We start from the raw sequence: 57108 nt of genomic DNA on the forward strand, positions 1-57108 counted from the left end.
TACTGTAGAAGGAATTAATAATAAACTCAAATTAATCAAAAGACTTGGATATGGATTTCGTAACTTTAGTAATTTTAGATTACGTAGTTTATTAAACTGGCACTTTAGTATTAATTCTCCATAAAAGGGACGCAAGAGCCAGTAAACTTTGATATGCTAAAGGTATACCAGGATCAAGATCCCGATTTGCCCATAATACTACCGTCTGCCATGTTCTTTGAGGTTTATATTGGTTTAAATAAAGAAATGCTTCTGTAATTAATCGCCAGTATAAATTATCATCACTTTGAAATTGTACTTCTACAAAATAAATCGGGTCTTGCGGGTACTCTGGTTTAGGTAAAAATAAGCCATCTATCCGTCGGGCTAATTCTTTGATTTCCACAGAGGAAAATTCGTAGTGTAAAGCTAGTGTTGCTGACTGTTCTAGCAGTTCAAATAACACACTGGGGAGATTTTGGAGTAATGTGTAAAATATCGTGTCTGTCTTCATTTTATAACTAGAAGTTGAAGTTAAGCAATATTTTTTCAAACATGGTAGCGATAGCGAAGCGCGACCTAGTAATCGCTCTCCATTTCCGACTTATTTAGATTGTATCAATCCCCAGAGTGATTTTTATCTAAATTAAACTAATGACAAATTCAAGCAAATTATCTCTGAAGATTGATTCAAAAAATATTTAATTAAATTATTATTCAGTATTGATTGAACGACAAAATAGATTAAAAAAATATCAAATGAAAATTCTTGATTTTGCTATATCTAGATTGCAGTTAGCATCCAGACTTTTATTTGTGGCTTTTGCTTGCGCTTTTCTATTTTTAACTACTGCTTTTCCGGCTTTAGCTATTAGTAGTTATCAAAGTAACCCCAGAGAAGGAACAACACAACTATTGGAAACCCAACGTCAAACCGATGAAGCAGCTAAAGCTCCCCCATTGGGACTAAAAGAAACTCAAGAAAAAACCAAGAGAGGACTTAACGAAGTTCAGGGAGATGCTGATATTGATAAAATGAAGCGTCCCGGAAATTCAAAAAGTGCAACTTCAGTACCAGAGGAAGTAGAAGGCTTTTTAGAAAAAATTACAGGTAACAAGAAGTAAATATCATTTATAAAGCACAAATACCATATTCCCATTTTCTTCAAGAATTTGGGGATATGAAGAATTTTCCACTTAGCTTGATGATCTGAGAAAATAACAGCATATTCCTAAATAGATAAAAAGAAATCAACATTAATCTTACCTTTGATTGATGTGGATTATGTCTATCTTTTGAGACCTTATATTTAAGGTATTTATGTGCTAATTAGGATGAATAATCATGACCATACATAAAATAAACATTGGTTTGACAGAGCAACAGCGTCACGGGGTGATGAATTTGTTAAATCAAGATTTAGCAGATGCCTATGTATTGCTAGTAAAAACGAAAAAGTACCATTGGGATGTTGTCGGTCCACAGTTTCGCACCTTGCATAAACTTTGGGAAGAACACTATCAAGAACTGACAATCAATATTGATAAAATAGCTGAAAGGATTCGGACTTTGGGCTGTTATCCAATCGGCACAATGGCAGGATTTCTAAGTTTGGCTACCCTCAAAGAACATAGCGGTAAAATTCCGACAGCAACCAGAATGGTAACTCAATTGGTAGAAGATCATGAGCAGATTATTCGCAATTTAAGAAATCATATAGATCAGTGCGGTGAAGAATTTCATGATCAAGGTTCTGCTGATTTTTTAACTGGGTTGATGGAAAAACATGAAGAAATGGCGTGGATGTTGCGCTCATTTATGGAAGGAGAAGCCCTAGAATCGGATGGTCAAAAACAAGCAGGAGGAACTAAAGTTCCGGTGGGTGTGTAATTGATAATTGTCAATCTAAAATATTAGGAGTAAAGAAGTGCCAGAAACATATCAAGCAGAGCGTACCATCTCCGCTGTATTTAAAGAAGAGAAACAAATTGATACTGTAATTCGGCGGTTAATAGATAGAAATGTTCCCAAGGATAATATTTCGGTCATGGGGAGAAATTTTCAGTCAGAAACGCGAATTTCTGGCTTTATTACGAAGCGAGATGTGATTCTCGGAGGTTTGAGAACAGGAGCAATTTTTGGTTCTTTGTTTGGTTCGTTCCTGAGTTTGTTAACAGGTGTAGGTGTATTATTTGTTCCCTTTGTGGGGCCAATTGTGGCAGCAGGTCCGATTGGGGCAATCTTATTGGGGGCTGCAAGTGGAGCGATCGCTGGTAGTGCTGGTGCTGGTTTAGTCTCAGTTCTGACTGCTTTGGGAATGCCAGAGGACAAAGCTACACTCTATCAAACTCGCTTAGAAGCTGGTGAATTTTTAGTCATGGTAGAAGTGCCGAGCGATCGCACTGGTGAATTTCAATTAATTCTCGAAAGCGCCGGCGCTGAAGAAATTAACACAATTGAAAAAACACTACCTCATCCTTGTCCAGGAATCTGTAACAGTGCAGATGATTTATCCCCTGAAGTTCGCACCCATCTTTCCCCAGAAGCCCAGAGGATATTCATGCAACGTTATAATATTGCACTGAATGAAAATATGGATGAACTTACATCTGAACAAATGGCTTGGGATGAGGTTCACAAACAATTTGATGAAGACGAAAATGGAGTTTTTTCAAAAGTTAAAGTTTTGCGCTAGGGATATGCAAACAACAAATTGCCCAATCTAGTAAAAAAATATTTACCCAGTTATTAATCTGGAGAAATACTCTTGTGATGCGGGCATACTATCGCTAGAGCCACGCTGCGCTATCGACAAACTCAGTACAAGTCTTGCCCGCTATCTAGAAATCAATACAATATGTGCCTCAATATCGGAGAAAGCTTTACCACGAGCGCGGTCACGGCGATTCTTTTCGTGACATTATGTGAAAACAAAAATCCTGTAAATCCTTAAATCCTGGATATCATCTCGACTTCGCTCGATAACCACCTGATTCTGACAATTATTTAACTGTTGGGTTTCCTTGCGTCAACCCAATTTACATAAATGGTCTAAATTAAGTCGGTAATAGAAAATTGTCGCTGTTTCTCAAGGTCGTGTAAATGAATTTTTTCTATATATATGGCTTCAGCATAATATTTGTCTTTTTCGGGTTCAGCTTCAGGATCTATTTTTTCCCATTGTTCCATAAAATAACGATAGCGTTTTTCTCTGAATACTCTTTCCATACAAGCTAATGCTGCTTGGATAACGTGAGGGGTTCGCAATATTTCTGTTTTATTTTTTTCGTTGAGATGAAATATATGGGAAACTATGTCTAATTCTTCCCCTAATTCTAAATATCTATTTTGCACGCTGGAAATTAAATCAACTTCATCAATTGTAAATTCTGCCATTTGTTGCCACAAAAAGCGATGATGAGAAAGACTAAATTCTAAATTGCGGGTTTCTAAATCTTCAATAATTATTTGCCGCTGCTGGGAAGAATGAAGATATATTATTAATAATAATGCTTCCGCTCGTTCTAGTAAACTGCGTTCTGTGTGGACTAAAGATAGCTTTGGGGTTTTAGCAGGTGGTTTACTTGTGCGCGGAATTGAGGATTTTATACTACCGGGTTTAATTTGAGTGAGGAGATTTTCAACTCTTAAGGGAATAAGTCGAGTATCTCCTAAACTCAATATTTCTGCACAGTAAGAAACATAATAATTAAGTGTATCACTATTAACTATATTTTGCAATAGTTTAACAATTTGTTGGGTGACTTGTTGAAAATCAGTAGCTTGGTTTAAATCTCGATTTTTAATAATATTTTGAATTTGCCAATCTAGCCAAAGTGGCGCATTTGTTAATAATTGTTGATAGTCTGCTGAGCTGTGACTATGTAAATATTCATCAGCATCTTTCCCATTAGGTAAGTTGAGAATTTTTAATTGGACTTCCCCAGCATAAGCTAAATTAGCAATTTCACCAATTGCTCTTTCTGTGGCGTTTGTTCCGGCTTTGTCTGCATCGAAATTTAGGATTAATTGTTTGGATTCGGTGTAACGTAATAAGAGCCGAACCTGTTCGATACTTAAGGCTGTACCCAATGAAGCAACGGCGTTATTAATTCCGGCTGCATGGAGAGCGATCGCATCAAAATATCCCTCTACAACTACCGCTTGATCTACTTTAGAAATACCGTCTTTCGCTTCATCTAAAGCAAATAAAGTTTTGCCTTTACTAAAAAGTTCTGTTTCTGGAGAATTGAGATATTTCGGTTGTTCATCGGTTAAAGTTCTGCCACCAAAAGCAATGACTCTGCCTTGAATATCACGAATGGGAATCATTAGGCGATCGCGGAATACATCATAATATCCGCCCCCTTCTTTCCGGGGTTTAATTAATCCTGCTTGTTCTACCAATTGCACCGGATGATGTTTACTTTCCACCAAATAACGGTAAAGAGTTTCCCAACCCGCAGGAGCATAACCTAAACCAAATTGTTGAATTGTTCCTTGTTGAAATTGACGACTTTTTTCTAAATACTCTAATGCTTTTTGTCCTTGAGATTGCCTTAAAGTGTGTTGATAAAATTGAGCAGCAGAAGCAAGAACAGTATATAATTGATCACGTAAAGATATCTGCCGTTGTAACTCTTGTCTTTGTTCAGGTTCTAAAGTTTTAACAGGTACTTGATAACGCTTGGCTAAATCTAACACCACATCTGCAAATTGGCGTTTTCCCAAATCCATGACAAACTTAATTGCATTACCCGCAGCTTGACAGCCAAAACAATAATACATTTGCTTATTGGGACTGACGGTAAAACTAGGGCTTTTCTCGTCATGAAAAGGACATAACCCCACAAAATCTTTACCCCGTTTCCGCAAGACCACATACTCCGAGACTACATCAACAATATCAGCCCTGAGTTTCACTTCTTCGATAGTGTCTGGATGTAAACGAGGAATTTGCATGAGGACTCAAAGATTATAACTGACATCCATTATATAGCAGGAGTCAGGAGTCAAAGATTAAGTAGGGGTTTAGCACTGCTAAACCCCTATACCTGTTCCCTACCTATTCCCTGTTTCCTGCTCTCTATTACATATCAGATGCACCAGTAGCAATCAAACGTCTGAATAAAGCTGCTGACCAACCAGTTTCTTTAAGCACCGCAGCGGAAGAAACTTCTACATAAGCTTGTTCAATAAAAGCTAAATCAATCATGCAAACTTTAGCCAAGGCATCTTTTAATTCATCTGATTGACCATCAGTTTTGAGTTTTTTGCCGACTTTATCAACCACAACTGCCATTGCTGGAACTACGTGCTGAGGAGCAATACCAATTTTCACATGAACCAAGCCAATGTGCCAACGACATTTTGCATATTCATCGCCCCAATTATCCATACCTGTAAACATTTGATTAAACCAGTCAATAAAGGTGGCGTGTAAACGATGAGCGCGTCCCTCAGTGGCATTTAAAATGCCACTCATTTCTGCATCTCGTCCCAGGTAGGCATAAAAATGATTTGCCATTTCTTCTGCAACTGCTTTTCCCCAATCTGTATTTGCTTGCATTACCTTTTTATCATCAGCAGTCAGACCAATCCGGGTTTCCATAGTGGTCAAAAAAGCGCGAGGTTCAATAGCCATGATGAGTCCTTAAAAATAGTTAAGTGTGGATTTAATTAACTTTTGCTTATACCCTATAAAAAATAGAGTATAGAAAATTTTCAAAATTTGGTATTTCTACAAAGGAGTGAATTCAAACACATCATGAGTACCACCTCTGAGGACTGATTCAGTATGTAGTCCTCTAAATTTTTTACTCATGAGTTGCTCAACAGCACCCCAAACTGCACCCATAGTAAAAGTGCATTTACGGGGTGAACCAGCAGGCTCACCAGCAGAACAAAAAGTTTCCGAAGTGTAGACTTTTACAATTTCACCTTCAGCCACAATCTTATCAATAATACACAAACAAGTACCTTCTTTACCTAATGCCTTTTTTAATTTTTCTGCTGCATCATCTAATGAAAGTGTAGATCCTACTAAACCTAAATCTTCAGCTAACTTTTTACCTCTAGTACGACCGGCTGTGGTTAGGGCAATGGCTGTAGCTTTTTCACCAAGAGCTTCTTCCATGCCTGTAATAGCAGCTTTAAAGCAGACAATACTATTAAAATCCCCTAATTCTTTTCGCATGATTGACATAATTTAAACTCCCAGTTAGAGCATGATATACATTGATAATTCAATGTAGATTTAATTAACTTTTGTTGATACTTTGTAAAAGAGAAAAGATGGAAATTTCTCAAAATGTTAGATTGTACCAATAGAAGTATAATTAAGCTGTTTTACTCCGCAGAAAACCTACTAAATTTTTGAGAAATGATTGACTAACTGCTGGCTTTTGAGCGGGTTCTGGAACTGGTTCAACTATGGGTATTTCGTAAGCAGAAACTTCTTCGGTCATGGAGACAGAAGTAGCCGCAACCATAAAATGTTCTTCTGCTAAACCGATCACAATGAGACGAAAAGCTATTTGCAAGACTGTATCTACGGAGAGATTAAGTTGATTGGCAATTTTGGCTAGAGCAACTTCACCATTAGCAAATTCCCAGACTTGCCACTCTTGAGCATTTAGTTGTAACCGGGGCTGTTTTGCACTTAATCCTGCTAAACCGGAAGTAGGATCTGGTAGTTTATCAGATAAAGCATTCCAGTCTCGTAATGCTCGCAAACCGATCAAGATAACTTCAGTAGCGGACATACTCAAACCTGTCATTTCTCCTAATGGTAGTGCTGTGATAGGTTCAAATTTAAAGTGACCATCTTTTATTTGGAATAAAGCACAAACTGGGCGGAGAACTTGAGAGTTAAATAATAGTTTGAGTTGTTCTGGTTGAATTAAATTTTGAGATTTTAGGCATAGTCCCAAAGGTGAATTAATAAAACAGGAGGAAATGTGAGTGACTCTAGAAATTACTCGTTCACTTACCCATCCTCGTTGGGCAATCATTAAGGTTAAACCTTGTTGATCTAAACGGTCGGATGCCGCGACAACCCGTCCTTGGTGCAGCCAAATGTAATAAATTTGTTTGGTGTTAGTTTGATTTTTGTCAGATGACAATTCAATGTGAAGTACACCTGTTTTTCTGCCTTGATCTAAAAATTGCAGTAGTTCTGGCAAAGAAAAATCTGCAAAGTTACCAGTAATAGACATAATCGGCCTCCCGTATTAATAAGAGATTTATTTAAATCCAAAATTCCAATTTGTACTTTCAAAAAAGCCTTTAGCTCTCAACTGCACAGCTTTCCATCAAGTGCTGGACTAAATGAATTACTGCTTCAGCGACTGAGTCTCTTTCATTAGGATTGACCTTCACTAGAGGAGGCCGATTCTGTTCATCTACATAACCAATTGCCAGATATATATCTTCTTCTGCCCAAGCTCCAGGAAAATCTGTATGGGTAATACCAATAATCATAGGTACATTTACCCGTGCTTGCATGAAGTTGATAATATTCCGTGCCTGACGAAACTCTCTTGGTCTATGGGCTGCTATGAGTACAATATAAGCGTGTGCTTTATGAATGAGAATATCCCACATAAAGTCAAATCGCGTTTGACCAGGTGTTCCATAAAGGTGCAATGCCATCTCTGGACCAAATTGCAATCTGCCGAAGTCAAAGGCTACAGTGGTTCTTTTCTTCAGCAATGCTGTTTCATCAGTTGCACGGGTATCTGTATCTACAACTTCAATTTCACTGACAGAACGGATGAAAGTAGATTTACCAGCCCCTACAGTTCCCGTGACAACTAAGCGCATAACTTCCATCTTCATCCACTCCGCACAAATGCTAAATATTGTTCACATTTTTTCTGATTTTACCGCATCAACATCGGTACTATGTAGTCAATAGTTTGATATGACTAATCTAACCTTAAGTAGAGAGTTTTTCAATACCACTAGCATTCGTCTAGGAGGGAAATCTAAACAAGTTGCCTGTAAGGCGCTTTTATTTACTGGACGATCAGCTTTAATTCTGAGAGAACGCGCTTAATTTCCAGCATTAGTAATCCTTGTTTGGCACTTTCACTGGCTAAAACTAGCAGTACGGCATCTTGACCACAACCAGTTAAGATACCAAAGCCTTTATTGCCTTCTACAAAGATGCGGTCAATAGTTCCTCTGGCTAATTCCATACCAATTCTTTCGCCTAAAGATAACATAGATGCGGACATGGCTGATACTCTTTCTTCATCCATGCCACCTGGTAAGCTTGCGGCTAAAGGTAGTCCGTCAGGAGTAACGAGTGCTGCTCCCTGTACATCAGTAGTACCGCTGACAAAGTTTTGTAAAACCATGCTGAGTTTTTCTGAGTTGATAGCCATGATGATTATTCTCCGTTGTTTTAAATGGGACAGTGAGTAGGAAAATCAAGTAAATACGGTGGAATCAAACAAACTCTTTTTACTTGTAGTAGTACAGTATCATTTATTTTAAAGGAATAATGATGGGACTGTGTAAATGGATGCCTCTTTTTTAGTATCTCTGTGATTTAAATTATGCACCAGTCACAATTAAGATGATACCGAAAAAATACTGAATTTAGGTTTTCTGATTATTAATATAAGTTAAGATTATCTTTTGAGCCTTTTTGTGGGTTTAGGCTGTATAATCTATATGGCATCAGCTTTTTGGCTGATTTAACCAATGTCAATTTTGAGTATTTTGTTTTAATTTTTGTTGAGAGTGTTAACTATAGGAAGTTTTAAGTATTGTGTATTAATTTTTGTCAAGATTATCAAGTATGTCTACATAAATGTGATTAGGATAAAAGATTGCAATCTGGTAATGACTACATCAAGGAAATTACGTGCTATTGACTTCAAATATCTTCTTCTAAGTATGTCAAAAAACTATTGGCTAGGATAGCAGCTTGGGTGCGATCGCGTAAATGCAGCCGATTCAAAATATTGGTGACATGATTTTTAACTGTACCTTCGGAAATATACAGTTTTTTGGCAATTTCTCGATTATTATCACCAATGGCAATTAACCGCAAAACTTCTTTTTCTCTGGGGGTAAGTTCTGTGAGGTTCGGTGGTACAGCTAAGACAGGTTGGGATAAGGTAGCCGGAAATTGAGTGATCAGTTTTTTGACTATTCCTGGGCCTAGTTGGGAGTATCCTTTGTCAACTGCACGAATGGCAACTGCTAACTCTTCTGAGGGTGTATCTTTGAGTAAATAACCCATTGCGCCATTTTGTAATCCTGCTTTTACATATTCATCATCATCAAAAGTTGTTAATATGAGAATTTTGCTGTGAGGAAAGTGCTGATTAATTTCTTTGGTAGCCGCAACTCCATCCATGATAGGCATTCTGATATCCATTAAAATTACGTTGGGTTGTAATTTTTTAACTAGATTAATTGCGGTTTGTCCATTTTCTGCTTCTCCTACAATTTCTATATCTATTTCTAATTCTAATAAGGCTCTTAAACCTTGACGAATTAAACTTTGATCATCTACAAGTAAGACTGTAATCATTTTTGTTAGTGATTGGTAATTAACTATTGTTTTGCTGAATCTTGATATAAATAAGGGATATCAACTATTATTTGACAACCATGATTATGGCTGCTGTTAATCTGAAATTCGCCTCCTAATGCTAAAGTGCGATCGCGCATACTTTGTAACCCAAATCCAGTAGTATTTTGCCCCACATCAAAACCTTTGCCATTATCCTGAATGATTAACTTTAACCCTGCTAAAGTTGTTATTAATTCTAATCTAACTTCTGTAGCTTGGGCATATTTAGAAATATTCGTTAATGATTCTTGAATAATTCGATAAATAGGAGTGCTAATTTCTATAGACAAGGGAGAAATAATAGAAATCTGACAACTAGGTAAAATGCCATTATACCGCTGAAAATCCGCCGCAAGAATCTTAATTGCCTCTTCTAAAGTTTGTCCCTGTAAAGGATGGGATCTCATAGTAGAAACCGATTGACGGACATCTTGTAAGGCTTTTGAACCGAGTTCTTTAGCAGTGGCTAAAAACGTCATTGCTCTAGGTATATCATGTTTGGATAACTTTAAAGCAGTTTCTAGTTGCAGATTTAAAGCCGTCAGAGAATGTCCTAAAGAATCATGAATTTCTCTAGCAATGCGGTTGCGTTCTTCCAAGGTTGCTTGACTTTCAATTTTCAAAGCATATTGGCGGAGTTTTTCATTGGCAGCTTGCAGTTTATCTCGACTTTGCCGTTCAGCCAAAACAGTATTCATTAGTAGTAAAACAAATACTAAACTTAAACCAAATAGAACTGCCAAACTAAAACTAAAAAATCTAAATCTTTCCTGAGCTATTGGTGAAAATTTTCCAGGAGGCATCCGTTGCCTGAGGGTAAATAGAAATAAAATAAATGAAGATAAAGTAACTGTTAATCGTCCAGGAAGTTGAAAAATTAAACAACTACGAGTTACTAAAATTAAATAGAGAAAGGGAAAAAGTCTCGCACTTCTACCACCGAAAAAACCAGTAATTAAAATTAAAATAACTTCAATAGACGTATAAATAATCTTATTGGTTTTATTGGAAGTGGGCAATCTTAACCCCATTAAACCAAAAATTGTTAAACTACAAATTGTCAATTCTGGATACATTGCCGAAAAGCGCGGTGAGGGAGATGGCATTAATGCCATTAATGCTGAAAATCCCAATAATAGCCATTCTAAATACAAAAGAAATCGAAAAGGATGATTATTAAACTGAATAGGACGATTCATGATTTATTGATAATTGATATAGTTACAAGGCTGAATCCCTCAACCTGACTTAAAATATTTGTATCACGATTAGATTAAAATGGAATAGGGGTAAGATATCTGAATGCTAATGTCATGACTAAAGTAATGGGTGTAGACGTGACCTTTGCCTCATGTGGTTACTGGGTGTTAGTCTCTAAGATAGAAACATAGAAAACCGACATAACCAAACATAACCAAAAGGTAACTATGAAACTGAAGACATTATCATTAATTGCGGGTACTCTGGCTTTAACTTTAATCGCAACTCCCTTTGCAGTTCAAGCAGAACAAAATTCATCTTCACCCCAACCTGGTCAGGAATGGCAAAAAAAAGGTTCATTCAAAAAGTTGAATTTGACCGCTGAACAAAAAGCGAAGATGAAAGAAATTCGTAGCAATACCCGCGCTCAAATCGAGGCTGTTTTGACACCCGAACAAAAGACTAAATTACAAGCCACAATGGCAGAATATAAAGCTCAACGTCAACAAGGACAACGTAAAGAAGGACGTGGTAAAAAAGGTGATATTTTTGCTTCATTAGGCTTATCCACCGAACAAAAAGCTAAAATGAAAGAGATTAGAGAGTCATCAAAACAACAAATGGACGCGGTATTAACTCCTGAACAGCGATCGCAAATGCAGCAAATGCGGGAAAATATGCGTTCTCGTCGTCAACAAAATAACCCCCAATAATTTTCAACTATTCAAATCAGAATAATACATCAGGGGTGGGTATAAAAAACTCATCCTATTTTTGTGCTACGCATCTTTTAAAAACATCCTTTTTTTGACTGAGCTTTAAACTCACCAACTTTAGTTTCTTATCTGTTCCCTATTCCCTGTTCCCTTTTTTTGTAATTTTTTACTCCTCTTTTATGAATTAAATTCCGTAATAACCGATTGTGACAGTTAATAGTGCGGAATGTGGGATATAAATATTTTTGATCAGCAACGCCCAAAAATTAAATCCCCGACTTCATTAAAAAAATCGGGGATCTGAGAATGATAATATTTATGATTACTTGTGGGTGATATGTTTTAGCAACCCTTCACAGGCATCCACTAGTAAATCAATCACCTGATTAAAGCCCTCAGTTCCGCCATAATAGGGGTCTGGAACTTCCTTGAGGGTGTGTGTAGAGCAAAAATCGCACATCAACTTAACTTTAGAATGATATTGCCCAGAAGGGTCAACAGCGAGGATATCATGATAATTACTCTTGTCCATTGCCAAAATCAAATCAAACTCTTGAAAGTCACGGATTTGAAATTGACGTGCTTGGCCAATGAGTTTAAATCCTAACTTGTTTTCTGCTGCGGCGCTCATGCGTCTATCTGGTGCTGCACCGATGTGATAACCAGCAGTACCGGCAGAATCGCAAAGAATTGTATTATTTAAACCTGCTTGGTCAATGAGATGATTCATAATATTTTCTGCCGATGGCGATCGGCAAATATTACCAAGGCATACAAACAGTAGCTTATAAGGCATAATATTTTGATTTAAGTTTTGTGTCAGTTGCCAGTTATTTTACACTACTGACCACTGACTACTAACTAATGACTACATTCCAGGTAATTCCAGTCCACTGGTTAAATCTTCCATCCGTTCTCGCATGGTTTCGGTGGACTTTTTATAGGCATCTTTCATTGCCGCAGCGACTAAATCAGAAAGCACTTCTGGTCCTTCTGCTAAAGCAGAGGGGGCAATTTCTACTCGTTTGGGTTCTTGGTTGCCACTGACAACAACTTTAACAAGTCCACCACCAGATTCTCCGAGAATCTCCATTTGCTCCAATTCTTCTTGAAGACGCTTTGCATCTTCTTGAACTTGTTGGGCTTTTTTAAATGCTTCGGCTAGTTCTTTCATTTTGCCTAAGCCAAAGCCAAATCCCTGTCCTTTTTCTGCCATAACTGGTTATCCGCTGTACGATTGTTTACAAATCAAATTCAATTATAGATGCGATGAGTAATTGGTAATGGGTAATTGGTAATTGGTAATTGATAATAGGGAAAATCCCTGCCACTTGCCTTTAACCAACCGCTTGAAACTCACCCAACATTTTCACTTCTGGTTCTAGCCAAATTGACCAGCGTTCTTGCACTTCATTTTGAACATGACGGATGAGGGAGAAAATATCGCTGGCTTTCGCTCCTCCCCGATTGACGATAAAATTAGCATGAAGTTGGGCGACTTGCGCTCCTCCCAATTGATAACCTTTGAGTCCGGTTTGTTCAATTAACCAACCAGCCGTATAAGGTTTAGGATTTCTAAATACACTGCCACAACTAGGATAGCTGTAAGGTTGGGTGCTAAGTCGGTGTTTTTTATGGTCTTTAGTTCTAGCTGTCACTTGCACAGGATCGGCTCCTGGTTGCAGTTGGAAGGTGGCTTGAGTCACAATCCGCTTACCACCTTGTAGCTGTGAACTCCTGTATGTGTAACCTAATTCCTCTGGGGTGAGAGTTGCCAGAGTGCCATCGGGGGAAAGAACTTGAGCGCTAACTAACATATCTGCGATACAGCTACTATGCGCTCCAGCATTCATTACTACTGCACCGCCCACAGTTCCGGGAATACCCACAGCCCATTCTAATCCTTCCCATCCTAAAGAGGCTGCGTCCCATGCTAGAGTAGGGATGGGTTCTCCGGCGGATACAGTTAATTGACCTGTAACTGGGTTAAAGTTTTTAGACCGGAGATGCCGAGTGGCGATGACTAGTCCGGGTATGCCGCGATCGCTCACCAACAAGTTAGAACCAGCGCCCAATACTGTGATTGCTAAATTATGTTCTTTTGCGTAATCAATACTTGCTTGTAACGCATCTAAATCGTATGGAGAAACATAGCACTCAGCCTCTCCACCAACTCGATAAGAAGTAAACGCTGACAAAGAAGTATGGGTTTTCAAAGGACAATTCGTCCCTGGTAAGTAAATTAATTTACTATTATCCACATCATCTTTCATTTGCAGTTGTGGAGTTAAGTTGGAAAATTCGCAGATTTTGCCAAATCCCTGGGAAGTTATCATTTTTACTTCAATTAGTGAATTTTTGACAGTTGTTATTTATAAAAACAGACAAGGTAGTGAAGACATCAATTAACTGTGAAACTCAGCCGACAACAGGGTTTTACTCCTGACTGGGTGAATTTTGGTGCATGACAGTGAATTGATGAAAATACTACTAGAGTGCAGTTATTAGCCTAAGAAGTGGCGATCGCTGGTTCACTCATCATGGTAATCAGTTCGGGAATAGCCTGATTTAAGTTACCCGCACCTAAAAACAGCGCCAAATCCCCTGGACGTAAGGTTTGCAGTAAAAACTCACTAACCAAAGATAATGTTTGTTGATAAACCACTTCAGGATTATGTTTACTAATCGCAGTCGCTAAATCCTGTCCACTCACCTGTCCTAAATCAGGTTCACCCGCACTGTAAATATCCGTCAGCACGACCAAATCAGCATGAGTAAAGGACTCAGCAAACTCTTCTAAAAACGTTAATGTCCGCGTATAACGATGAGGTTGGAAGATAGCAACTACCCGTTGTCCCGGTCTAGCTTGCAGACGAGCAGCAGCTAAAGTTGCACGAATTTCACTAGGATGATGAGCATAGTCATCAATAAAAGTCACCCCAGCCGCTTCACCTCGGAACTCAAACCGTCGTCTTGCACCTTCAAAGGTAGCAATACCTTGGGCAATTTCTGCAAAATCTAATCCCAAAACTCTACCCACAGCCACTGCTGCTAGAGAATTGCTGAGGTTATGATGACTCAATAGCTGTAAATTTAATAAACCCAAAGCTTTGCCCTTTTCCCATACCAAAGCCGTTGTTCCATCAGCCCGATAATCTATATTGGTAACGGTGTAATCAGCACCTTTATCCGGGTAAAGACTATAGGTAATAGTTGGTTTCAACCTATCGCGCACTGTATCACAATCAATGCTCCCCACCAAAGTTTTGCAACCCTGAGCGAAGGTTTGGAAGGTATCAACCACCTCTTCCAATGTCTCGTAGTGGTCAGGATGATCTAATTCAATATTAGTAATAATACCAATCTCTGGAGCGTGTTTTACCAGAGACCCATCGGACTCATCCGCCTCTGCTACTAAATAACGGCTTGCGCCCATTCTCGCATTACCTTCCCAAGCCTTAACTTCACCACCAACCAAAATTGTCGGATCAAGTCCAGCTTGTAACAGCATATAACCAATCATACTACTAGTCGTAGTTTTGCCATGAGTTCCTGCCACAGCAATACTGTAATAATCAGCAATCAAAGCTGCGAGAACATCAGAACGATGCCAAATGGGGCAACCTAATTCTAGAGCCGCCTTATACTCCAAATTACTAGCATTAATGGCTGTAGAACAAATCACTTGGGGTAAAGTTGTTTTCACAGCAGACAACTTTTCTGGAGAAGTTAATGGTAGGGTATTAGCCACTACTTCTGGCAGAAAAAATTCCAAATTGTTGGCTTCTTGTTTACTGAAAATGTGAGCGCCCAGGGATTCTAACTTGTGCGTAATATGGTTAGCACGCAAATCTGAACCGGATACTGGCAATTGAAGTTTAGTTAGAACATAAGCCAAAGCAGACATTCCAATCCCACCAATCCCAATGAAATGAAATGGTCTGCCACTAAAATCTATAGAATTACTCATTTTTATTTACCTCTTACACCACACCACACCAGAATCACATAAGACACGCGTATCATAACAGGATTTTGATTGTTACAGATCCTAACTATGCCATCCAAAATATTCATCCCTGCTGAATGATTAAATTTTGACTTTCGTTTTGCCCTGTGAGCCAGATTACCCCCCGGTCGAAAATTCTTGCTGTTTTTAATCTGCTCATAAGATTATTCTGAAAATTTCTGCTACATCGGGAAAGAAAATTGTGTAAATTTAAATACATTTTGCTATGATTGTTTTAGAACTAAGTAGCATAGACTGAGATATAGCAATTTGCATCACTTACCAAAAGCCTCTGTCGGAATTGACTACAATAGTACATTGGTAGTGAAATTATTGTGCAATTGATAAAAATCATCATTGGGAATAGGGAATAGGGAATAGGGAGAGGAATTTTCTTTATCCTGACTCCTGACTCCTGACTCCTGACTCCTGACTCCTTCTTATAAAATTCTGTATTTTTTTTGTTGATCTAAAACTTTCTCGTTATAAATGGCCGCCCCCTTTGCGATATGATTGGGGTCAACGATATCAACTTATAGGCATAAATACAGAGGGCAAGACACTGTGATTAGAGTTGCAATTAACGGTTTCGGGCGCATTGGACGTAACTTTGCACGCTGCTGGGTGGGGAGAGAAAATAGCAATATCCAACTGGTTGGGATTAATGACACATCCGACCCTAGAACTAATGCTCACCTGCTTAGATATGACTCCATGCTAGGCCAATTAAAAGGTGTAGATATTAGTGCTGATGATAACTCCATCACAATCAATGGTAATACAATTAAATGTGTATCTGATCGCAACCCAGACAACTTGCCCTGGAAAGAATGGGGAATTGACCTGATTATCGAATCAACAGGCGTTTTTACCAGCAAAGAAGGAGCAATGAGGCACGTAAATGCCGGAGCTAAAAAGGTTCTGATTACGGCCCCTGGTAAAAATGAAGATGGTACTTTTGTCGTTGGTGTCAATCATCATGATTATGACCACAACAAACATAACATCATCAGTAATGCTAGTTGTACAACCAATTGTTTAGCTCCCATTGCCAAGGTATTAGATGAGAAATTTGGTATCATTAAAGGCATAATGACTACTACCCACAGCTACACAGGTGATCAGCGTTTATTAGACGCTTCTCACCGTGATTTGCGTCGGGCTAGAGCAGCAGCTATCAACATTGTTCCCACTTCTACCGGTGCAGCAAAAGCAGTAGCTTTGGTACTTCCTCAGTTGAAGGGTAAGCTAAATGGTGTGGCTTTGCGTGTACCAACCCCTAACGTTTCTATGGTGGATTTTGTAGTACAAACTGAAAAGCGCACTATTGCCGAAGAAGTTAATCAAGCGCTGAAAGAGGCTTCTGAAGGTTCTCTCAAAGGCATTTTGGGTTACACCGAATTGGAACTTGTATCTTCTGACTATCAAGGTACAGATGAATCTTCTGTTGTTGATGCCAGCTTGACTCTTGTTATGGGCAATGACATGGTGAAGGTTATGGCATGGTATGACAATGAATGGGGTTATAGCCAACGGGTTCTTGATTTGGCGGAATTAGTAGCTGCAAAATGGGTTTAATTGTCCTTTGTCAGTAGTCAGTTGTCCTTTGTCAGTTGTTCTTTGTTTGAAGACCACTGATTAATGGAATGGGCGCAGGCCCTGCGCCCCTACATGGAATGGGCGGGGAAACCCCGCCCCTACTGAGCAAAATGTTGAAATCCCTGGCTGAGGTTGAGAACTTGGTCGGGGATTTCTGCTTTTTCTTGGTGTAAAATCACGTTTGAGCCTGGGGTAATTGTGCCAATGATGGCTGCACCTGTGCCTAGTTTTTGCACTAATGCTAATGCTGGTTCTGGTGGTAAACACAGGACTAATTCAAAATCTTCGCCACCGTAGAGGGCATATTCTAATGATTTTTCTGGTGTTAGCCACTCTTCAAAGGCTGATGGTAAGGGGATTTTACTAGATTCTATAACTGCACCGACTTGACTGGCTCGACAAATTTGTAATACTGCGTCTGCTAAACCGTCGCTGCTATCCATACCAGCAACGGTAATTTTAGATTTTAGATTTGGGACTTCGACTTCGCTCAGTCGAACGATTTTGGATTGGGATTCTAAAATTTCCCACAAAATAGGTAAGACATCTAAACGGGGGTTAGGGCGTTGGTGGGCGGTAATTAAGGCTGCCTTGGCTTCAGTTTTGAGGTTTTGACCGATTGAGGGATTTAAGAGTAGTTCTAAGCCTGCACGGGACGCTCCATGTATACCTGTGATGAGAATAGCATCTCCTACTTGAGCGATCGCACGACGGATGATGAAATTGGGGTTGGCTTGACCAAAGGCGGTAATTGCTAAAGTGATAATGGGCGATCGCACAATATCACCACCAACTATGGGAACATGATATTTTGATAAGCATTCTGTCATGCCCTGATATAGTCGCTCCACCCAACTTACAGTTACATCACCGGGTAAACCTAGTCCCACAGTGATGCCCACCGGAGTCGCCCCCATTGCTGCTAAATCGGACAAATTCGCCGCCGCAGCCCGCCAACCGGCATCCTCTGGGGAGGTGGTAAGATCACTAAAATGCACGCCGTCAACGAGCATATCTGTAGTAACTATCAAAGATTGATTTGGTAAAGTTTCCAATACTGCCGCATCATCACCAATAATATCCGGTGGACAAAAACGTTGTAATCTTTCTAAAAGACCTTGTTCACCAATATCTCTAACTCGTAGGGAAGATAAATTATTATTCATAATTAAATTTACGCATTAGTTTACAGATTAAAATAAAAGTATCATCTCGGAGACTATTGATATGGTTTCTACTGTTGGCATCACAGACACTATTAAAAGCTTGAGTGATTTACAAACTCGGTGCAACTTACATCAAGCAGAAGATGAAAACTTTTTTAACGAATGGTTAACAGACTTACCCCAACTCAATTCACAAGAACAATCGGGTGTCACTCGCATCAAACAGCGTTATGATTATCATCGCCTTGATGGTCTATTCTTAGAAGGGACAATTAATCTTTTAGTAGTTTCACCACTTTTGGAACTTGCAGGTTTTCTAGATTCACCTTATAGAATTCGCTCACCCTATGGCATAAATTTAGAAATTGAAGAACCAGAAGAAACAATTCGTGGTTTTATTGATGTCCTAGTTGTCCAGGAAAAACTTTGGATTTTTGTGGTTGAATCTAAACGAAATAGCATTCCAGTTGTCGCAGCAATACCGCAGTTATTAGCCCATATGTTAACTACTCCCCACCGGGATAAATCTGTATTTGGTATGGCTACAAATGGCGATGAATTTATATTTATAAAACTAGCTATCACAAACAAACCTGAATATGACGTATCACGCACATTTTCCCTATTTCCTCGACGACATGAATTAGCTGAAGTGTTGCAAATTTTAAAAAGATTAGGAGAATCCTGTAGGGGCGGGGTTTCCCCGCCCTCTTGATTGTATTGATTATGCAAGTTTTTGTCGAAATTAGGGGATACTACAGATAGTTATTTTTTTACTTTACCAAATGAGTGACATCAAAAGAATAGACACAAACGCCTATGTGACAGTACAAGGGCAATATGCTGTAGTTAATGAAGGTTCTGGATATGCGATCATCAATACTCAGACGAAACAGGTAATTGCCCGCAATATATCATCTTTCCTGGATTGTGTAAAAACTTTAGAGTATATCTTCAGTAATGCTGAATCTCAAAATTCAGATCCAATCCAAACCTCTGCTTTTATTTCTGAACCAGACACTCCTCCTAAATCAGTTCAAGAAAAAATTAATTATGAACCTAAAAAACTAGATGAACTAGATTTTGCACTTGTAAGAAGTCTAGCCTCTTATTTTGAAGAAATGAATGGTAAAATCCGCCACTACCGTAAAGATCATAATGCTTCAGAAGAAGAAGCAGATGTAATAGGGAGTTATTACCTAAAAACTGCTGGTATTGTTAGGGGTGTTAAAACTCAAAAAGATTTGGCAGAACTGATCGAACATATAGAAAACCTCAAGGAAAAGGTTAGTATATACAAGCATGAAAGTTATAAATATCGTTGGTCTACAGGTTTAGAAAAAAACGTTCTAGCTAAATTAAGGAAAATAATGGATACACTCAAGAGTTAATTAGAAAAAGTTGTGAACACTGCGAGAGTTAGATCCCCGATTTCTTTAAGAAGTCGGGGATCTTGTTCTTCAATAATTAATTAAGCTGCTTGAGGTTCAACTAAATTTTCTCCACCTTGAACAACAGTTGCTGATTCAATTTTGTCACCAGCTTTGAGCTTATCTAAAACCTCTCTACCTTCAGTCAAATAACCAAACACAGCATAACGACCATCTAAAAGATTACGTCCTGCGGGAGTAAGTTCTGGTTCAAAAAGGAAAAAGAAAACTTGAGAAGAACCACCATTTGCTTCACTTTCTGGACGTGCCATAACTAACGCACCAAAAGATGAAAATGGTAAAACCGGCATATCTAAATAACGCCCAGCTTCTTCGAGAGTAATGCCATAAGTTGGTTCTTTTTCGCCTTGGACTAAAATTTCTAAAGGAACAGCCCGATATTTGCCAGTTTGAGGGTCAATAAAGCCGACTTCTTTACCTACAGGATCTCCGGTTTGGAGAAAATAAGATTCTTCCGAACGGGTAAATTCTAAACCGTTATAAAAACCTCTTTGTACCAAATCCACAAAATTACCAGCAGTCACAGGGGCGCTATAGCCATCTACAACTACAGTCAAATCACCTTTATTAGTTTTGAAAGCAATCGTAGCGCGTCCTTTGAGTTGGGGTAAATTACTATACTCAGCCGGGACTTCAAAGGGGAATTCCTTCACCATTGATTCTTCTAACAAGCTGACAAGATTGAGTAATTTAGCTCTTCCGTCAAGAATGGGTTCTTTTTGTTTAGTTTTAACTACTTCTTGCAGTGCTGTAATGCCAGATTTCAATTCAGTCATCCAAGCTTGGGCTTGAGGTTGGCGTTCTTCCGGAACGCTTGCTAATATTTGGGAAGGTTTATCGAGTATCCGCAATGCCTGTTTGAGGTCATTATTAACTGCACCCCATCGTTTATTTGCCCGCAGTTGGTTAGAAATGTCTTCTAAACGGTTTTGCAGTTTACGTACAGGTTGATTATCTATTGGCAGTGCATAGCGCAACAAAGCCTTACCGTCGGTAATTGCGTTTCCTGCTGGTAAGCCGGCGTTACTAGCGGGAGTCCACCCAGCCGTACTTGTGCCTAAAAATATTGTTAATAGCAATATTACCTTTAGGCTGTTCTTCACCCAGGACTTAAATAAGTTCAACATGAAATTTCCCTTTCTTCAGCATCAAAGTGTTGACTGGAAGTAACTCATTGATTATCTTCCCACATTGGGGGACTGGGGATTGGGGACTGGGGACTGGGGATTGGGGACTGGGGACTGGGAAGAATATTTATATTTATTGCCTATTACCTTTTTCCTGACAACTGACCACTGACAATTAACAATTAACAACTTATGACCCTGGAAGGTTACAATAAATGCCGATTGTCTTGCAAAATTTGAAAGTTTCATGATCTCTAGTAACGACTTTCGACCTGGTGTTTCAATTGTATTAGATGGTTCGGTTTGGCGCGTGGTAGATTTCCTTCACGTTAAGCCAGGCAAGGGTTCTGCCTTCGTGCGGACAACACTGAAAAATGTCCAAAGTGGGAAACAGTTAGAAAAAACTTTTCGGGCTGGAGAAAGCGTTCCCCAGGCAACTTTGGAAAAGGTGACGATGCAACATACCTATAAAGAAGGCGATGAGTTTATCTTTATGGATATGGAAACTTATGAAGAAGGTAGATTAACTTCAGCGCAAATTGGCGATCGCGTCAAGTACCTTAAAGATGGTATGGAAGTGAACGTGATTCGCTGGGGTGAACAGGTTCTAGAAGTAGAACTACCTAACTCTGTAGTTTTGGAAATTGTGGAAACAGATCCTGGTGTTAAGGGTGATACTGCAACCGGTGGTACTAAACCAGCAAAATTAGAAACTGGTGCAACTATCATGGTTCCTTTGTTTATTGCCCAAGGGGAACGAATCAAGATTGATACCAGAGAAGACAAGTATTTAGGCAGGGAATAATTTTCCTATTTTTTGATACCAATTTGGAATAGTGAGGAATACAGCAGGAGTCAGGAGTTAGGAGTCAAACATCAGGAGTCAAACCCTGTTGTGGCATAAGTTTAATTCATGCCAATTGAGTTCCTAATCACCTGGAAAGTTGCCATAAAATCCAAAATCTAAAATCGTTCGACTGAGCGAAGTCGACTGAGCGAAGTCGAAGTCCAAAATCTAAAATTGGTGCTAATGATTTCAATCCCTTTTTTATAGAGGGATTAAATCCCTGCCTTACTTAGAATTTTAATTTAACAGTTAGGTCGAGGTAAAATAATTGTGACATTAGACTTTAATGAAATCCGTCAGCTATTAGTAACTATTGCCCAAACAGATATTGCGGAAGTTACCCTCAAAAATAATGAATTTGAGCTAACAGTCCGCAAAGCTGTCAGTTTTAGCAATAATGCTCCAGGAACGGTTAGTGGTGTGGTGAATGCTGGTGTAACCCAGTTGGTATCTACAGCCTTACCAAGTTCCACTGAGGGGGCTGTAACCAATAAAGTTGTTGATAATTCAGTCGCCCAACCGCCTCATTCTGCTTCACCAATTAATCAAAAATTAGTTGAAGTACCATCACCAATGGTAGGGACATTTTACCGTTCCCCAGCCCCAGGAGAAGCGGCGTTTGTGGAAGTAGGCGATCGCGTCAAAGCTGGTCAAAGTGTCTGTATCATTGAAGCTATGAAACTAATGAACGAAATTGAAGCCGAAGTCTCAGGACAGGTGATGGAAATTTTAGTTCAAAATGGTGAACCCGTAGAATATGGTCAGCCTTTAATGAGAATTAACCCTGATTAAATAGGGAATAGGTGACAGGTGACAGGGAACAGGCAATAGGGAATAGGGAATAGGGAATAGGGGACAGGGGGAATACAATATATTTCCCAATGACCAATGACCAATGACCAATGACCAATGACTAAAGCGGATAATTTTTCTGAAAACTTGCGCGGGTGAGAGGTTGTTGTAATTCCACACCTTCACCCCCTAAAACCTCTAAAAGCTTGCCATTGACTTCGATATATACTTGAGCTTGAGGATTTAAACTGGTAGCAGTATATACAACTTGTCCCACACGCCCCATCATGGAAGTGCTACCTCCACCAGTGGTAAAGTTTTCAGACAAATTTACATGAACATCATTATTTTCTGTTTTGAGTCCCAATAGTTGAGTGCCTTGGGGAATAGTAGTAGAGTCTGTGCCTTCACTTGGTCCCGCTAATAAAGTTTTAAATGCTGCTTCTAAAACCTGATTGGGTTGGGTAGCAGCAACTTTAAAGGGTTGGGGAACTAAATCCAGGCGATTTTCCTTGGATCTGAGCCAATATATACTAGCAGTCTGTTCATTACCTTGCTGAGTTGTTGATTGCTTGATGGGCTGTTTAATGATTTGTGAAGAGTTATCAGGTGTAGAATTATTGGGAGTCTGGGCAGAAAACCAAGCCACACCACCGCTGACCACGACCACTGCTGCGGAAATAGCTGCTACCACACCGGAAGAAATACCGTTAGTTCTTTGTTGGTTATTCATAATATAAAACCTACTGGATTGACGATGGAAATAGTATTTGTAAGATAAGTAGCCTGTTTATAAACGTTCTTCCCCGGTGTAAATCTTGGCTTTTGATTTGGACATGAACTGTTATTGCTAGTTTTGCCTCTTGCCACTCCAATTGTAGAGTGATCTTTGCAAGTCCGTTACCTTTCCCTTTATCTAAATCCTATGGTTTCTTGAAAAAACTTTTAAATTAGACTTGAGTAAAATATGGTAAGCAAATCAAATAGCAGTAAATAAACGGATTGAATTTTCAGTTTCACTCCTGACTCCTGACAAAGGGCGCAGGCCCTGCGCCCCTACCTCTTGATATAATCAAATTTTCAAGGGCAATTTCCCGAAAAATGAATTGATAAATACTATAATTAATAATCAATCCCTTATTTGTGGTTGTTATGGTTGTTACTGCTTCGACCCACAAGATTACCTGGGAACTCTTGCCTGAAGATTTTGTTTTAGAAGATGAACCAGTGGATAATGTTAATCAACCTTCTTTAGCCGCTGCACTGACGGAAAGCCTGCAACTGGCAGGGAAACTCCCAGAAACAGCCCTGGCTACGACCAATTACGGCATTTGTACCGCAGTGAATGGCAAAATTGTCATCAAAGCACCTGATTGGGCTTACATACCCAAAATTACCGTGTCTAGAGAGGAAATACAACGTAGTTACACTCCTCACAAACAGGGTGAAATACCGGTTGTGGTGATGGAATTTCTTTCTGATACAAATGGGAGTGAATATTCCAGTAAAAGGACTTTTCCCCCTGGTAAATGGTTTTTTTATGAAGAGGTGTTAGAAGTTGTAAATTATCTAATTTTTGCACCTGATACGGGTGTTTTGGAATTTCATCATTTACAAAGTTCAGGAAAATATCAATTACGTTCCCCTGATGAAAATAACCGTTATTGGTTAGGGGAAATGGATTTATTTATTGGTGTATGGCAAGGAAAGCGCGAAAACCGTGATGGTTATTGGTTGCGCTGGTGGGATAAGGAGGGTAATTTGTTATTGTGGGGGTTTGAGTCGGTTGAGAAAGAACGAGGAGAAAAGGAACAAGAAAGACGAGAAAAGGAACAAGAAAGACGAGAGAAGGAGATGGCTTTACAACGGTTAGCGGAGTTGGAGAAACGATTACGAGATGCGGGAATTGGGGATTAGGAATTACCCAGAAGAACACGCGACTCGAAAACCACTACCGTAGTTACTGCCACCAGCAGCTATGTAATTACGATAGGCACTACGGCAATTTTCAGGATCTTGAAGCCAAGAACCGCCGCGTAATATGCGTTTATTGTCGTGTCCAGTCCAAACACTACCATCATTAGGTGCATTTGTATAGTCTTTATGCCAAGCATCTTCGCACCATTCCCATACATTGCCGTGCATATTATATAAACCAAAGTTGTTAGGGGGAAATCCGCCTACATCTGTGGTTTGTTTGTATTTGTTATTATGATTAACTACATCTGTAGTAATGGTTTCACCGAAGTAAAATGGAGTTATGGTTTTGGCTCTACAGGCATATTCCCATTCAGATTCACTGGGTAAGCGATACATTTTACCTGTATGTTCCCCCAATCTAGCACAAAATTCCTGGGCATCTAACCATGATATTTTTTCCACTGGCAGATTTTCACCTTGAAAGTATGAGGGTTTGGGGTTTAAATCTCTGTTGATTTTCGGTAAACTGGCGATTTTTTGCCATTGTGCTTGGGTAATTGGGTATTTTCCTATGTAGAAAGGTGAAATTGTCACGTTATGTTGAGGTTTTTCATTTTTATATCCCTCTCCGTCTGGTGAACCCATAGGGAATGTTCCACCAGGAATACCTACCATTTCTAAAAATAAATTATTTCCTAAATTGTCTCTAAAAACTATGGGTTGTTTTGGGGAAACAATTTTTGTACTAACTTGCCGGAACTGACTAGGAGAACTGGTTATTTGTGAAAGTTGTTGAGGTTGCAATACTGATAAAATTTCTGTTGCTGACTGAAAGCGATTTGAGGGTAAGTCTTGCAGCATTTTATCTAATATTATTTCTAAGTCCTGATTAACAAATATATATTTTTTCCATACCCATTGCATGATTGTTAAGTCAAATAGTGGATCAGTACCATCGGGTTTTTGGAAATATCCTGTTAATAATCGAATACAAGTTACAGCTAAACTATAAAGGTCGCTGTTGGGATAAACTATGCCGCGAAATTGTTCTGGTGGTGCATAACCAGGTGTACCTGTAACTGTTCCCAGTTTAGTGAGAATGTTGTTACCTACGTCTTTGGAAACTCCAAAATCAATTAGGTATAAAGTGCCTGTTTGCGAATGTTTAATAATATTTTCTGGTTTAATATCTCTATGAATTACTTTATTGTTATGAACAAATTTTAAAATATGTAATAATTCAATCAATATTTTTTTAACTTCAGATTCGCTAATTTTTCCCTTTTGTCGGAGTTCGGTTAATAAATTTTGACCTTCGATAAATTCTTGAATTAGATAAAGTCTGCCTTCTTGGGGAAAGAATGCGAGTAAATCTGGAATATGCGGATGTTTCCCTAAATCGTTGAGTCTGAATGCTTCTTGTTCAAATAAATCTGTGGCTTTTTTTAGCGCAGCACTTCCTGATTGTTGGGGTAAAAATTGCTTAATGACGCAGGGGGTATCTAATCTTTGTTCGTCTACTGCTAAAAATGTCCTTCCGAAACCACCTTCACCAAGAATGCGGACGGCACGATACCGTTCTTTCAGCACTATTTGACTGCCACAGGATTGACAAAGGATAGTTTCTGGTGGGTTTCGATGTAGACACGCGGGGTTAAGGCACTGACTCATAAATCCAGCTTGCAGTTAATTATCTCGGTATAATTGTAGGATGAGTTTAGGTAAAAATTATTTTAATTGATTAAATTTTTTCTCTGTAATACTTAATTTTTTGGTTATTTCATAAAATAACTAACTACTTATGGTTATGGTGGGTAAGACGTAGACAGGTTTAGTCTAAGAATACCCACTTTACAATATTTGAATGTTAACTTTCTATTGCGTTTTTAATCCATTGTTGCAATGTATTGATAACTTCGTCAATGGCAATTTCTTGAGATTCACGATTTGCGCGTTTGACTACTTCGACTTTACCATTTGTAATAGCTCTACCTGTGACGATTCTGAAGGGGATACCGATTAAATCAGCATCTTTGAATTTAACACCGGCTCGTTCGTCTCTGTCATCTAATAGGGTTTCTATTCCTGCTTGGTTGAGTTCTGTGTAAAGTTTTTCGGCAACGGCGATTTGCCCTGCATCTTTGATGTTAGGAATGGTGATGATGGCGTGATATGGTGCGATCGCTATTGGCCAAATTATGCCATCTTTATCATAGGATTGTTCTACGGCTGATTGTGCTAAACGTGACACGCCAACACCATAACAACCCATAACTAAAGGCTTTTCTTCCCCTTGTTCGTTGGTATAAGTTGCACCCATCGCTTCGGAGTATTTTGTACCGAGTTGGAAGATATGACCGGCTTCGATGCCTCTAGCTGTTTGTAGGGTTTGGGTTGGGTCGTGCAGGGAGCGATCGCCTAATTTAGCTTTACGAATATCTACGGTTAGTGCAGGTAATTTAAATTGCTCACCCCAATTTGCGCCAACGACATGAAAACTAGCTTCATTTGCACCAGTAACAAAATTCTTCAACTCCACAGCGGTTTTATCCACCAACCGCACAAACTGAGAATTTACCTGTTTACTTTCCGCAATATAATCATCACTAAGATCAGGCGCTATGTAACCCAAAGGTAAAGATTTTGCTTGCCATGCTTCTTGGGCTTCGGCATTTGGTACAGTTAAAGTCAGGATAGTTTTAGCACCAAATTGAGGAGCTAACTTAGTTAATTCATTTTGTAATTTAACTTCATTAATTTCCTGATCTCCGCGAATATTTATCAATACCAAAACCGTTAAACCGTTATCATAAACAGTTTGATATAAAACATTTTTGACAATTTGGGTAGGAGAACATTTCAATAAATTACAAACTTTGTCTATAGTTTCTGTTCCCGGAGTTTCCCATTTTTCGTAACTTGTAAAAGGTGAAGTTTCCGCATCTGCTGGTAAAGAAACTGCCTTTTCTACGTTTGCGGCATATTTACCATCTTCAGTGTAGAGAACTTCATCTTCTCCTGCTTCTGCTAAGACCATAAATTCTGTCGAACCCGAACCACCAATCGCCCCAGAATCAGCTTCCACAGCCCGAAAAGCCAAACCAGAACGCCGCAACATATTACTGTAAGCAGTGTACATTTCCTGGTAAGTTTTTTTCAAACTTTCTTCATCAGCATGGAAAGAATAACCATCTTTCATAATAAATTCTCGTCCGCGCATTAAACCAAACCGGGGACGAATTTCATCACGAAATTTAGTTTGAATTTGATATAAATGTACAGGTAATTGCCGATAGGAACGAATCATATCACGAGCAACAGTTGTAATTACTTCTTCGTGAGTTGGTCCTAGTCCTAATTGTTGTTCTCTTCTATCCACAAGAGAAAACATAATTCCCTCAGCCTTAGTATATGTATCCCAGCGTCCCGATTCTTGCCATAATTCCGCAGGTTGTAACTGTGGTAATAAACATTCTTGTGCGCCGGTAGCGTTCATTTCTTCCCGCACAATTTGGGAAACCTTTTGCAAAACCCGCCACATTAGGGGAAGATAAGCATAAATCCCACCACCAATGCGACGGATATAACCAGCGCGGAGTAATAATTTATGACTAGGGATTTCCGCATCAGCCGGATCATCCCGCAGTGTAACAAATAACATTTGTGATAATCGCATTGTTTTTACCTTTACTTGCTAATTTTGTCAATTATTGAAGATTAACCTATGTCATACCAAATTAAAATGAAGCTGCATAGAATAAGATTTCCAGAATAATTAACCGCAGATGAACGCAGATAAACGCAGATAAATATGAATGATTGTTATTCTGTGCAGCCTCACATAAAATTGGTATCACCTGTCACTTGTTATAACTTGAGGAGATAATTACTGTGTCTGAAGCAATGTATCAAGCACAACCACCTTTAGAATTTATTCCGCCAGCTTTTAACCCTTTGTTGTTAAAGTTGGTACATTTTGTGCTACCTAACTGGATTCGCTGGAAAACACCTATTAGCAACATTGAAGCAGAAAATGTTGAAGTTTTGGCGGATTGTTATCGGCGGTTTCAGGATGGTAAAATCCGGTTTATGTTGGCGTTTCGTCATCCTCAAACAGCAGACCCTCTTTGTTTAACCTATTTACTGTCCCAAATCTTGCCTAAAGTAGCACAAGTTGGGGGTACACAGCTACAATATCCGCTTCATGCTCATTTTATCTATGATCGGGGCATTCCTCTCTGGGCTGGTTCTCAAGTTGGTTGGGTAATTTCCCATTTGGGGGGAACTCCGATTCAACGCGGTAAAGCTGATTGGACTGGGTTGCGTTCGGTGCGTGATTTGTATGTTAATGGTCAGTTTCCGATGGCTGCTGCGCCGGAAGGTGGTACAAATGGTTTATCGGAGATTATTAGTCCTTTAGAACCGGGTATCGCACAGATGGGTTTTTGGTGTGCGGAAGATTTGCAAAAAGCGGGAAGAGATGAGGAAGTTTTAATTTTACCAATTGGCATTAAATATAGTTATGTTAATCAGCCTTGGGATAATATAGCAAATTTGTTAACTGAATTAGAAGCAGCTAGTGGTTTGTCTGTGAATCAGGATCAAACTGAGGCTAATTTTACTGCGCTTTATCCCCGATTGTTGGGTTTAGCTGAACATTTATTATCGGTGATGGAGCAATTTTATAGTAAATTTTATCATCAAACATTACCAGATGAAAAGATTACAAATGGAGAAATTACAGATAGAAATGAAGCGTTAGCTTATCGGTTACAATCTGTGATGAATATTGCTTTATTTATTGCTGAACAATATTTTGATTTGCCATCTAGGGGGAATTGGAATGATAGATGTAGACGGGTGGAACAAGCAGGTTGGAATTATATATTTAGGGAAGATTTTAAGGATATTAAATCATTATCACTCATTGAGAAAAGTTTGGGAGATAGAGTTGCTGAAGAAGCATATTTTCGGATGTGGCACATGAGGTTGGTTGAGAGTTTTGTGGCTGTTTCTGGGATGTATATCCGCGAAAAACCAACGGTGGAAAGATTTGCTGAAATGACTTTACTTTTATGGGATATGATTAATAAAATCAGGGGAAATATTCCTTTAAATCGTCCACAATTGGGTAAGCAGCAGGTGAGAATAACTGTGGGTGAACCAATTTCTGTTTCTGGACGTTATGCGGTTTATAAAAGTAGTCGAGTTGCTGCTAGACAATCTGTGGCTGAGTTGACGACTGATTTACAACAGGTTTTGGAGGGTTTGGTTGATAAGGGATAATGTTTTTGGTAATTTAGATAATTTTTGTCTGATAGCGAAGCGTGGCGTAGCCATATCAGGATGTCCAAGATTTGAGGATTTTCAGGATGTGATTGTTTGATTATTAGTATGGAGAGAAGCAAATATTTATGAGATATAATATAAGAATAAATATATGAGTCTCATCTATCAACCATCAAATAACAATCCTGTTAATCTTTTATCTCATTCCCAGTCTCTAGGCTGGGAATGTAATCCTAGAGGTTCTACCTCCATTTTATCAAAAGATATGTTACAATATGAATAGAGGTAAAATAAAAAATTCCGTAATTAAATTGAGAAAAAAAGACAATGCAACAAATTAATTTTGATGCTCGTGTAGATGAAAATGGTTTTTTATATCTGAAAATGCCCCCAAATTTTGCCGGGATGGAAATAACAGGAAAACTTTTATATCAAGCTCATTCTATTTCCTTACCGAGTCGAAAAGAAGACAAAATTGATATTAATCTTGTTCGTAATATTTGTCATCAAATTAGAAACTTACCAGTTCTTGACAGCAGAACTCCTGATGAAATTATTGGTTATAATGAGTTTGGAATTCCAGAATAATGGTTATTGATACTTCTGCCATTATGGCAATTATTTATGCTGAACCTGAAGAATTGATATTTATTGAACTTATTAACGAAAGTCCAGATTGTTTACTTTCTTCTCCAGGTTATGTAGAAGCATCCATTGTTTTAGGTACTAAACATGATCAGCAAGGTGTAGAAAATTTAAATTTATTAATTGCAGCATTATCTATCACTATTGTACCTTTTACTTTAGAACAAGCACAATTAGCAAGTGCAGCATTTTTGAAATTTGGTAAAGGCCGTCATCCAGCAAAACTGAATATGGGAGATTGCTTTTCTTATGCTTTAACAAAATCTACAAATCAACCTTTATTATTCAAAGGTAATGACTTTATTTACACCGATATTGATAAAGTGAATTATTAATGGATGCTATATTTGATTTAGATAATAAAATCGTGTAGATCCTTTAATCCTGGATATCCTGATTCTGACAGTTGAGAGTTTATAATTGACATAGAGTGTGATATTGCCTATAACCTAGTAAATGACATAGATAATTATGAATGTACAACTTGTTGATTCTCTTGTAGAAATTGTTTCCAAATTAACTCCCGAAGATCAGAAACTTTTCTTATCTAAACTTTCTCATATCAATATAATTCCGTCAGAACAGCAAAATTTAACATCAGCAGAAAAAGTAGCACAATTTCAGGAATGGTTATCTCAATTTCCTCAAAGTAGTATTACCCTATCAGATGAATCACTGCGTCGAGAAAATATTTATGATGATAGAGGAATATGAAAAGCTATTTACTTGATACCAATATTATTCTTAGATTTGCAAATTCTGCAAATTCTCAATCTCTGGAATATAACCTTATACAGAATACTATTTCTGAAATTTTATTACAAGGTAGTCAATGTTTTATTACCTCTCAAGTAATTATTGAATTTTGGGTCGTTGCTACTCGTCCTGTTAATGTTAATGGATTAGGATGGACTGTAGAACAAACAACTCAAGCGGTACAAATGCTAATAAATCAATTTGATTTACTAGAAGAAACACCTGATGTATTTTCTATTTGGTTAAACTTAGTGACAACATATAATATTTCTGGTAAACGCACTCACGATATACATATATTAGCAGTGATGCTTGCTCATAATATCAGCCATATTTTAACTTTAAACCCCAAAGATTTTATAGCTGTTCCAGAAATTACGATTATTCATCCTCAAAGTATGAATAGCTAAGAATATTGTGAATAAAATTATCCTGTAAATCCTTTAATCCTGGGTATCCTGATTCTGTGCCTTCAATAATAATAGCAGAGGCAGAGCCTCTGTGATAGCATTCCCAGTCAGAGACTAGGAACGAGATAAAGAGATTTTTCATGATTTCCTTTGTCAGAATACAAGGATGATCAATCATTATTGACGTGGGGTATTTTTAGATTGTTTCTTTTTGTCTAAATTAGAATTTATAGGATTTAAGGATTTTCAGGATGTCATATTATTTATCGTCAATCATGCAACAGTGTAAAGATATTTTATGAAAAGTTTCTTAATGGTGAGTTACGGTGCTTCCTCGATTATCAATAATAATTTTCTAGAAATGCACCTAACCCATAACCCACCCTACGAACTCAAGAAAAATCAAACCTTAAATGTATGCTTTAAACAGCTAATCTCAATTGTTGAGGTGTTTGCTGTAAAATTAAGTTAATTACCTCTGGACTCCATTTGAGAACTCCATTGGTAAAGTCTGCAAACTGCTTTGCTTTTTCAGTTGGTTGCCATTGCCAGTTATCCTTAAGTTTGGTGATATATTCCATCTTTGCCAGCGTCTCAATGACACGCTGATATTTCCATTTTTCTCCAGTCTCTTTATAGAGTATTTTACTTATGTCTGTCACAGTGAGATATTGTCTAGAAGATGCTGGATTAATGAGCCTCAAGTCTAGAGTGACAGAGACTTCTAGATTTGCTGAAACTTCAGAATTGCTAATTTCAACATGAAGTGGTTGAAGATCGGCCTTTTGTGCCATAATGAAGACGATTCCTTTTTTGTCAATGAGTAGGAGTCCCTGATCTCGCAAATCAGGAACAGTTTGATTTCAAACAAATGTCAGCATGGCTATAACGGGCTAGGCTGACTTTTAATTTATGGGTTTTAGTAAGATTTTTATAGACCCACAACCTCAGTATAGGGCAAGATTTGGTATGTGTCAATATCAAATTGACAGTATTTTCCATCGTCACACTATGCTAGTGTACCATCTAAAAAATTATTTGTCAACATAATAATTTATTGGATTTTAGACTAAATCTTTCCTTGTAGACTCAACCCCTTGCTGTATAAAGTTTATGACTTACAAGACTTAAAATGACTTGGAAACCCTTAAAGGAAGCTTGGCGAATGGAATTCGCAGCTACACAGACAAAACCCGCCTTTGCGGGTTAAAATACTTTTTTTCAGTCCACGCAGGTGGACTTTGATTGTGTAGACGCGATTTATGATCGCCGGGGTATTGTATTATGTTAACTCAAATGATTCTCTAGCAAAGAAGCTATAGTCTCTGGCTGAACTTTCTTGTATTGTTTTTTACCTAACATCAAAACACAATTAGGAGCGCTGCTACAGCGTTTTTGACAATCAGTGTGTTCGATAGTTACTTTATCAGATAAACCGCGATCGCCTAAAGTTTTTTCTAAGTCTGACAATAACCCTTTTCCACCCCGTTTCAGACAACCAGATTTTTGACATACCATAATTTTGGCTTTGGGTTGCGGAAGGAAATTTTCCAGCACACAAAAACCAATGGCTTGAATTTGATAAAGTTGCAGTTTGAGTTTATTGTTACGGAGATTTAATTTACTAATAGCATCTATGCGAATTTGTTCACCAGGAACTAAGGATAAACCTAGCGAACAACGTAAATTTTTAGGGATTTTTAGTTTGATATTTCCCCCAGGAACTGCTAACTGTAAATGTTTACATTTCCCAGCATCTTTACCCACAAACCCTAAAAACTGTCCTTCAATATTCAATTCCGATAAAGTCAAATATTTTTCACCCATGCCGATAACTCTATGTTTCAAATAGAAAATAATAAACCCCACTTATACTATTTCACGAAAATTTTGATACATATAGATTTTTTGTAGGGGTTTAGCAATGCTAAACCCCTACCCACGTATTTGTCTCATTATTAAAGTGAAACGGTATTATCTGGAGTTATGTTGATGATTCCCATCAAGAGAGAAGAGGAAAAAGAGATTTTTACCTTTTCCCTTCTTGATATGGATAGAAATGTTAAGAAAGGCGTTTAGCTTCCACTGTTACTGGTAAACGACTTTTATCGGGAAATTCACTAAATTCTAATTCCCAACCATTAGTTAAAGTGAGAACTTTACCTGCTGCACTATCTGTTTCTTTAACTACTTCTTCTTCTAAGTCTTTTTTAGCGACATAGACAACCAAAGTACCAGCATCATTCATTCGGAGCATTACTTTCATGTTTTTCCTCAGCAGATTCTAGTTCTCTTTTTCGACAACCGATGATGTACCCTGTTTCCAAAAAATGGACAGCATAGATATAATAAGCTTGCAAAAATGTGCCAATGCTGGAGACATAACCAACATCACCAATGTTTGCTAAAACTTCCCCAATCTCTCTACCTGGAAAAGTTCCATCGTTTTTGATTAGTTTCTTAACTCGAACTTTTTGACCAATTTCAAAAATGGGTTGCGAGTCCAGTTCTATTTCATCACGTTGCATGGGAATACCTTTTTTCGCTGACTAAATTTAATAATTCTTCTGTAGTGAGACTGCGTTTTTTGAGGATTGATTGCTGACGGACTACATCTAAAATAGCTTGGGTTTCTTGAGAATCGAGAAAGATTCCATGCTGTTCTAATAGATTAGATAAAGAATGCCGACCAGAATGTTTACCTATGACTAAACGCCGTTCCCAACCCACATCTTCAGGAGCATAAGGTTCATAAGTAACGGGGTTTTGCAGAACACCATGAGCATGAATACCAGACTCATGAGCAAAGGTATTTTCACCCACAATTGCTTTCCAAGGTTGAACATTAGCACCGGAAGCTTTAGCGACTAGTTGAGATAGTTTTAACAAGTGTTGAGTTTGGATTCCTAAATCAACACCGTAAATACATTTTAGAGCCATGATTACTTCTTCTAAAGCTGCATTTCCGGCTCTTTCTCCTAGTCCATTAACGGTAGTATTTACAGATACAGCACCAGCTTTGATTCCGGCTAAGGCGTTAGCAGTTGCTAGTCCAAAATCATTATGAGTGTGAATCTCAATAGGAATTGATAGAGTTGATACTAAATGCTTAACTTTAAGGTGAGTTCGGAAGGGATCAAGTACCCCAACTGTATCACAAAACCGAAACCGAGATGCCCCCCATTCTTGCGATAACATGGCAACATCTTGGAGAAAATTTTCGTCGGCTCTAGAAGAATCTTCGCCACCAACTGATACCCAAAGACCTTGATCTAAAGCGAAACTAATACAGTCTTTTAGTCTTTGTAAACTAACTCGCCATTGTCCATGAAATTTAGCGGCAATTTGCACTCCAGACACAGGAATAGCAATATGTACTCGTTCTAGTCCACAGGCTATAGAAGCTTTAATATCTGATAATACAGCGCGATTCCAACCTAATAATTTAGCGCTTAAATCTAAGTTACGAATGGCAACAATAGAACGAATTTCTTCTTCTCCCATTGCCGGAATACCTACTTCTAATTCATGAACACCAATGGCATCTAGGAATTGAGCGATCGCTACTTTTTCTTCTAAGTTAAAAGCAACACCTGCTGCCTGTTCCCCATCACGTAATGTCGTATCATTAATCATGATTTGATACATTTTCAACATCCCTCTAGCGGAGTTTTTTGTAATATCTTTGTTCGCTACAATTCTTCATGGTGGTAGATGGACAATAAATTCTGAATTGAGCGAATAAATCATGAATCATGATTTACGATCCTTAATTATTAATCAAATATTTCTGTGGCATCTGTATGACAAGAAACAAAAAATAAGTATAATTTATCCAATATTTTTTGTGGTATTATTTGTGGATTTTGTTAATAGCCAATAACCCATACAAATATTAGTAAATCCTGTAAAAAATAACATACTCATGCCAGCAATCAAACTAATAATCATAATTCTTACCTCTTCTGTTTACTGGTAATTTTTCATCTACCTCAATTCAGGATGTTCTGCAAGCCAATCAAAAATTCTGTCTAGTTGTTGTAAATCCACTAAACCATATTGCCAAAGCAGCATCGGTAATGGTCCATGATTGAACTCAGGATGTCGCGTTGCTACAGCAATATCAGCCTGGGAAAGTGCCAGTTCTTTTTGGAGAAATTGCAGTAACTTCCTATCAATACTATTAATCACCATAATTGGACATTGACAATTGAAATCAACATAAGGTACAAGTTATTCCCATCAGCAATTACTAATTTTTTTAGTTTTAGCAAACTGGGTGAACCTTAGCTTATGTGAATTATCTTGAATATGCAAGATAGTTTGTGAGTGAATAATGACTTGAGATGAATCTGACTTGCATCTAGAATTAATCTTTGATATGCTGTTGATTAGACATTCTCAAAATCATTAATGGTAATTAGTAATACCAATCAAACAAACATAATTGTTATCAGTAATCTTTACTCCATAGCATTACACAAACAATTTTCTAACCATGTTACCAATTGATGACGGGAAGCAAAAAATTGCATCAATGTACTCCGCACAAGAATCGCTTCTTCTAGGTTATTAACTTGCACACGTAAAGACCCATCCGGGGGACAGGAACAGGAAATCATCAACTCTTGCAACCGATGATAAATACACCATCTATCACCTAAAGGAACTTGCAAAATTTGTTCACCTACAGTTAAAAAGTTACAATTTGGTGACATCAGTAATTCAAAATTTATGGAATTAACTTTCTTGATCATCTTGGTGATGATTCGTGAGAGTTTGGACTTGTTGTTCTAACTGCTCAATCCGCGAGAGTAAAGAACGAATCATACCTGCTTCTATATCGGGTAATTTGCCATGTTCTAAGGGAGAAATGCGGTTATGAGACTTGGGAGTAATAATCCGTCCAGGAATGCCCACCACAGTGGCATCTGGAGGCACATCACGCAAGACAATTGACCCTGCACCGATACGGACGCGATCGCTAATTTCAATATTTCCTAATACTTTCGCACCCGCACCGACAACAACATTACTACCCAATGTTGGATGACGTTTACCACTTTCTTTCCCAGTTCCTCCCAAGGTTACACCCTGATAAATAAGTGTATAGTCTCCCACAATAGCAGTTTCACCAATTACAACACCCATGCCATGATCAATAAATACACCCTTGCCAATTTTTGCTCCTGGGTGAATTTCAATACCTGTGAAAAACCGTCCTAAATGGGAAATAAACCGGGGAATAAAACTTACTTTGTGGATATGTAACCAATGTGCCAAACGATGTAAACAAAGAGCATGAAATCCAGGGTAACAAAATATAACCTCTAACCAATTACGTGCCGCTGGATCACGCTCAAAAATAATCCGAAAATCACTGATTAATGGTTCTAAAAAAAATCTAGAACCTTCATTTTTGCGGAGCTTTGTATTTACAGTCTCAGTCTTACTGATCCTGTTTAATGACTGGTGCATTGGTATTGTTAGGTGAAAAAATCCTGTAGTGTTTTCATGCTTATATCAGATAACTCCCCAGCAGCAGAAATTAGCAATGTAGATTAGATTTATTAAATTTATTAAGCTTGTACTCAATATGTTTAACTCCCTATTTCACAGAACTTTACATTTTCTCTTGGGGTAGGGGTACTAGCTTTTGATTACAGGGGTACTGGTATTTTTAGATCAGGGATACAGCTTTTTTGTACTCACAACAAATCTCTTAACCTGTAGGGCTTTACAGCTATTTAGGCAAGATATTTTTCCATATATTTAGTTGTACTCATTTCCTAATAAACGTTGTCTTGATGACAGTAAATATAGATTTTATGTATTACCTACTACTATTATTATTTTATTATTTTGGTAGTGAAAAAGTGGATTTCTTTATTTTGTTTTAGGATTTGTTTTCTGTATGTGGGGATACAAAATGAAAAAACAATAACTTTTAAATATAGGAAACATATTTATGGTTTTCCCCGCACACTTTGCGTAGCTTGGGTTGACTTAAGGAAACCCAACATTTATGAGTATTTGCTGTCTGTATTAGATTTTAGGTGTATTTATCAAAAAAAATAAAAGGATTGTTATTTACTTGAGATTATGATACATTCCCTCTGTGTTAATCATTGTTGTCAGTAACCCAGCCCTAAAGGGACTGGGCTTGCAAGAGTAATCAAGCAAGCCGTGCTGACCAGACCACCCTGAGTTTACCCTCATGGTAGCCGTTATTTGAGTCACGACACCCCGGAATGCGAAGCTAGTTCCCTGCTCTGTCATTTGCAATTAAACAGTTTTAAGGTCACTGAAACAGTGTTGCAAGTCTAAAAAGCTTTTATAACTGGTCTAAGCTAACATTACCCCAGAAATGGGAGGCTCTTTGGAGCAAAACATTATGCGTACAGAGTTGGAAAATTTGAATCGGTAATTGTCCCGTTGAAAGTACATTACAAGAGTACCCCGAATTTCCCAACTCCAAGGCGGTAATGAAAAAATGTTCAAAGCGGTTAAAACCGCTCTGTGCCGTTTCCCTCTCAGGGCTAAAGCCGCTGAATTTCCCACTTACTGGGTATTCTTATGACAATTCTAGTTTAATTATCACAACACTATAATTATGAAAACATTTTCCCTTCCTCAGCGATTAAGTCGCAACACCGTACTCGCTCTAGCGACCGTCACCTTAAGTCTGTCTATCGGTAGCCTTAATGCCTTTGCTCAAGAAAAACCTAGAATTTCCGTACCAGACTTCAAGAATGAAACCAGTTCCAACTGGTGGTGGTGGAACAGCAACACATCTCAACAGTTAGCAGATGCTTTGAGTAATGAATTAACATCAACAGGCAAATTCACCGTTGTTGAGCGACAAAAGCTAGGAGCAGTCCTTTCCGAACAAGAACTTGCTGAAGCTGGATTAGTTCGCAAAGAGACAGGTGCAAAAAAAGGAGAACTAACCGGTGCAAAATATATTATTCTGGGCAAAGTCACTGCTTACGAAGAAGGAGTGAATAAGGAATCCGGTGGACTAGGGGTAAGCGGGATTAATATAGGTGGTTTTAGTCTAGGTGGTAGCAACAGAAAAGAAAAGGAAAAAGCTTATGTTGCTATTGATCTGCGTGTTGTGGATTCCAGTAATGGAGAAGTAGTTTATTCCCGCACAGTTGAAGGACTGGCTACTAGTGAATCTAAGGGCAGTTCTGCTGGTATCAGTTTTTCTGGTATTAATGTTGGTGGTAACAATGAGAAGACAACCAAAGCTCCTGTCGGTAAAGCACTCCGCGCCGGGTTAGTTGAAATCACCAATTATCTAAGCTGTGTGATGGTTGATAAAGGTAGCTGTATAGCTGAGTTTGAAAAAAAAGAACAGCGTCGTCGGGATAATACTCAAAAAGTTTTAGAATTGGAATAAATAGCGGAACTGTTCATTTTTTCCTCCGAGAACGAGATGTAAAAAGAACAGAAATTTGATGCAGCGTAACCCACTGTTAATTACTGATTGTAGGTTACGCTGTCTCTAAGAGGGTGAATGAACAAGTCCCTCATGGTGTATCAAATATTTTTAGATCCCCCTAAATCCCCCTTAAAAAGGGGGACTTTGACTCTAGTTCCCCCCTTGCTAAGGGGGGTTAGGGGGGATCTGTAAGTGCCTAAAATCACAACCTAAAACTTTTCAAACATCCTCTAATTAAGAACCAAAGAAATATTTCATCTTAATCTTAATATCAGTATTAGTTTCAGATACAGCAACAGCCGAATCATTAAACTTAGGAGGTCCGGTGAAAACCTCTGGATTGTTAGAGAACCCAAAACCTTCTATGGGCGCACCAAAAGAACCAGTATCGAGATTACTATTTTCATTAGCATCGTGAATTAATGCAACAGCGTAATCACCTGTTGTTAAGTTTTTGAAAGTTAGTTTTTGAGATATTTCTGTGATCTTGATACATTGAGATTGTAAAGCATTTTTACTATCACGAGGAAATCCTTGACTTTTATCAAAAAGCGTAGCACAAATTTGTCCAGATTTGTTTTTGAGTCCCTCCACTTCAATTGTCAGACTACTCTTCAACTCTGCCTTAGCATTAGCTAAAAAGAGTAAATTTCCCAAAATAGGGAGTAGTAACATTAGCCCCAGACTCGACGTTTTCCGTAACGCAGTGTTTAACTGTTTCTTCATTAATTTACCCTCTATTAAATAAAACTAATATGTTACCCAGCCAAATTGTCAAGTTAGATTTTCTAAATTACCTAACAGACACTTTTGTAAATATAACAGAAAGTAACAAAATGTCAAAAATCAATACCTAAATCTGTATTCAGCAACTTCACCGAATCCAAATTTTGAGAACTACAAACACCCGTCACCTTAGTCACAAGGATGCTTGCATTCTATTTAACTCATGTAGTAAGTTTGTATCGCGTAGAAACAAGTCAGATGTAATAAGGTAACAGTATCCGCTTCATAATTATTATCAGGATGGATAATAATAACTTTGATCACATTTTTCCTCATGTGCTTTGTTTACTATATTTATAGTGTAGTGATAGGGGAAAGTTCATGGCTAACATAATTATCAATATCATCAAAAAATAATGATAAAAAAGTTAAATCTTTTGCAAAATATCTGCATTAATATAGATGTTTAAATTTGCCTATATTCAATATACAGCAAGCAAGACAGCGACAAAAGTATCATTAATAATCAAAAAATTAAAAAAATATAAATTGCATTTTTACTCCAAAAAAAATGATAGGTTGTATACAGAATTGAATTTCGCACGTATCTGGAGTAATCGGGTTGATTTTACTCCAGTTTTTTAACCTCAAATTTCTGTTAACAAGAGTTTCTAGGAGAATTTGCAGGAAAGTTGAGTACAGTCGAATATCAGGAAAATCCGCTAAAAATATAGCCAAAACCCTTGCAGAGATTGAGTTTGAGATGAGTACAAAGAAATCCTGAACCCCTAACTATAAATACTCGTACCCCTAACTATAAATACTTGCACCCCTACCCGAAAAAATCTTTTTTAACTTTTGTATCGTTGCAATGCAAGGATTTAAGGATTTGAGTACAAACATAATAAATCTAATAAGTTCTATCCTGGTGTAACCCAAGGGGGGCAAAAAAAAGGGCTGCTATAAATCATTTATCGCCAATCACTTAACGCTCCTTAACAAAACAAAGTTAGTAGTTAAAAGTGAGTGGAGGGATGAGATTAGCACCATATCTAAAATGATTTAGATATTGGCAGTAAGTAAAAGCATCTCCCACAGTGGCTCTCAAGTCCACCTCCAACAGCGAAATTCAATGACACTACCTGCTACAGATATTCTCACCTCTGACTTTGAGAATGCCATTATCACCCCTGCTACATCTGCTGCTTGCGGTTGCGACAGCACCACAACTCCAGAAATGGATGAAAAACTTATAGAACGCATTTCTAAACACCCTTGCTATAGTGAAGAGGCTCATCATCACTATGCACGGATGCACGTTGCCGTTGCTCCAGCTTGCAATATTCAATGTAACTATTGTAACCGCAAGTATGATTGCGCTAACGAAAGTCGTCCTGGAGTAGTGAGTGAATTACTCACACCAGAAGAAGCTGCACATAAAGTGTTAGTAATTGCCGGAAAAATTCCCCAAATGACTGTGTTGGGAGTTGCGGGTCCTGGTGATCCTTTGGCTAATCCAGAAAAAACTTTTCGGACTTTTGAATTAATTGCCGATAAAGCACCAGATATTAAATTGTGCTTATCTACTAACGGTTTGATGCTAACAGAACATATTGATCGCATCAAACAATTAAATATAGATCACGTTACTATTACCCTTAATACCATTGACCCCGAAATAGGCGCACAAATCTATTCTTGGGTTCACTATAAACGCAAACGTTACAGAGGGGTTGAAGGGGCAAAAATTCTTCTAGAAAAACAATTGGAAGGATTGCAAGCTCTCAAAGAAGCTGATATCTTATGCAAAGTTAATTCTGTGATGATTCCGGGAATTAATGATAAACATTTGGTAGAAGTTAATAAGGCAATTCGTGAAAGAGGAGCATTCTTACACAACATCATGCCGCTGATTTCTGCACCGGAACATGGTACTCATTTCGGTTTAACTGGTCAACGTGGCCCAACAGGAAAAGAACTGAAAGAAGTCCAAGACAGTTGTTCTGGTAACATGAAAATGATGCGTCACTGTCGCCAGTGTCGAGCAGATGCGGTAGGATTATTAGGAGAAGACCGTAGCCAAGAATTTACTAAAGATAAGTTCATGGAAATGGCTCCAGAATATAACTTTGAAACTCGTCAAGAAGTTCACGAAGGTATTGAGAAATTTAGAGAAGAAATTAAGGCTGCAAAAGAAAAAGCATCAACTGGCAAAAAATCTGCTGATAGTCCTAAAATCTTGATTGCAGTAGCAACAAAAGGTGGTGGATTAGTTAACCAACACTTCGGACACGCGAAGGAATTTCAAGTGTATGAAGTTGATGGTAATGAAGTTCGTTTTGTTAGTCACCGCAAGATTGATCAATATTGTCAAGGTGGTTACAGCGAAGAAGCTACCGCAGATAATATAATGAAGGCGATCGCAGATTGTAAAGCAGTCTTGGTATCGAAAATAGGCAATTGTCCCAAGGAAAAACTAGAAGCAGCAGGAATACAAACTGTTGAAGCCTACGACGTAATTGAAAAGGTTGCTTTAGAATTTTACGAGCAATATATTCAGGCTAATGGGTAATTGGTAATAGGTCATGGGTCATAGGTAATATTGTTCCAATCACCAATCACCAATCACCAATCACCAATCACCAATCACCTATTACCTATGACCTCTTCACCAATTTACACAAAGGTAAATAATCATGGCTTACGAAATTACTAGCCAGTGTATTTCTTGCAAGTTGTGTTTATCTGTTTGTCCTACCGGTGCAATTCAAGAAGTTGACGGTAATTACTGGATTGACTCTAAACTTTGCACAAATTGCGCTGGTAGTATTCACACCGTACCTCAATGTAAAGCCAGTTGTCCTACTGTTGATGGTTGCGTTAAACAACCTAGTGATTATTGGGAAAGTTGGTTTGCTAATTACCACCGTGTTTTAGCAAAGTTAACCAATAAACAAGACTACTGGGAAAATTGGTATAAGTCTTATTCTCAGAAGTTTTCCGAACAGTTGCAAAAGCAGCAAGGAGAAGCAGTTAGATAGGGGACTGGGGATTGGGGACTGGGGACTGGGTAATAGTTTTTCCCAATTACCAATTACCAATCACCAATTCCCGCTGATTACTCATAATCTTTATATGGAAATTATGCAAAATAATTGTATCTATCTTGATAATAATGCCACCACTAAAATAGATCCTCAAGTTGTTGAGGCGATGATGCCTTATTTGACGGACTATTATGCTAATCCTTCTAGTATGCACACTTTTGGTGGACAACTTGGCAAGGCTGTAAAGAAAGCTAGAGAACAAGTTGCTGCTTTGCTGGGAGCAGAAGAATCAGAAATTGTTTTTACCAGTTGCGGAACTGAGGGTGATAATGCGGCTATTCATGCGGCGTTATTAGCTCAACCTGAAAAACGTCACATCATCACTTCCCAAGTAGAACATCCGGCAGTTTTAAATGTCTGCAAACAATTAGAATCTAAAGGTTATCAAGTTACTTATTTGTCAGTAAATGCTAAAGGACAAATAGATTTGAGTGAGTTAGAAGCTGCTCTAACTGGTAATACTGCTTTGGTAACAATGATGTATGCCAATAATGAAACCGGCACGATATTTCCAATTGAAGAAATTGGTGCTATGGTTAAGGAATACGGCGCTCTCTTCCACGTTGATGCAGTGCAAGCGGTAGGTAAAGTACCCTTGAATATGAAGACCAGCACCATAGATATGTTAACTATATCTGGTCACAAAATTCATGCTCCTAAAGGTATTGGTGCTTTGTATGTAAGACGTGGGGTTCGTTTCCGTCCTCTATTAGTTGGTGGACACCAAGAAAGAGGACGTAGAGCAGGTACAGAGAACGTTCCGGGAATTATTGCTCTTGGCAAAGCAGCGGAATTGGAACTGTTACATTTAGAGGAAGTAACTCAGAGATTAACAAAGTTGCGCGATCGCTTGGAACAGTCTCTTTTATCCAAAATTCCTGATTGTGAAGTAAATGGTGATGCCAAAAATAGATTACCAAATACTACAAATATCGGTTTCAAATATATTGAAGGTGAAGCCATTTTGCTTTCTTTAAATAAGTACGGTATTTGCGCTTCCTCTGGTTCTGCTTGTACTTCTGGTTCTCTAGAACCTTCTCATGTTTTACGAGCTATGGGTTTGCCCTATACTACTTTACATGGTTCGATTCGCTTCAGTCTTTCTCGCTACACAACTGAGGCAGAAATTGATCAAGTAATTGCCGTAATGCCGGAAATTGTTGACCGTCTTCGAGCTTTATCTCCCTTCAAAAATGATAATGCTGATTGGTTACAACAACAAGCACAGACTTTAGTAAATAAGTAATTGGTAATAGGAGCAAGCTTAATTCCTAAATCCTGAATATTGTAAGGGTTTAGCATTGCTAAACCCCTACCCAATGTACTTAATTCTCAATTCTTATCATCCAAAATCTAAAATCCAAAATCCAAAATTAACTATGTGGGACTACACTGATAAAGTATTAGAGTTATTTTACGATCCTAAAAACCAAGGGGCAATTGAAGAAACTGGCGAAGCTGGTGTTAAACTGGCAACTGGTGAAGTAGGAAGTATTGCTTGTGGTGATGCTTTAAGATTACATTTGAAAGTTGAAGAAGCAACAGATAAAATTCTTGATGCTCGGTTTCAAACTTTTGGTTGTACAAGTGCGATCGCATCTTCGAGCGCTTTAACTGAAATGGTCAAGGGTTTGACTTTAGATGAAGCTTTAGGAGTAACAAATAAGGAAATCGCTGATTATTTAGGTGGTTTACCTGAAGCGAAAATGCACTGTTCTGTTATGGGTCAAGAGGCTTTAGAAGCTGCGATTTATAATTATCGTGGCATTCCTCTAGAGGCACATGACGATGAAGAAGGTGTCCTCATCTGTAGCTGTTTCGGAATAACTGATGCTAAGATAAAAAAAGCAGTTGCACAAAACAATCTCTTCAGTGCAGAGCAAGTAACAAATTATGTAAAAGCTGGTGGCGGATGCGGTTCTTGTTTAACGAAGATTGATGATATAATAAGAGAAGTAAAGCAGGAAGCCGCCAACAAAAATCTCTACAGCTACAAGGCGAAAGCTAAAACAGAAATTCCCAGTTCAGAGCCACAAAGACCATTAACTACAGTTCAAAAAATTGCTCTGGTTCAAAAAGTATTAGATGAAGAAGTCCGACCCGTTTTAATCGCCGATGGGGGAGATGTGGAACTTTATGATGTAGAAGGCGATAAAATTAAAGTAATTCTTAAAGGTGCTTGCGGTTCATGTTCTAGCAGCACAGCCACTTTAAAGATTGCGATTGAAGCGAGATTACGCGATCGCATCAGCAAAGAAATTATTGTCGAAGCAGTTTAGAAATTAGTCATTAGTCATTAGTCAGTGGTCATTAGCAAAAAACAACTGATAACTGACAACTAACAAACAACAATCCTTACAACCCAATAAACACTATGTACACCACCAAATTTTCTGTAGAGCGATCGCCTCCATAGATAGCGACGTTCTACAAATGCTCACCGCCGTAGAACTTTGGCCGTGAGAACCAACAGACAAAACCACCAATCAACTAATTCTAGGAAACACGAACAATGACTGAAGAAAAAATTAGACAGATAGCTTTCTACGGCAAGGGCGGTATCGGTAAATCTACCACTTCTCAAAATACTTTAGCCGCTATGGCTGAAATGGGTCAACGCATCATGATCGTAGGTTGCGACCCTAAAGCTGACTCTACCCGTTTGATGCTTCACTCCAAGGCTCAAACAACCGTTCTTCACTTGGCTGCTGAAAGAGGATCTGTTGAAGATCTAGAACTTCATGAAGTAATGCTCAAAGGTTTCCGCGACGTTAAATGCGTGGAATCCGGTGGTCCAGAACCCGGTGTAGGTTGCGCCGGTCGTGGTATTATCACCGCTATTAACTTCCTAGAAGAAAACGGCGCTTACACAGATTTAGATTTCGTATCTTACGACGTATTGGGTGACGTTGTATGCGGTGGATTTGCTATGCCTATCCGTGAAGATTAAGCTGTTTTGTCTAGGGTTTTTGTTAATGCAATTGGTTGGGAATTTTGATTTTTTTATGCCCTATTTTTGCCCTGGGAAATTTTAGAGAAATGGGGTTTTTGTTGGGGTTTATTATTTCGTTTACCCTATTTTGTCCCTAGTGTCAAGAGGTATACATGATTTTTGATAAATGGGTTACTTTTTTGGTGATTTATAATTAATTTTGTAGTTATGTACTTTTAGTTTAAAGAAATGAAGATTATTTCTAGGATGACTCAAAGTTTCGTATTCATCCCTGGTGTAATATGCTTATGCTCTATACTAGTAAGTTGTGTTAATACTCCAACATCTGAAGTTTTTCAAGAAAATTCAATTCTTGAAAATTCTGAACCAGAAAAATTAACAAAAGAATATCGGAATCCTTCAATGACATACGAACAGACATCTGTGAAGCTAATTCCATACAGCAGAGAAATATCTCATCCACGATCTAAAATATCAAAGCACCAATTAGAGATAGAAGCAGCTAATAGAAAAAGATTTCGCGATGTATTTAAATCGAGTGAAATATTATTAACTTATACCTGCGTATATAATAGACGTGGCTTACGCAGTTCTTCATCTTTAGAATCTGTAGTTCCTAATAGATTATACTCTTTGATAAATAGTGAATTTGATAGACGAACTTGGAGTAATTTAAACTTACATCTTTGCAATCATGAGAGAACAACAAGTTTGAGAAGTGTAGATGTTTCTGTAAGTATTGTCAAACAATAAATTTATATGTTCATAAATGTTTTAGTCATTTGATAACATAGATAATACACACTTCCCAGTAATACAATGAAACCAAATCATAAATATTCAATACTGCCTTTTAATCAATGTGCGCTTTGTGGAATAAACAGCGACCTTAAACTGAGTCATATAATTCCAAGTTATTTTGGAAAATCTATAAAAGGAAAATGTCAAACTATAGTTGATGCTCTCAATCCTGAAAAAACTCCTAAACCTCAAGACATCACTAAAGTCTACCTATTATGTGGTGAATGCGAAGGAAAAATAAACAAATGGGAAACATTATTCCGAAATCGTATTATGCCGAAAAACAAATCAATTCTTGCGCCTGTTATTTATGGTGAATGGATGCTGAGATTTGCAGTATCAATTTCTTGGAGAGTATTAACTTATCTTAAATACTCTAAATTACATTTAACAGATCATATTAGTAACAAAGAGTTTGAAAAATTTGTTCCAGCAATTGAATCAGATTCACACAAAGAAGCAGAAAAAGCACTAAATGTATGGAAAGATTTTTTGATGGGAAATAGAAATGACGTTGGAATATTTAAACAACACATTATCGTATTAAATGGGGAAAATTTTCCTCATGAGTATTCTAATGCAGTTGGATTCACTATCTTTCAAAAAAATGGCATTTTAACTACCCATGCTCTAATGAAGCATTTCATTATTCTTGGATTCATTCAAGAATCATCAAGTTTAGAATGGGAGGGGACAGAGATTGATCCAATTAGAGGAGAGCTTGGCAAACAACAAAAAATACCAGAACTATATTTTAATTGGCTTGCAGATATGTTTCAAGAGATAGAAAACTCTAGTCTTACGGAATGGCAGAGCAGAAAAAACCAAAAGGACATGATTAGAGCTTTTAAAAGCGGAAACGGATTTTACAGATAAAGTTTCGCAAATATTTAGATATGTAGCACATTTTCGTGAAGTAAGAGCGATCACATTTCTGGTGTTGTGGGTTATGAGAGCGATCGCATTTCTGGTGTTTTTGGGTTGTGGAGTGCGATCGCATTTCCGGTGTTGTGGGTTGGGATAGCGATCGCATTTCTGGTGTTTTTGGTTATGAGAGCGATCGCATTTCCGATGTTGTGGGTTGTAAGAGCGATCGCATTTCCGATGTTATGGGTTTTGAGAGCGATCACATTTCTGGTGTTTTTGGTTATGAGAGCGATCGCATTTCTGATGTTGTAGGTTATGGGTGCGATCGCATTTCTGATGTTGTGGGTTATGGGTGCGATCGCATTTCTGATGTCGTGGTTTGTTGATCGCACTATTCACCAACTAATCTAAGTGCTGACTCCAGAACTTGCGTACTAACTCTAAACCCAACCTGAGTCAGTTGTTCAAAAATTGGTCTAGCAGCTTTTAGCTTACCCTCTTGTTTAGCAAGCAGAATCACACCTAAAGTTCCCCGCACAGGAATCCCCAAAGCAACTGCCGCAATTTTTGCCGCACGATCATCTAAAATTGCTTCATAGCCAGGATTTTTATAGATATAGCTGAGAACGTGACTCTCCCCCAAACCAAGATCCCATGCAGCAATCACGGGATCAACTTGTTCCACATCTCGAATATAGGTAGCTCCTTCATTAATTGTCCAGAGTTTTGCTGGATCATTATCTGGTGCAACGCTTATTTCTTTCACAACACCACTAGGAATAAAAAATTCACCGCATAGTTCAGAAAGCAGATGAACCTGATTAATTTTAGTCAACACAATTAATGGTGAACTATTCACAACCCATCGTCTAGTCACGTGCTAACTCCTCAGCTAATTCTTCAGGAGTTACTTGAAAAGGTGAAACATGATAACGATTGAGAGCTTCTAAAAATTCGTGACGGCTAACTCCTGCGATTTCAGAACCCTTAGATTGGGAAACTATACCAACTTCATACCATTTGACAGCAGCAGCTAAACGCATTTCTTTCACAAAAGTTTCTGGGTTACTGCGAAGTGCGGAAAAAACATCATTAGGAAGTTCAACGTTAATGTTTATGGTCATAGCATTAATTATGTTGATTGATTTTTATCAGTTTAACATTAATTGAATGATTGGTGGAAAAAATAATGAAAACTTTAAACCTTGAGCAAACCATTAATGCTTGCTCATTCGTTACTTATCCCCCATTTTAAAATATTACTCTTTGCGCCTCTGCGTCTGGAGCGTGAGGCTAACTCTTATATTAACTCAATTTTCATCAAACTGTGTCCCATCTGCAACCTCAATCGTTCATTCTCAATTCTTAACCGATCATTTTCCCTTTCCAGGTGAATAACCATCTCTTGTAACTCTTCCGCCTTTGACTTCTTCTTAATAGCTTCTTCAATAGCCACATTGCGATTTTCTAAACTAAACCACTTCTGATAAATTGAAGTGTGCATATTCACAGAATGACCCAAATTATCAGCCGCAGCTTTAATAGGAATCCCCATCAAATGCGCTCTAATTGCCCAAGCATGACGTAAATCATAGGGTTGAAAAGGAATCTCTACAAATCTGAACCATCTATCTGTACCATGTCGCACTGCATTAATTTGTTTACTGGTAATTTTATCGGCAATCTTTGCTTTTAATAACTCAATTGCTTCCTGATCATTCTTTAAATTAAAACTCTCAATCCAACGCGGATATAATGGTAATACTTCCCTATCTCCAGTTTTACATTCTTCATTTACTCGCCATGTATTCATAGTATTATCTGATGATAACCACCAATCTAAATCAGGTTTAACAAAAATTTCTAATGGTCTTAATCCATAAGTTGCCAACATTCCATATACCCATCTCCATAATTTCCAATTGTTCCGATCATCCCTATTTATTAACTTAGTGGGACGGTTTAAAGCATAGTTTTGAAACCTTAAATATTCTTTCTCAATTTCTAAGTCTGTCGGTATATCTCGCTTTCTTTTAGCAGTAGGTTGAATTTTAAAGTTATTTAACTCAGGTACTTCTAAACCAGAACATTTACATAACACCCGAATTACCTTAATTAACTCATTTTTCACACTATCCGAAGAACTACAAGATTGCACAGCTTCAATAAAATTAGCATTTATCGCTAGTTTATCCTTCGGTAAATGCTTTTGGGCAATATATAGATAACTATTAAAAGTATTTTCACTTTTGAGAGTCCGTTTTCTAGTTTGAAAATAATTTTGCTCAAAATTTATAATTAAGTCACTAATATTTTGTAAATTAGCTTTAATTCTTGTTTTCCCTAAATATTTATCAGTCCAATAAAATTGTTTTCTAGCAATTAATTTTCCTAATTCATTAGCTTCTTCTTCCGCCGTATTTAAACCATCAAAACTAAATGGTATTCCCAAAGAAATATCATATTGCTTTGTGCCGCTACCGTTTTTATCAAAATCACCTGGTTTAATAGGTAGGGTAGTTCTCAACTGTAATGAATTGCCGGATTTTCTGACAGAAACACTCACCCTTGCGGCTCTTAGTCTAGCATTAATTGCTTTTAATTCTGTTGTCAGTTTTGCCGTTAAGTGGTTTTCTTGATTTTCTACTGCTTGCATTCTGCCTAAATATCCCCCGTCGGTAATAGCTGTTGGTTGAAAATCGGCAAATGCTTCCTGTGTTCTGTCCATACCCTAGATTTACCCTAATAAAAAAACTGTCTATTCAAAACAATGATTACTACAAACATAGTTAAAAATGAACAGTTTCCGGCTTTTAATCTTATATTATTGCTCTTCGCCGTGAAGGTAAAGCACAAGAAATCTACATCGTTACCTCTGGTGAAATGATGGCGATGTATGCTGCAAACAACATCGCTCGTGGTGTACTTAAATATGCTCACTCCGGTGGAGTTCGTTTAGGTGGTTTGATCTGTAACAGCCGTAACACAGACCGAGAAATCGAATTAATCGAAACCTTGGCTGCACGTTTGAACACTCAAATGATTCACTACGTTCCCCGCGACAACATAGTTCAACACGCTGAATTACGTCGTATGACAGTGAACGAGTATGCACCTGATAGCAAACAAGCTAACGAATACCGCGCACTGGCTAAGAAGATCATCAACAACACCAACCTCACCATTCCTACACCTATCGAAATGGAAGAGTTGGAAGAATTGTTGATTGAGTTCGGTATTCTCGAAAGCGAAGAAAACGCTGCAAAAATGCTGGCTAAATAGGCATAATTCGCTACGAAGAAAGAATTTTCTAGCACCAGGAAAAAGGCAGAGAGCAGCACATCAAAAGCTCTCACCTTTGACCAAAACTTTCCTTCCCCCCCTTCAGGGGACATTAAGTCCCCGTTTCCAAAAATTCATCACTAATTCCGTTCCTTTAGGAGCAAGAGAGACTAACAATGACTCCTCCAGACGACAAAAAGATTGTTGAACAAAGAAAAGAACTAGTTAAAGAAGTTCTTAAAGCTTACCCCGAAAAAGCTGCTAAGAAGCGTGAGAAGCATTTAAACGTATTTGAAGAAGGTAAAGCTGACTGTGGTGTTAAATCTAACATCAAATCCTTACCCGGTGTAATGACTGCTCGTGGTTGTGCTTACGCAGGTTCTAAAGGTGTGGTTTGGGGTCCTATTAAGGACATGATCCACATCAGTCACGGTCCTGTTGGTTGCGGTTACTGGTCTTGGTCTGGTCGTCGTAATTACTACTTAGGTACAACAGGTATTGATACCTTCGGTACTATGCACTTCACCTCCGACTTCCAAGAACGCGACATCGTGTTTGGTGGTGACAAGAAACTGACTAAATTAATTGAAGAATTAGATGTATTATTCCCCTTAAATCGTGGGGTTTCTATTCAATCTGAATGTCCTATCGGTTTGATTGGGGATGACATCGAAGCAGTAGCTAGAAAGACATCCAAAACCATCGGTAAGCCAGTTATTCCCGTCCGTTGCGAAGGTTTCCGTGGTGTGTCTCAGTCTTTAGGACACCACATCGCTAACGACATGATTCGTGACTGGGTATTCCCCAAAGCAGATCAAGGTAAGAAAGACGGTACATTGAAGTTTGAAGGCACTCCTTATGACGTAGCCATTATTGGTGACTACAACATCGGTGGTGATGCTTGGGCGAGCCGTATCCTTTTAGAAGAAATCGGTTTGCGCGTTGTTGCTCAATGGTCTGGTGACGGTACAATCAACGAAATGTTGATGACCCCCAACGTGAAGATGAACCTCATCCACTGTTACCGCTCGATGAACTACATCAGCCGTCACATGGAAGAAGCTTATGGTATACCTTGGACAAACTATGATTTAATTAAGCCATAAACCACGATTTAGTCCAGCTATAACTTTGCTCAAATTAAACATTGTTTTAGATGAACGGAAAATCGTTCAAATTTTAAGCCAAATTTAAGACACGATGGAAATCTCTGATCAGGGCATTTTTGACGGTTATGAACCGCCTGCATCTACCGATGGATCTTATAGAGGGAACATTAAGCAGATGAAGGCTACTCAACAACACCTTGAGAAAAAGTTTGAGCAGGAATTAGCCAAGGTCAAGGCTAGATTAAAGGACGGCAAAGTCAAAGTTGGATTAGTTCTTGGCAAGGACACTATTCAGCTACAGGCATCTTTACCTATCAAGCCCAGTGATAGAGACACTAATGGCACTGGATACAAGCAGTACAAAATTTCCTTGAGCATTCCCGCTAATTTGGATGGTTTACGGACTGCTGAAGAGGAAGCACAGGAATTGGGACGGCTAATTGCTAGAAAAACCTTTGAGTGGACTGATAAATATTTAGGGAAATTATCCAGGTCTGAAAATTTACAAACTGTTGGTGAAACTCTCAATGATTTTGAAACTCAATATTTTAAAACTCACAAGTTGACAGAAAAAAGTAAACACACATTTTTTTACTATCTGGATTATCTAAAACGCTACGTAGGTTTAGATACGTCAATTGATCAAGCATCTATAGATTTAGTAATTGCAAATTTGCAAAATGAATATGCCAAGCAGAATGCCGTTAAAACTTTGAAGGTTCTCAAAAATACTCTTAACTTAACTACTTTCACTTTAGATAATATCAAAATCAAAAAACCACAAACTCAAGCTAGGGATATTCCAAATGATGAGGATGTGGTTTTGTATTATCAAAATTTCTTTAATTATTCTCAGTCTAGAAAACCATCTATTAAAAAAAGTTGTTTAGATAGCTGGAAGATGTGGCAATGGGTTTATGGAATGCTTGCTACCTATGGTTTACGTCCCAGAGAATTATTTGTTAATCCTGCTATTGATTGGTGGTTAAGTTCTGAAAATACAGATAACACTTGGAAGGTTCACCCAGACACTAAGACAGGATACCGAGAAGCTTTACCTTTACATCCTGATTGGATTGAATTGTTTGATTTAAAGAATCCTGAGTTTTTGGAACTGTTGAAAAACCAAACTGATAACAAAGTCAGTTTCTCTGATATCAATACGATTAGAGTTAATTGCTCATCATGGTTTAAAAGGGTAAATGTTCCCTTTACTCCCTACGATTTACGCCATGCTTGGGCAATTCGAGCGCATATTATGGGTGTGCCAATTAAAGCTGCTGCTGATAATTTGGGTCATTCTGTGGAAATTCACACTGAGATTTATCAAAAGTGGTTTAGCTTGGAAAACAGGAAAAAGGTGATTAAATTGGCTGTTAATAGAAATGATGATGTTGAGGCTTTGAGGGAAGAGAACGCCCGGTTAAGGGCTGAAATTGAGTTCTATAAGTTGACTTTGGCACGACGGCAAGTTTCTGAATTACTGGGTTAGTAAAACTTCTGGTTCTACCGCTCCCCTTGTGATTAAATATCCCTTTTATATGTCTATAATCATTGATGTATATAGGTTTTATCTAAATTAATAGTGATAGCAAAGCGCGACCTAGTAATCGCCTATTTTTGAATCTTTACCTTTATATAAGGAATGAATTGATGAATTTGATTTAAGACATCCTAAGTATTTGGAAATGTTGGTAATAGCTATTAGTAAAAAAGACCCGAATAATCATGCAGAAATCACGGCTTTAATCCAAAGGGTGAGTTGGTAGTTTAGGAAAATCGGTTTGGATTTTAAACCCTATGATTTACGTCATGTTTGGGCAATTCGAGCGCATATTTTGGGAGTTCCTATTAAGGCTGCGGCGGATAATTTAGGTCATAGTGTGCAGATTCATACGAAAACTTATCAACGTTGGTTTTCTTTGGATATGCGGAAGTTGGCAATTAATCAGGCTTTAAGTAAACGGAATGAGGTGGAGTTGATTAAGGATGAAAATACGGGGTTGAAAATGGAGAATGAACGGTTGAAGATTGAGGTGGAGAAGTTGAGGATGGAAATGGTTTATAAACGCAGTTAAGTTTGGTTAATCAAGAATATGATTTTTGTGTGATGTGGTATAATTAGGTTGTCAACAATAATCAAAATCTTTATGCAAGCTACTGATATTGGGACACTTATTATTAAATCATCAGACACTTTAGGGGGTCGTCCTCGCATTGCTGGTACTAGGGTTTCTGTGCAACGAATTACAGCTTGGTACAAAATGAGATTGAATGCGGAAGAAATCACTGAACGCATGGGGAATGTAACTCTTGTTCAAGTGTATGCTGCATTAACGTATTATCATGCTAATCGAGAAGAAATTGAGGGTTATATTGCTGCTGAAAAAGCTGATTATAAAAACAGTTATTTTAGATGATTACAATTGTTTGGTGATATGATATAATTATTATTTCTTGAATAACTATCAAACTCTTGATACAGTCTCCTGATATTGTGACAATAATTACGAGGAAATAGTCATGATAAATTCATTAAAAAAACAATCATCCGAAGATTTGAATTTAACTGAATTGATTGTAAACTTATTAAATAAATTGCCTATTGAAAAGCAAGAAGAAATTTTTTCTTTTACTCAATTTATATCTGAAAAATATCATACAGAACTTGAAAATCAAGTTTCTTTTTATGATGTAGCTAAAGACTTTATTGGTGCTGTAGATAGCGGATTAGGTGATCTCTCGACTAATAAACAATATTTGCATGAGTCCGTACATGAAAAATAAAATTATTATTGATACGAGTCCATTAGTTGCTCTATTAGATAAAAGTGATAGTTATCATCAATGGGTGACAGAAAAAGTAAAAACATTACCGCCACCTTTTCTAACTTGTGATGCAGTGATTACTGAGTCTTGCTTTTTATTAGAAAGAGCATATAACGGTCAGAACATTCTGTTTTCTCTTTTAGAAAGTGGTCATTTACAACTAGCTTTTGATTTAAAAAATGAATTAAGTCAAATTAAAGGATTAATGAATCGTTATCAGTCTGTACCTATGTCTTTAGCGGATGCTTGTTTAGTAAGAATGTGTGAATTATATGATTCTAGTGAAATATTCACTTTGGATAGTGATTTTCTAATCTATAGGAAACATAAGAATCAACCTATTTCTGTGATTATTCCTGATTCTTTATTTTCTTAAAAAAATTGGAGGTAATGTTATGGAAAGTATGAAGATTAAAACGCACATTGGTAATGATAAAATTCTAAAAATTCAGATTCCTGACGAATTTGCCAATGAAGAATTAGAAATAGTAATTGTATTTCAACGTATTGCAGAAAAATCATTACAATCTGCAAGTAAAACACCAGAAGAATTAGGATATTCTCGTAGATTTTTGGAAGAAGTGATAGGTAGTTGGGAAGGTGAACCGCTTGGATTAAAGATTAATGATTAAAATCCTAATGTAATTTGATGATATTATGAATACAGTTGTTTAAGGTACTTTAAAATTGGTGATTTTATGAATTTAAACAATAGTTTTCAAGATAAACTACAAACATATCAAGATATTTTAAAAAGTGATAAAGATTCAGGTAATCTTTATCAAGAGGCTAATGCCTATACAAATCTTGGTTCGACTTATATGTCTATGGAAGAATATGCTGAATCCCTCAAATTGTTCAACCAAGCATTAACTATTTTCCAGGAGACAGGGAATCTAAGGGAACAGGTATGGGTACTTAATAACATTGGTACACTCTATTTTACGATTACTCAGTATAATGAGGCTATTGATGCTTATCAAAGAGCAATTCTGGCTTCTAAACTAGCAGGAGTTCTTGTTAGAGAAGGTTGGGTTTGGCGCAATCTGGGAGGCACTTATCGTGCTATGTCCCAATATGATAAGGCAATTGAAGCCTTTCTGGAAGCAATTAAAGTTTTTCAAGCAACTGGCAGTACGGAAGATCAACTAGAAACTGCTCATCTTTTACAAGAAGTTCAGCAAGAGTTTAGCTGATTGACTCCTACTTCCTAAAGCTCTTTCTTTATTTGTGCGATCGCACTCTTCCAAATCCCAAAAAGCGATCGCACAATCATGAAACTTGTGGAAAAATAGAAATATGAAATTCTCTATACTATGACAATTATGAACGCCATAGAACTATTTCCTACCCTGCGAAATCTAAATCGTGCCGACAAACTAAAAGTAATGCAGTTTCTAGTTTCCGAATTATCTAGGGATGAAGAACCATCATTAGAACAGGGATCAACCTATTCTAGGTTATCACCGCTTAATTCCCATGCAGCCGCACATCAACTTGTTCAACTACTAGAAGCGGACGATCAAAAGTATAATGGCTAAACCTCAAAAATTTTCCTTTGCAGAGGAATATAATACCTTTGGTGTTCCTGATATCCCTCACACAGAAGTAGAATATGAATACTTGGTTAATATACTTGATTCTCTTATTGATCAAATTGGTGAAGATGAAACCCATCCTCTCGCATCTCTTATGGAAGTTATTGGTGCATTAATTGAAAACTACGAAAATGAACATATTCCTGAATTATTGTGATCTATAAAAATATGCTAGAAAAACTAATACTTCATAATTTAAAAAGCCATAAATCTACAGAACTCAATTTCGATAATTCCCGATTACATGGAATTGTAGGAAAAAACAGTGCTGGTAAAACAACGATTTTACAAGCTTTGTATAGTTTAAGTATGCTTACTCATTCATCATCTACACAAATATTTAAAAATGAAAATTCACCTCAATTTATTACAACAATGGGTGAAAAAAAGATGTCTATAACTGCGAGTGGTTATTGGCAAGATAATACTAAGAAAAAGTGGAAATTTTTCTACAGTATTGAAGAAGAGAAAACTTATAATTACAATTCCAGCATAATATTAAGTATAGATGGAAATCAATATAATTGGGATCAAGATCCACGTTTTAGAGATATATCCAAGATTCCTCAATCTTTAAAAAATACTATCTATTTAAAATTAATTGCCAGTAACCTTGCCAAAGCAGCTTACAGTGAAGAAATTACACCGAGAGTTGAGTTTGATGGTTCATTATTAGCACCAACCTTAGATTTTCTGCGTGATGAAGCTCCAGATAAATTTCAATTAATAGAAGAAAAGCTGAGTCGAATTGTTCCAAATGTCCGCAAAGTTGGCATCAAGCGAGCAAAAGTTCCAGTCATTCGCAAACGTTTAATCGAAGTAGATGGTAAATCTATTTCCTATGAAGAAACTCAGGAAATGACAGGTCAAGAAATTGTGCTAGATATGAA

General features: G+C 37.8%; 64 protein-coding genes and 4 pseudogenes (1 of these 68 only partly in view). 38 read left to right on the plus strand and 30 right to left on the minus strand.

What is annotated here, in order from left to right:
- The coding region (locus tag FJR05_RS26165) for a transposase (protein WP_168642427.1) at nt 1-124 on the plus strand (124 nt) is incomplete at its 5' end.
- Here FJR05_RS26165 and FJR05_RS26170 read toward each other — a convergent pair.
- Nucleotides 92-493, minus strand: coding sequence for an Rpn family recombination-promoting nuclease/putative transposase (locus FJR05_RS26170; RefSeq protein WP_254447127.1), 402 nt, complete (start codon nt 491-493; stop codon nt 92-94). The two genes, FJR05_RS26165 and FJR05_RS26170, sit on opposite strands and share 33 nt — an antisense overlap.
- A 245-nt stretch (nt 494-738) precedes the next feature.
- Here FJR05_RS26170 and FJR05_RS26175 point away from each other — a divergent pair, with 245 nt between their 5' ends.
- The 3 genes from FJR05_RS26175 (at nt 739) to FJR05_RS26185 (ending at nt 2675) form a co-directional block, all read left to right on the plus strand.
- Nucleotides 739-1104 carry a hypothetical protein gene (locus FJR05_RS26175; RefSeq protein ID WP_168646811.1) on the plus strand — a complete coding sequence of 122 codons (366 nt, stop codon included), beginning with the start codon at nt 739-741 and terminating at the stop codon, nt 1102-1104.
- Between the two features lie 226 nt (nt 1105-1330).
- Nucleotides 1331-1870: a Dps family protein gene (locus FJR05_RS26180; RefSeq protein ID WP_168646873.1), complete on the plus strand. Its 540-nt coding sequence runs from the start codon at nt 1331-1333 to the stop codon at nt 1868-1870.
- Between the two features lie 37 nt (nt 1871-1907).
- Entirely contained in the window at nt 1908-2675 is a 768-nt protein-coding gene (locus tag FJR05_RS26185) for a ChaB family protein (protein ID WP_168646812.1), read from the plus strand.
- Nucleotides 2676-3031: 356 nt separating this feature from the next.
- Here the strand turns inward: FJR05_RS26185 and dnaG are convergent, their stop codons facing one another.
- The 8 genes from dnaG to FJR05_RS26225 form a co-directional block, all read right to left on the minus strand.
- Nucleotides 3032-4942: a DNA primase gene (gene dnaG, locus FJR05_RS26190; RefSeq protein ID WP_168646813.1), complete on the minus strand. Its 1911-nt coding sequence runs from the start codon at nt 4940-4942 to the stop codon at nt 3032-3034.
- 127 nt (nt 4943-5069) lie between these two features.
- Nucleotides 5070-5624, minus strand: a complete 555-nt coding sequence (locus FJR05_RS26195; protein ID WP_168646814.1) for a protoglobin domain-containing protein — start codon at nt 5622-5624, stop codon at nt 5070-5072.
- A gap of 96 nt (nt 5625-5720) precedes the next feature.
- Nucleotides 5721-6185 carry a hydrocarbon-binding protein gene (locus FJR05_RS26200; RefSeq protein WP_168646815.1) on the minus strand — a complete coding sequence of 155 codons (465 nt, stop codon included), beginning with the start codon at nt 6183-6185 and terminating at the stop codon, nt 5721-5723.
- A gap of 133 nt (nt 6186-6318) precedes the next feature.
- Nucleotides 6319-7197 (minus strand): DUF4388 domain-containing protein, encoded by an 879-nt coding sequence (locus FJR05_RS26205; RefSeq protein ID WP_168646816.1) that lies wholly within the window; start codon nt 7195-7197, stop codon nt 6319-6321.
- Between the two features lie 70 nt (nt 7198-7267).
- Nucleotides 7268-7813, minus strand: a complete 546-nt coding sequence (locus FJR05_RS26210; RefSeq protein ID WP_168646817.1) for an ATP/GTP-binding protein — start codon at nt 7811-7813, stop codon at nt 7268-7270.
- Between the two features lie 185 nt (nt 7814-7998).
- Nucleotides 7999-8370, minus strand: a complete 372-nt coding sequence (locus FJR05_RS26215) for a roadblock/LC7 domain-containing protein (protein WP_168646818.1) — start codon at nt 8368-8370, stop codon at nt 7999-8001.
- A gap of 497 nt (nt 8371-8867) precedes the next feature.
- On the minus strand, nt 8868-9530 hold the full coding sequence (locus tag FJR05_RS26220; protein ID WP_168646819.1) for a response regulator transcription factor: 663 nt from the start codon (nt 9528-9530) through the stop codon (nt 8868-8870).
- 23 nt (nt 9531-9553) lie between these two features.
- Nucleotides 9554-10771 (minus strand): sensor histidine kinase, encoded by a 1218-nt coding sequence (locus FJR05_RS26225; protein ID WP_168646820.1) that lies wholly within the window; start codon nt 10769-10771, stop codon nt 9554-9556.
- Nucleotides 10772-10999: 228 nt separating this feature from the next.
- Between FJR05_RS26225 and FJR05_RS26230 the strand changes: the two genes are divergently transcribed.
- Nucleotides 11000-11485, plus strand: a complete 486-nt coding sequence (locus FJR05_RS26230; RefSeq protein ID WP_168646821.1) for a Spy/CpxP family protein refolding chaperone — start codon at nt 11000-11002, stop codon at nt 11483-11485.
- Nucleotides 11486-11810: 325 nt separating this feature from the next.
- On the opposite strand, the gene FJR05_RS26235 is transcribed toward FJR05_RS26230, so the two are convergent.
- From FJR05_RS26235 to murC, 4 genes are all read right to left on the minus strand, one after another.
- A complete protein-coding gene (locus FJR05_RS26235; protein WP_168646822.1) occupies nt 11811-12284 on the minus strand; it encodes a low molecular weight protein-tyrosine-phosphatase in 474 nt (157 codons plus the stop codon).
- A gap of 72 nt (nt 12285-12356) precedes the next feature.
- Nucleotides 12357-12704 (minus strand): YbaB/EbfC family nucleoid-associated protein, encoded by a 348-nt coding sequence (locus FJR05_RS26240; RefSeq protein WP_168646823.1) that lies wholly within the window; start codon nt 12702-12704, stop codon nt 12357-12359.
- A gap of 121 nt (nt 12705-12825) precedes the next feature.
- Nucleotides 12826-13824: a UDP-N-acetylmuramate dehydrogenase gene (gene murB / locus FJR05_RS26245; RefSeq protein ID WP_168646824.1), complete on the minus strand. Its 999-nt coding sequence runs from the start codon at nt 13822-13824 to the stop codon at nt 12826-12828.
- A gap of 173 nt (nt 13825-13997) precedes the next feature.
- The gene (gene murC / locus FJR05_RS26250) at nt 13998-15458 is read right to left on the minus strand and encodes a UDP-N-acetylmuramate--L-alanine ligase (protein ID WP_168646825.1); all 1461 of its coding nucleotides are present in this window, start codon (nt 15456-15458) and stop codon (nt 13998-14000) included.
- A gap of 603 nt (nt 15459-16061) precedes the next feature.
- Between murC and FJR05_RS26255 the strand changes: the two genes are divergently transcribed.
- Entirely contained in the window at nt 16062-17075 is a 1014-nt protein-coding gene (locus FJR05_RS26255) for a type I glyceraldehyde-3-phosphate dehydrogenase (protein ID WP_168646826.1), read from the plus strand.
- Nucleotides 17076-17194: 119 nt separating this feature from the next.
- Here FJR05_RS26255 and thiL read toward each other — a convergent pair whose 3' ends face one another.
- Nucleotides 17195-18262 (minus strand): thiamine-phosphate kinase, encoded by a 1068-nt coding sequence (gene thiL, locus FJR05_RS26260; protein ID WP_168646827.1) that lies wholly within the window; start codon nt 18260-18262, stop codon nt 17195-17197.
- A 61-nt stretch (nt 18263-18323) separates the two neighbouring features.
- On the opposite strand from thiL, the gene FJR05_RS26265 reads away from it, so the two are divergent.
- Both FJR05_RS26265 and FJR05_RS26270 read left to right on the plus strand, forming a co-directional pair.
- Nucleotides 18324-18977 carry a type I restriction endonuclease subunit R gene (locus tag FJR05_RS26265; protein ID WP_168646828.1) on the plus strand — a complete coding sequence of 218 codons (654 nt, stop codon included), beginning with the start codon at nt 18324-18326 and terminating at the stop codon, nt 18975-18977.
- A gap of 70 nt (nt 18978-19047) precedes the next feature.
- A complete protein-coding gene (locus tag FJR05_RS26270) occupies nt 19048-19653 on the plus strand; it encodes a hypothetical protein (protein ID WP_168646829.1) in 606 nt (201 codons plus the stop codon).
- A gap of 80 nt (nt 19654-19733) precedes the next feature.
- On the opposite strand, the gene FJR05_RS26275 is transcribed toward FJR05_RS26270, so the two are convergent.
- Nucleotides 19734-20840, minus strand: a complete 1107-nt coding sequence (locus tag FJR05_RS26275) for a peptidylprolyl isomerase (RefSeq protein WP_168646830.1) — start codon at nt 20838-20840, stop codon at nt 19734-19736.
- Nucleotides 20841-21087: 247 nt separating this feature from the next.
- Between FJR05_RS26275 and efp the strand changes: the two genes are divergently transcribed.
- Nucleotides 21088-21645, plus strand: coding sequence for an elongation factor P (efp, locus tag FJR05_RS26280; RefSeq protein WP_168646831.1), 558 nt, complete (start codon nt 21088-21090; stop codon nt 21643-21645).
- Between the two features lie 312 nt (nt 21646-21957).
- Nucleotides 21958-22479, plus strand: coding sequence for an acetyl-CoA carboxylase biotin carboxyl carrier protein (gene accB, locus FJR05_RS26285; RefSeq protein ID WP_168646832.1), 522 nt, complete (start codon nt 21958-21960; stop codon nt 22477-22479).
- Nucleotides 22480-22600: 121 nt separating this feature from the next.
- On the opposite strand, the gene FJR05_RS26290 is transcribed toward accB, so the two are convergent.
- On the minus strand, nt 22601-23212 hold the full coding sequence (locus tag FJR05_RS26290) for a GerMN domain-containing protein (protein ID WP_168646833.1): 612 nt from the start codon (nt 23210-23212) through the stop codon (nt 22601-22603).
- A 419-nt stretch (nt 23213-23631) separates the two neighbouring features.
- Here FJR05_RS26290 and FJR05_RS26295 point away from each other — a divergent pair, with 419 nt between their 5' ends.
- Nucleotides 23632-24396 carry a Uma2 family endonuclease gene (locus tag FJR05_RS26295; protein ID WP_168646874.1) on the plus strand — a complete coding sequence of 255 codons (765 nt, stop codon included), beginning with the start codon at nt 23632-23634 and terminating at the stop codon, nt 24394-24396.
- A 3-nt stretch (nt 24397-24399) separates the two neighbouring features.
- On the opposite strand, the gene FJR05_RS26300 is transcribed toward FJR05_RS26295, so the two are convergent.
- Both FJR05_RS26300 and FJR05_RS26305 read right to left on the minus strand, forming a co-directional pair.
- Nucleotides 24400-26070, minus strand: coding sequence for a bifunctional serine/threonine-protein kinase/formylglycine-generating enzyme family protein (locus FJR05_RS26300; RefSeq protein ID WP_168646834.1), 1671 nt, complete (start codon nt 26068-26070; stop codon nt 24400-24402).
- Between the two features lie 196 nt (nt 26071-26266).
- Nucleotides 26267-28075 (minus strand): proline--tRNA ligase, encoded by a 1809-nt coding sequence (locus tag FJR05_RS26305; protein WP_168646835.1) that lies wholly within the window; start codon nt 28073-28075, stop codon nt 26267-26269.
- A 227-nt stretch (nt 28076-28302) separates the two neighbouring features.
- Here FJR05_RS26305 and FJR05_RS26310 point away from each other — a divergent pair, with 227 nt between their 5' ends.
- The 6 genes from FJR05_RS26310 (at nt 28303) to FJR05_RS26330 (ending at nt 31499) form a co-directional block, all read left to right on the plus strand.
- The gene (locus FJR05_RS26310) at nt 28303-29685 is read left to right on the plus strand and encodes a 1-acyl-sn-glycerol-3-phosphate acyltransferase (protein ID WP_174783868.1); all 1383 of its coding nucleotides are present in this window, start codon (nt 28303-28305) and stop codon (nt 29683-29685) included.
- Nucleotides 29686-29839: 154 nt separating this feature from the next.
- The gene (locus FJR05_RS27750) at nt 29840-29971 is read left to right on the plus strand and encodes a hypothetical protein (RefSeq protein ID WP_256376217.1); all 132 of its coding nucleotides are present in this window, start codon (nt 29840-29842) and stop codon (nt 29969-29971) included.
- A 44-nt stretch (nt 29972-30015) separates the two neighbouring features.
- Nucleotides 30016-30276, plus strand: a complete 261-nt coding sequence (locus tag FJR05_RS26315; RefSeq protein WP_168646837.1) for a hypothetical protein — start codon at nt 30016-30018, stop codon at nt 30274-30276.
- Nucleotides 30276-30668: a type II toxin-antitoxin system VapC family toxin gene (locus FJR05_RS26320; RefSeq protein ID WP_168646838.1), complete on the plus strand. Its 393-nt coding sequence runs from the start codon at nt 30276-30278 to the stop codon at nt 30666-30668. Before FJR05_RS26315 ends, FJR05_RS26320 begins: the two co-directional genes overlap by 1 nt.
- A 136-nt stretch (nt 30669-30804) precedes the next feature.
- Nucleotides 30805-31047 (plus strand): hypothetical protein, encoded by a 243-nt coding sequence (locus FJR05_RS26325; RefSeq protein WP_168646839.1) that lies wholly within the window; start codon nt 30805-30807, stop codon nt 31045-31047.
- Nucleotides 31044-31499 (plus strand): type II toxin-antitoxin system VapC family toxin, encoded by a 456-nt coding sequence (locus tag FJR05_RS26330; RefSeq protein ID WP_168646840.1) that lies wholly within the window; start codon nt 31044-31046, stop codon nt 31497-31499. Before FJR05_RS26325 ends, FJR05_RS26330 begins: the two co-directional genes overlap by 4 nt.
- 422 nt (nt 31500-31921) lie before the next feature.
- Here FJR05_RS26330 and FJR05_RS26335 read toward each other — a convergent pair whose 3' ends face one another.
- From FJR05_RS26335 to cysE, 8 genes are all read right to left on the minus strand, one after another.
- Nucleotides 31922-32293 carry a hypothetical protein gene (locus tag FJR05_RS26335; protein WP_168646841.1) on the minus strand — a complete coding sequence of 124 codons (372 nt, stop codon included), beginning with the start codon at nt 32291-32293 and terminating at the stop codon, nt 31922-31924.
- Between the two features lie 493 nt (nt 32294-32786).
- Complete coding sequence (locus FJR05_RS26340; RefSeq protein ID WP_168646842.1) at nt 32787-33326, minus strand: (2Fe-2S) ferredoxin domain-containing protein; 540 nt, start codon at nt 33324-33326, stop codon at nt 32787-32789.
- Between the two features lie 235 nt (nt 33327-33561).
- Nucleotides 33562-33765 (minus strand): putative nitrogen fixation protein NifT, encoded by a 204-nt coding sequence (nifT, locus tag FJR05_RS26345; RefSeq protein WP_168646843.1) that lies wholly within the window; start codon nt 33763-33765, stop codon nt 33562-33564.
- A complete protein-coding gene (locus FJR05_RS26350; protein WP_168646844.1) occupies nt 33740-34027 on the minus strand; it encodes a nitrogen fixation protein NifZ in 288 nt (95 codons plus the stop codon). The genes nifT and FJR05_RS26350 overlap by 26 nt, the downstream gene beginning before the upstream one ends.
- Entirely contained in the window at nt 34017-35147 is a 1131-nt protein-coding gene (gene nifV / locus FJR05_RS26355; protein WP_168646845.1) for a homocitrate synthase, read from the minus strand. The genes FJR05_RS26350 and nifV overlap by 11 nt, the downstream gene beginning before the upstream one ends.
- A gap of 339 nt (nt 35148-35486) precedes the next feature.
- The gene (locus FJR05_RS26360; protein WP_039201679.1) at nt 35487-35693 is read right to left on the minus strand and encodes a DUF2949 domain-containing protein; all 207 of its coding nucleotides are present in this window, start codon (nt 35691-35693) and stop codon (nt 35487-35489) included.
- A 269-nt stretch (nt 35694-35962) separates the two neighbouring features.
- Complete coding sequence (locus FJR05_RS26365) at nt 35963-36217, minus strand: Asr1405/Asl0597 family protein (protein WP_168646846.1); 255 nt, start codon at nt 36215-36217, stop codon at nt 35963-35965.
- A 22-nt stretch (nt 36218-36239) separates the two neighbouring features.
- Nucleotides 36240-36977, minus strand: coding sequence for a serine O-acetyltransferase (gene cysE / locus FJR05_RS26370; RefSeq protein WP_168646847.1), 738 nt, complete (start codon nt 36975-36977; stop codon nt 36240-36242).
- Between the two features lie 1135 nt (nt 36978-38112).
- Here cysE and FJR05_RS26375 point away from each other — a divergent pair.
- On the plus strand, nt 38113-38904 hold the full coding sequence (locus FJR05_RS26375; RefSeq protein ID WP_168646848.1) for a CsgG/HfaB family protein: 792 nt from the start codon (nt 38113-38115) through the stop codon (nt 38902-38904).
- A gap of 276 nt (nt 38905-39180) precedes the next feature.
- On the opposite strand, the gene FJR05_RS26380 is transcribed toward FJR05_RS26375, so the two are convergent.
- On the minus strand, nt 39181-39621 hold the full coding sequence (locus tag FJR05_RS26380; RefSeq protein WP_254447129.1) for a DUF2141 domain-containing protein: 441 nt from the start codon (nt 39619-39621) through the stop codon (nt 39181-39183).
- A 1183-nt stretch (nt 39622-40804) separates the two neighbouring features.
- Here FJR05_RS26380 and nifB point away from each other — a divergent pair.
- The 8 genes and pseudogenes from nifB to FJR05_RS26420 all read left to right on the plus strand — a co-directional run bounded on the left by nifB (nt 40805) and on the right by FJR05_RS26420 (nt 47786).
- Nucleotides 40805-42244, plus strand: coding sequence for a nitrogenase cofactor biosynthesis protein NifB (gene nifB, locus FJR05_RS26385; protein WP_168646850.1), 1440 nt, complete (start codon nt 40805-40807; stop codon nt 42242-42244).
- Between the two features lie 124 nt (nt 42245-42368).
- Nucleotides 42369-42713 (plus strand): DUF362 domain-containing protein, encoded by a 345-nt coding sequence (locus FJR05_RS26390; RefSeq protein ID WP_168646851.1) that lies wholly within the window; start codon nt 42369-42371, stop codon nt 42711-42713.
- 103 nt (nt 42714-42816) lie between these two features.
- Entirely contained in the window at nt 42817-44025 is a 1209-nt protein-coding gene (nifS, locus tag FJR05_RS26395; RefSeq protein ID WP_168646852.1) for a cysteine desulfurase NifS, read from the plus strand.
- Nucleotides 44026-44158: 133 nt separating this feature from the next.
- Nucleotides 44159-45058 (plus strand): Fe-S cluster assembly protein NifU, encoded by a 900-nt coding sequence (gene nifU / locus FJR05_RS26400; RefSeq protein ID WP_168646853.1) that lies wholly within the window; start codon nt 44159-44161, stop codon nt 45056-45058.
- A 233-nt stretch (nt 45059-45291) separates the two neighbouring features.
- Nucleotides 45292-45723, plus strand: a pseudogene (locus FJR05_RS26405) (AAA family ATPase); the annotation flags it as partial.
- 237 nt (nt 45724-45960) lie between these two features.
- The gene (locus tag FJR05_RS26410) at nt 45961-46485 is read left to right on the plus strand and encodes a hypothetical protein (protein ID WP_168646855.1); all 525 of its coding nucleotides are present in this window, start codon (nt 45961-45963) and stop codon (nt 46483-46485) included.
- A 66-nt stretch (nt 46486-46551) separates the two neighbouring features.
- Nucleotides 46552-47409 carry a hypothetical protein gene (locus FJR05_RS26415; protein WP_168646856.1) on the plus strand — a complete coding sequence of 286 codons (858 nt, stop codon included), beginning with the start codon at nt 46552-46554 and terminating at the stop codon, nt 47407-47409.
- A 107-nt stretch (nt 47410-47516) separates the two neighbouring features.
- On the plus strand, nt 47517-47786 hold the full coding sequence (locus FJR05_RS26420; protein WP_168646857.1) for a hypothetical protein: 270 nt from the start codon (nt 47517-47519) through the stop codon (nt 47784-47786).
- Between the two features lie 5 nt (nt 47787-47791).
- Here the strand turns inward: FJR05_RS26420 and FJR05_RS26425 are convergent, their stop codons facing one another.
- The 3 genes from FJR05_RS26425 to FJR05_RS26435 form a co-directional block, all read right to left on the minus strand.
- Nucleotides 47792-48277 carry a DUF3368 domain-containing protein gene (locus tag FJR05_RS26425; protein WP_168646858.1) on the minus strand — a complete coding sequence of 162 codons (486 nt, stop codon included), beginning with the start codon at nt 48275-48277 and terminating at the stop codon, nt 47792-47794.
- Nucleotides 48270-48524 carry a UPF0175 family protein gene (locus FJR05_RS26430; protein WP_168646859.1) on the minus strand — a complete coding sequence of 85 codons (255 nt, stop codon included), beginning with the start codon at nt 48522-48524 and terminating at the stop codon, nt 48270-48272. Before FJR05_RS26430 ends, FJR05_RS26425 begins: the two co-directional genes overlap by 8 nt.
- 176 nt (nt 48525-48700) lie before the next feature.
- Nucleotides 48701-50128 carry an integrase gene (locus FJR05_RS26435; RefSeq protein WP_168646860.1) on the minus strand — a complete coding sequence of 476 codons (1428 nt, stop codon included), beginning with the start codon at nt 50126-50128 and terminating at the stop codon, nt 48701-48703.
- A 110-nt stretch (nt 50129-50238) separates the two neighbouring features.
- Here FJR05_RS26435 and nifH point away from each other — a divergent pair.
- The 12 genes and pseudogenes from nifH to FJR05_RS26495 form a co-directional block, all read left to right on the plus strand.
- A pseudogene (gene nifH, locus FJR05_RS26440) lies at nt 50239-50682 on the plus strand (nitrogenase reductase); the annotation flags it as partial.
- Between the two features lie 176 nt (nt 50683-50858).
- A pseudogene (locus FJR05_RS26445) lies at nt 50859-51785 on the plus strand (nitrogenase component 1); the annotation flags it as partial.
- A 97-nt stretch (nt 51786-51882) separates the two neighbouring features.
- A complete protein-coding gene (locus FJR05_RS26450) occupies nt 51883-53283 on the plus strand; it encodes a site-specific integrase (RefSeq protein ID WP_168646862.1) in 1401 nt (466 codons plus the stop codon).
- A gap of 130 nt (nt 53284-53413) precedes the next feature.
- Nucleotides 53414-53869 (plus strand): annotated as a pseudogene (locus FJR05_RS26455) (site-specific integrase); the annotation flags it as partial.
- A gap of 72 nt (nt 53870-53941) precedes the next feature.
- Nucleotides 53942-54211, plus strand: coding sequence for a DUF433 domain-containing protein (locus FJR05_RS26460; RefSeq protein ID WP_168646863.1), 270 nt, complete (start codon nt 53942-53944; stop codon nt 54209-54211).
- Between the two features lie 103 nt (nt 54212-54314).
- Nucleotides 54315-54578: a hypothetical protein gene (locus tag FJR05_RS26465; RefSeq protein WP_168646864.1), complete on the plus strand. Its 264-nt coding sequence runs from the start codon at nt 54315-54317 to the stop codon at nt 54576-54578.
- Nucleotides 54556-54996, plus strand: a complete 441-nt coding sequence (locus tag FJR05_RS26470) for a type II toxin-antitoxin system VapC family toxin (protein WP_254447130.1) — start codon at nt 54556-54558, stop codon at nt 54994-54996. Before FJR05_RS26465 ends, FJR05_RS26470 begins: the two co-directional genes overlap by 23 nt.
- 28 nt (nt 54997-55024) lie before the next feature.
- Nucleotides 55025-55252: a hypothetical protein gene (locus tag FJR05_RS26475; RefSeq protein WP_254447131.1), complete on the plus strand. Its 228-nt coding sequence runs from the start codon at nt 55025-55027 to the stop codon at nt 55250-55252.
- A gap of 66 nt (nt 55253-55318) precedes the next feature.
- Complete coding sequence (locus FJR05_RS26480) at nt 55319-55816, plus strand: tetratricopeptide repeat protein (RefSeq protein ID WP_168646866.1); 498 nt, start codon at nt 55319-55321, stop codon at nt 55814-55816.
- A gap of 120 nt (nt 55817-55936) precedes the next feature.
- The gene (locus FJR05_RS26485; RefSeq protein WP_371416949.1) at nt 55937-56161 is read left to right on the plus strand and encodes a hypothetical protein; all 225 of its coding nucleotides are present in this window, start codon (nt 55937-55939) and stop codon (nt 56159-56161) included.
- Entirely contained in the window at nt 56154-56375 is a 222-nt protein-coding gene (locus tag FJR05_RS26490) for a hypothetical protein (protein WP_168646867.1), read from the plus strand. Before FJR05_RS26485 ends, FJR05_RS26490 begins: the two co-directional genes overlap by 8 nt.
- Before the next feature lie 11 nt (nt 56376-56386).
- On the plus strand, nt 56387-57108 hold the 5' portion of the coding sequence (locus tag FJR05_RS26495; RefSeq protein WP_168646868.1) for an AAA family ATPase. The gene runs 406 nt beyond the window's last position; only the first 722 of its 1128 coding nucleotides appear in the window; the start codon lies at nt 56387-56389; the stop codon falls past the right edge of the window.

It is taken from the genome of Dolichospermum sp. UHCC 0259 (assembly GCF_009711935.1).
Classification (GTDB): domain Bacteria; phylum Cyanobacteriota; class Cyanobacteriia; order Cyanobacteriales; family Nostocaceae; genus Dolichospermum.

Coding starts and splice junctions, on each gene's coding strand:
- FJR05_RS26170 (WP_254447127.1), bottom strand. CDS start 493: ATGAAGACAGACACGATATTTTACACATTACTCCAAAATCTCCCCAGT.
- FJR05_RS26175 (WP_168646811.1), top strand. CDS start 739: ATGAAAATTCTTGATTTTGCTATATCTAGATTGCAGTTAGCATCCAGA.
- dnaG (WP_168646813.1), bottom strand. CDS start 4,942: ATGCAAATTCCTCGTTTACATCCAGACACTATCGAAGAAGTGAAACTC.
- FJR05_RS26195 (WP_168646814.1), bottom strand. CDS start 5,624: ATGGCTATTGAACCTCGCGCTTTTTTGACCACTATGGAAACCCGGATT.
- FJR05_RS26200 (WP_168646815.1), bottom strand. CDS start 6,185: ATGTCAATCATGCGAAAAGAATTAGGGGATTTTAATAGTATTGTCTGC.
- FJR05_RS26205 (WP_168646816.1), bottom strand. CDS start 7,197: ATGTCTATTACTGGTAACTTTGCAGATTTTTCTTTGCCAGAACTACTG.
- FJR05_RS26210 (WP_168646817.1), bottom strand. CDS start 7,813: ATGGAAGTTATGCGCTTAGTTGTCACGGGAACTGTAGGGGCTGGTAAA.
- FJR05_RS26215 (WP_168646818.1), bottom strand. CDS start 8,370: ATGGCTATCAACTCAGAAAAACTCAGCATGGTTTTACAAAACTTTGTC.
- FJR05_RS26220 (WP_168646819.1), bottom strand. CDS start 9,530: ATGATTACAGTCTTACTTGTAGATGATCAAAGTTTAATTCGTCAAGGT.
- FJR05_RS26225 (WP_168646820.1), bottom strand. CDS start 10,771: ATGAATCGTCCTATTCAGTTTAATAATCATCCTTTTCGATTTCTTTTG.
- FJR05_RS26230 (WP_168646821.1), top strand. CDS start 11,000: ATGAAACTGAAGACATTATCATTAATTGCGGGTACTCTGGCTTTAACT.
- FJR05_RS26235 (WP_168646822.1), bottom strand. CDS start 12,284: ATGCCTTATAAGCTACTGTTTGTATGCCTTGGTAATATTTGCCGATCG.
- FJR05_RS26240 (WP_168646823.1), bottom strand. CDS start 12,704: ATGGCAGAAAAAGGACAGGGATTTGGCTTTGGCTTAGGCAAAATGAAA.
- murB (WP_168646824.1), bottom strand. CDS start 13,824: ATGATAACTTCCCAGGGATTTGGCAAAATCTGCGAATTTTCCAACTTA.
- murC (WP_168646825.1), bottom strand. CDS start 15,458: ATGAGTAATTCTATAGATTTTAGTGGCAGACCATTTCATTTCATTGGG.
- thiL (WP_168646827.1), bottom strand. CDS start 18,262: ATGAATAATAATTTATCTTCCCTACGAGTTAGAGATATTGGTGAACAA.
- FJR05_RS26265 (WP_168646828.1), top strand. CDS start 18,324: ATGGTTTCTACTGTTGGCATCACAGACACTATTAAAAGCTTGAGTGAT.
- FJR05_RS26270 (WP_168646829.1), top strand. CDS start 19,048: ATGAGTGACATCAAAAGAATAGACACAAACGCCTATGTGACAGTACAA.
- FJR05_RS26275 (WP_168646830.1), bottom strand. CDS start 20,840: ATGTTGAACTTATTTAAGTCCTGGGTGAAGAACAGCCTAAAGGTAATA.
- efp (WP_168646831.1), top strand. CDS start 21,088: ATGATCTCTAGTAACGACTTTCGACCTGGTGTTTCAATTGTATTAGAT.
- FJR05_RS26290 (WP_168646833.1), bottom strand. CDS start 23,212: ATGAATAACCAACAAAGAACTAACGGTATTTCTTCCGGTGTGGTAGCA.
- FJR05_RS26295 (WP_168646874.1), top strand. CDS start 23,632: ATGGTTGTTACTGCTTCGACCCACAAGATTACCTGGGAACTCTTGCCT.
- FJR05_RS26300 (WP_168646834.1), bottom strand. CDS start 26,070: ATGAGTCAGTGCCTTAACCCCGCGTGTCTACATCGAAACCCACCAGAA.
- FJR05_RS26305 (WP_168646835.1), bottom strand. CDS start 28,075: ATGCGATTATCACAAATGTTATTTGTTACACTGCGGGATGATCCGGCT.
- FJR05_RS26310 (WP_174783868.1), top strand. CDS start 28,303: ATGTATCAAGCACAACCACCTTTAGAATTTATTCCGCCAGCTTTTAAC.
- FJR05_RS27750 (WP_256376217.1), top strand. CDS start 29,840: ATGAGTCTCATCTATCAACCATCAAATAACAATCCTGTTAATCTTTTA.
- FJR05_RS26315 (WP_168646837.1), top strand. CDS start 30,016: ATGCAACAAATTAATTTTGATGCTCGTGTAGATGAAAATGGTTTTTTA.
- FJR05_RS26320 (WP_168646838.1), top strand. CDS start 30,276: ATGGTTATTGATACTTCTGCCATTATGGCAATTATTTATGCTGAACCT.
- FJR05_RS26325 (WP_168646839.1), top strand. CDS start 30,805: ATGAATGTACAACTTGTTGATTCTCTTGTAGAAATTGTTTCCAAATTA.
- FJR05_RS26330 (WP_168646840.1), top strand. CDS start 31,044: ATGAAAAGCTATTTACTTGATACCAATATTATTCTTAGATTTGCAAAT.
- FJR05_RS26335 (WP_168646841.1), bottom strand. CDS start 32,293: ATGGCACAAAAGGCCGATCTTCAACCACTTCATGTTGAAATTAGCAAT.
- FJR05_RS26340 (WP_168646842.1), bottom strand. CDS start 33,326: ATGGGTGAAAAATATTTGACTTTATCGGAATTGAATATTGAAGGACAG.
- nifT (WP_168646843.1), bottom strand. CDS start 33,765: ATGAAAGTAATGCTCCGAATGAATGATGCTGGTACTTTGGTTGTCTAT.
- FJR05_RS26350 (WP_168646844.1), bottom strand. CDS start 34,027: ATGCAACGTGATGAAATAGAACTGGACTCGCAACCCATTTTTGAAATT.
- nifV (WP_168646845.1), bottom strand. CDS start 35,147: ATGTATCAAATCATGATTAATGATACGACATTACGTGATGGGGAACAG.
- FJR05_RS26360 (WP_039201679.1), bottom strand. CDS start 35,693: ATGGTGATTAATAGTATTGATAGGAAGTTACTGCAATTTCTCCAAAAA.
- FJR05_RS26365 (WP_168646846.1), bottom strand. CDS start 36,217: ATGTCACCAAATTGTAACTTTTTAACTGTAGGTGAACAAATTTTGCAA.
- cysE (WP_168646847.1), bottom strand. CDS start 36,977: ATGCACCAGTCATTAAACAGGATCAGTAAGACTGAGACTGTAAATACA.
- FJR05_RS26375 (WP_168646848.1), top strand. CDS start 38,113: ATGAAAACATTTTCCCTTCCTCAGCGATTAAGTCGCAACACCGTACTC.
- FJR05_RS26380 (WP_254447129.1), bottom strand. CDS start 39,621: ATGTTACTACTCCCTATTTTGGGAAATTTACTCTTTTTAGCTAATGCT.
- nifB (WP_168646850.1), top strand. CDS start 40,805: ATGACACTACCTGCTACAGATATTCTCACCTCTGACTTTGAGAATGCC.
- FJR05_RS26390 (WP_168646851.1), top strand. CDS start 42,369: ATGGCTTACGAAATTACTAGCCAGTGTATTTCTTGCAAGTTGTGTTTA.
- nifS (WP_168646852.1), top strand. CDS start 42,817: ATGCAAAATAATTGTATCTATCTTGATAATAATGCCACCACTAAAATA.
- nifU (WP_168646853.1), top strand. CDS start 44,159: ATGTGGGACTACACTGATAAAGTATTAGAGTTATTTTACGATCCTAAA.
- FJR05_RS26410 (WP_168646855.1), top strand. CDS start 45,961: ATGAAGATTATTTCTAGGATGACTCAAAGTTTCGTATTCATCCCTGGT.
- FJR05_RS26415 (WP_168646856.1), top strand. CDS start 46,552: ATGAAACCAAATCATAAATATTCAATACTGCCTTTTAATCAATGTGCG.
- FJR05_RS26430 (WP_168646859.1), bottom strand. CDS start 48,524: ATGACCATAAACATTAACGTTGAACTTCCTAATGATGTTTTTTCCGCA.
- FJR05_RS26435 (WP_168646860.1), bottom strand. CDS start 50,128: ATGGACAGAACACAGGAAGCATTTGCCGATTTTCAACCAACAGCTATT.
- FJR05_RS26450 (WP_168646862.1), top strand. CDS start 51,883: ATGGAAATCTCTGATCAGGGCATTTTTGACGGTTATGAACCGCCTGCA.
- FJR05_RS26460 (WP_168646863.1), top strand. CDS start 53,942: ATGCAAGCTACTGATATTGGGACACTTATTATTAAATCATCAGACACT.
- FJR05_RS26465 (WP_168646864.1), top strand. CDS start 54,315: ATGATAAATTCATTAAAAAAACAATCATCCGAAGATTTGAATTTAACT.
- FJR05_RS26470 (WP_254447130.1), top strand. CDS start 54,556: ATGAGTCCGTACATGAAAAATAAAATTATTATTGATACGAGTCCATTA.
- FJR05_RS26475 (WP_254447131.1), top strand. CDS start 55,025: ATGAAGATTAAAACGCACATTGGTAATGATAAAATTCTAAAAATTCAG.
- FJR05_RS26480 (WP_168646866.1), top strand. CDS start 55,319: ATGAATTTAAACAATAGTTTTCAAGATAAACTACAAACATATCAAGAT.
- FJR05_RS26485 (WP_371416949.1), top strand. CDS start 55,937: ATGACAATTATGAACGCCATAGAACTATTTCCTACCCTGCGAAATCTA.
- FJR05_RS26490 (WP_168646867.1), top strand. CDS start 56,154: ATGGCTAAACCTCAAAAATTTTCCTTTGCAGAGGAATATAATACCTTT.